56 protein-coding genes (2 of these 56 cut by a window edge) are annotated in these 56,653 nt (G+C 60.3%); 36 read left to right on the top strand and 20 right to left on the bottom strand.

Going from position 1 to position 56,653, the window contains the following annotated elements; genetic code table 11:
- From AB1805_04390 to AB1805_04315, 16 genes are all read left to right on the top strand, one after another.
- On the top strand, positions 1-707 hold the 3' portion of the coding sequence (locus tag AB1805_04390; protein ID MEW5744665.1) for a CoB--CoM heterodisulfide reductase iron-sulfur subunit A family protein. Its footprint begins 1,279 nt before the window's first position; only the last 707 of its 1,986 coding nucleotides appear in the window; its start codon lies off the left edge, out of view; its stop codon occupies positions 705-707.
- A gap of 66 nt (positions 708-773) precedes the next feature.
- The gene (locus AB1805_04385) at positions 774-1,223 is read left to right on the top strand and encodes a hydrogenase iron-sulfur subunit (protein MEW5744664.1); all 450 of its coding nucleotides are present in this window, start codon (positions 774-776) and stop codon (positions 1,221-1,223) included.
- Entirely contained in the window at positions 1,223-2,275 is a 1,053-nt protein-coding gene (locus AB1805_04380) for an oxidoreductase (GenBank protein MEW5744663.1), read from the top strand. The genes AB1805_04385 and AB1805_04380 overlap by 1 nt, the downstream gene beginning before the upstream one ends.
- Complete coding sequence (locus AB1805_04375) at positions 2,272-3,762, top strand: Ni/Fe hydrogenase subunit alpha (protein MEW5744662.1); 1,491 nt, start codon at positions 2,272-2,274, stop codon at positions 3,760-3,762. Before AB1805_04380 ends, AB1805_04375 begins: the two co-directional genes overlap by 4 nt.
- A gap of 14 nt (positions 3,763-3,776) precedes the next feature.
- The gene (locus AB1805_04370; GenBank protein ID MEW5744661.1) at positions 3,777-4,250 is read left to right on the top strand and encodes a hydrogenase maturation protease; all 474 of its coding nucleotides are present in this window, start codon (positions 3,777-3,779) and stop codon (positions 4,248-4,250) included.
- Positions 4,251-4,742: 492 nt separating this feature from the next.
- Positions 4,743-5,888 (top strand): hydrogenase small subunit, encoded by a 1,146-nt coding sequence (locus AB1805_04365; protein MEW5744660.1) that lies wholly within the window; start codon positions 4,743-4,745, stop codon positions 5,886-5,888.
- A 9-nt stretch (positions 5,889-5,897) separates the two neighbouring features.
- Complete coding sequence (gene hybA, locus AB1805_04360) at positions 5,898-6,863, top strand: hydrogenase 2 operon protein HybA (protein MEW5744659.1); 966 nt, start codon at positions 5,898-5,900, stop codon at positions 6,861-6,863.
- 11 nt (positions 6,864-6,874) lie between these two features.
- Entirely contained in the window at positions 6,875-8,011 is a 1,137-nt protein-coding gene (gene hybB, locus AB1805_04355) for a Ni/Fe-hydrogenase cytochrome b subunit (protein MEW5744658.1), read from the top strand.
- 20 nt (positions 8,012-8,031) lie between these two features.
- Positions 8,032-9,732 (top strand): nickel-dependent hydrogenase large subunit, encoded by a 1,701-nt coding sequence (locus AB1805_04350; GenBank protein MEW5744657.1) that lies wholly within the window; start codon positions 8,032-8,034, stop codon positions 9,730-9,732.
- 52 nt (positions 9,733-9,784) lie between these two features.
- Positions 9,785-10,291, top strand: a complete 507-nt coding sequence (locus AB1805_04345; protein MEW5744656.1) for a HyaD/HybD family hydrogenase maturation endopeptidase — start codon at positions 9,785-9,787, stop codon at positions 10,289-10,291.
- Positions 10,292-10,343: 52 nt separating this feature from the next.
- Complete coding sequence (locus tag AB1805_04340) at positions 10,344-11,015, top strand: MgtC/SapB family protein (GenBank protein ID MEW5744655.1); 672 nt, start codon at positions 10,344-10,346, stop codon at positions 11,013-11,015.
- Between the two features lie 160 nt (positions 11,016-11,175).
- Positions 11,176-11,775, top strand: coding sequence for a TetR/AcrR family transcriptional regulator (locus AB1805_04335; protein ID MEW5744654.1), 600 nt, complete (start codon positions 11,176-11,178; stop codon positions 11,773-11,775).
- Positions 11,776-11,791: 16 nt separating this feature from the next.
- Positions 11,792-12,979: an efflux RND transporter periplasmic adaptor subunit gene (locus AB1805_04330; protein MEW5744653.1), complete on the top strand. Its 1,188-nt coding sequence runs from the start codon at positions 11,792-11,794 to the stop codon at positions 12,977-12,979.
- 12 nt (positions 12,980-12,991) lie between these two features.
- Positions 12,992-13,675, top strand: a complete 684-nt coding sequence (locus tag AB1805_04325; protein ID MEW5744652.1) for an ABC transporter ATP-binding protein — start codon at positions 12,992-12,994, stop codon at positions 13,673-13,675.
- Between the two features lie 126 nt (positions 13,676-13,801).
- A complete protein-coding gene (locus tag AB1805_04320) occupies positions 13,802-15,031 on the top strand; it encodes an ABC transporter permease (protein MEW5744651.1) in 1,230 nt (409 codons plus the stop codon).
- A gap of 318 nt (positions 15,032-15,349) precedes the next feature.
- Positions 15,350-16,711 (top strand): TolC family protein, encoded by a 1,362-nt coding sequence (locus tag AB1805_04315; GenBank protein MEW5744650.1) that lies wholly within the window; start codon positions 15,350-15,352, stop codon positions 16,709-16,711.
- 290 nt (positions 16,712-17,001) lie between these two features.
- Here AB1805_04315 and AB1805_04310 read toward each other — a convergent pair whose 3' ends face one another.
- From AB1805_04310 to tcmP, 3 genes are all read right to left on the bottom strand, one after another.
- On the bottom strand, positions 17,002-18,465 hold the full coding sequence (locus AB1805_04310) for a hypothetical protein (protein ID MEW5744649.1): 1,464 nt from the start codon (positions 18,463-18,465) through the stop codon (positions 17,002-17,004).
- Positions 18,466-18,555: 90 nt separating this feature from the next.
- Entirely contained in the window at positions 18,556-19,284 is a 729-nt protein-coding gene (locus AB1805_04305) for a phage Gp37/Gp68 family protein (protein ID MEW5744648.1), read from the bottom strand.
- A 21-nt stretch (positions 19,285-19,305) separates the two neighbouring features.
- A complete protein-coding gene (gene tcmP, locus AB1805_04300) occupies positions 19,306-20,157 on the bottom strand; it encodes a three-Cys-motif partner protein TcmP (protein MEW5744647.1) in 852 nt (283 codons plus the stop codon).
- A gap of 408 nt (positions 20,158-20,565) precedes the next feature.
- Here tcmP and AB1805_04295 point away from each other — a divergent pair, with 408 nt between their 5' ends.
- Positions 20,566-21,117, top strand: a complete 552-nt coding sequence (locus AB1805_04295; protein MEW5744646.1) for an acyloxyacyl hydrolase — start codon at positions 20,566-20,568, stop codon at positions 21,115-21,117.
- Here AB1805_04295 and AB1805_04290 read toward each other — a convergent pair.
- The 3 genes from AB1805_04290 to AB1805_04280 form a co-directional block, all read right to left on the bottom strand.
- Positions 21,107-21,409 (bottom strand): DUF134 domain-containing protein, encoded by a 303-nt coding sequence (locus AB1805_04290; protein ID MEW5744645.1) that lies wholly within the window; start codon positions 21,407-21,409, stop codon positions 21,107-21,109. The genes AB1805_04295 and AB1805_04290 overlap by 11 nt on opposite strands.
- Before the next feature lie 28 nt (positions 21,410-21,437).
- Positions 21,438-21,782 (bottom strand): hypothetical protein, encoded by a 345-nt coding sequence (locus AB1805_04285; GenBank protein MEW5744644.1) that lies wholly within the window; start codon positions 21,780-21,782, stop codon positions 21,438-21,440.
- Positions 21,783-21,938: 156 nt separating this feature from the next.
- Positions 21,939-22,319 carry a NifB/NifX family molybdenum-iron cluster-binding protein gene (locus AB1805_04280; GenBank protein ID MEW5744643.1) on the bottom strand — a complete coding sequence of 127 codons (381 nt, stop codon included), beginning with the start codon at positions 22,317-22,319 and terminating at the stop codon, positions 21,939-21,941.
- A 305-nt stretch (positions 22,320-22,624) separates the two neighbouring features.
- Here AB1805_04280 and AB1805_04275 point away from each other — a divergent pair, with 305 nt between their 5' ends.
- The 4 genes from AB1805_04275 to AB1805_04260 all read left to right on the top strand — a co-directional run bounded on the left by AB1805_04275 (position 22,625) and on the right by AB1805_04260 (position 25,697).
- Positions 22,625-23,392 carry a hypothetical protein gene (locus AB1805_04275; GenBank protein MEW5744642.1) on the top strand — a complete coding sequence of 256 codons (768 nt, stop codon included), beginning with the start codon at positions 22,625-22,627 and terminating at the stop codon, positions 23,390-23,392.
- 10 nt (positions 23,393-23,402) lie between these two features.
- Positions 23,403-24,269, top strand: coding sequence for a TPM domain-containing protein (locus AB1805_04270; protein MEW5744641.1), 867 nt, complete (start codon positions 23,403-23,405; stop codon positions 24,267-24,269).
- Between the two features lie 135 nt (positions 24,270-24,404).
- Positions 24,405-24,980, top strand: coding sequence for a LemA family protein (locus AB1805_04265; protein MEW5744640.1), 576 nt, complete (start codon positions 24,405-24,407; stop codon positions 24,978-24,980).
- A gap of 222 nt (positions 24,981-25,202) precedes the next feature.
- Positions 25,203-25,697 carry a hemerythrin domain-containing protein gene (locus AB1805_04260; GenBank protein ID MEW5744639.1) on the top strand — a complete coding sequence of 165 codons (495 nt, stop codon included), beginning with the start codon at positions 25,203-25,205 and terminating at the stop codon, positions 25,695-25,697.
- A gap of 40 nt (positions 25,698-25,737) precedes the next feature.
- Here AB1805_04260 and AB1805_04255 read toward each other — a convergent pair whose 3' ends face one another.
- The 11 genes from AB1805_04255 to AB1805_04205 all read right to left on the bottom strand — a co-directional run bounded on the left by AB1805_04255 (position 25,738) and on the right by AB1805_04205 (position 36,963).
- Positions 25,738-26,937, bottom strand: coding sequence for an aminotransferase class I/II-fold pyridoxal phosphate-dependent enzyme (locus AB1805_04255; protein ID MEW5744638.1), 1,200 nt, complete (start codon positions 26,935-26,937; stop codon positions 25,738-25,740).
- A gap of 3 nt (positions 26,938-26,940) precedes the next feature.
- A complete protein-coding gene (gene thrC / locus AB1805_04250; protein ID MEW5744637.1) occupies positions 26,941-28,278 on the bottom strand; it encodes a threonine synthase in 1,338 nt (445 codons plus the stop codon).
- Between the two features lie 126 nt (positions 28,279-28,404).
- Positions 28,405-29,628, bottom strand: a complete 1,224-nt coding sequence (locus AB1805_04245; protein MEW5744636.1) for an ABC transporter permease — start codon at positions 29,626-29,628, stop codon at positions 28,405-28,407.
- 89 nt (positions 29,629-29,717) lie between these two features.
- Positions 29,718-30,977 (bottom strand): ABC transporter permease, encoded by a 1,260-nt coding sequence (locus tag AB1805_04240; GenBank protein MEW5744635.1) that lies wholly within the window; start codon positions 30,975-30,977, stop codon positions 29,718-29,720.
- On the bottom strand, positions 30,977-31,657 hold the full coding sequence (locus AB1805_04235; GenBank protein MEW5744634.1) for an ABC transporter ATP-binding protein: 681 nt from the start codon (positions 31,655-31,657) through the stop codon (positions 30,977-30,979). The genes AB1805_04240 and AB1805_04235 overlap by 1 nt, the downstream gene beginning before the upstream one ends.
- Positions 31,658-31,915: 258 nt before the next feature.
- Positions 31,916-32,986, bottom strand: coding sequence for an efflux RND transporter periplasmic adaptor subunit (locus AB1805_04230; protein ID MEW5744633.1), 1,071 nt, complete (start codon positions 32,984-32,986; stop codon positions 31,916-31,918).
- Positions 32,987-34,396 (bottom strand): TolC family protein, encoded by a 1,410-nt coding sequence (locus AB1805_04225; GenBank protein ID MEW5744632.1) that lies wholly within the window; start codon positions 34,394-34,396, stop codon positions 32,987-32,989.
- Entirely contained in the window at positions 34,384-34,860 is a 477-nt protein-coding gene (locus AB1805_04220) for a periplasmic heavy metal sensor (GenBank protein ID MEW5744631.1), read from the bottom strand. Before AB1805_04220 ends, AB1805_04225 begins: the two co-directional genes overlap by 13 nt.
- Positions 34,850-35,299 (bottom strand): zf-HC2 domain-containing protein, encoded by a 450-nt coding sequence (locus AB1805_04215; GenBank protein ID MEW5744630.1) that lies wholly within the window; start codon positions 35,297-35,299, stop codon positions 34,850-34,852. The genes AB1805_04220 and AB1805_04215 overlap by 11 nt, the downstream gene beginning before the upstream one ends.
- A gap of 33 nt (positions 35,300-35,332) precedes the next feature.
- On the bottom strand, positions 35,333-35,902 hold the full coding sequence (locus tag AB1805_04210) for a sigma-70 family RNA polymerase sigma factor (GenBank protein MEW5744629.1): 570 nt from the start codon (positions 35,900-35,902) through the stop codon (positions 35,333-35,335).
- Positions 35,903-35,988: 86 nt separating this feature from the next.
- Positions 35,989-36,963, bottom strand: a complete 975-nt coding sequence (locus AB1805_04205; protein ID MEW5744628.1) for a sulfite exporter TauE/SafE family protein — start codon at positions 36,961-36,963, stop codon at positions 35,989-35,991.
- Positions 36,964-37,023: 60 nt separating this feature from the next.
- Between AB1805_04205 and AB1805_04200 the strand changes: the two genes are divergently transcribed.
- The 10 genes from AB1805_04200 to AB1805_04155 all read left to right on the top strand — a co-directional run bounded on the left by AB1805_04200 (position 37,024) and on the right by AB1805_04155 (position 50,819).
- Positions 37,024-39,456 carry a heavy metal translocating P-type ATPase gene (locus AB1805_04200; protein MEW5744627.1) on the top strand — a complete coding sequence of 811 codons (2,433 nt, stop codon included), beginning with the start codon at positions 37,024-37,026 and terminating at the stop codon, positions 39,454-39,456.
- Positions 39,457-39,500: 44 nt separating this feature from the next.
- The gene (locus AB1805_04195; protein MEW5744626.1) at positions 39,501-40,619 is read left to right on the top strand and encodes an HD domain-containing phosphohydrolase; all 1,119 of its coding nucleotides are present in this window, start codon (positions 39,501-39,503) and stop codon (positions 40,617-40,619) included.
- Positions 40,620-40,680: 61 nt separating this feature from the next.
- Positions 40,681-42,336, top strand: coding sequence for a ribonuclease J (locus tag AB1805_04190; protein ID MEW5744625.1), 1,656 nt, complete (start codon positions 40,681-40,683; stop codon positions 42,334-42,336).
- A gap of 37 nt (positions 42,337-42,373) precedes the next feature.
- Entirely contained in the window at positions 42,374-43,639 is a 1,266-nt protein-coding gene (locus tag AB1805_04185) for an ATP-binding protein (protein MEW5744624.1), read from the top strand.
- Positions 43,639-44,820 carry a response regulator gene (locus AB1805_04180; GenBank protein MEW5744623.1) on the top strand — a complete coding sequence of 394 codons (1,182 nt, stop codon included), beginning with the start codon at positions 43,639-43,641 and terminating at the stop codon, positions 44,818-44,820. The genes AB1805_04185 and AB1805_04180 overlap by 1 nt, the downstream gene beginning before the upstream one ends.
- Positions 44,821-45,087: 267 nt before the next feature.
- Positions 45,088-45,861 carry an undecaprenyl-diphosphate phosphatase gene (locus AB1805_04175; GenBank protein ID MEW5744622.1) on the top strand — a complete coding sequence of 258 codons (774 nt, stop codon included), beginning with the start codon at positions 45,088-45,090 and terminating at the stop codon, positions 45,859-45,861.
- Positions 45,846-48,023 (top strand): DNA translocase FtsK, encoded by a 2,178-nt coding sequence (locus AB1805_04170; GenBank protein ID MEW5744621.1) that lies wholly within the window; start codon positions 45,846-45,848, stop codon positions 48,021-48,023. The genes AB1805_04175 and AB1805_04170 overlap by 16 nt, the downstream gene beginning before the upstream one ends.
- 2 nt (positions 48,024-48,025) lie before the next feature.
- Positions 48,026-48,757 carry an outer membrane lipoprotein carrier protein LolA gene (locus AB1805_04165; protein ID MEW5744620.1) on the top strand — a complete coding sequence of 244 codons (732 nt, stop codon included), beginning with the start codon at positions 48,026-48,028 and terminating at the stop codon, positions 48,755-48,757.
- Between the two features lie 2 nt (positions 48,758-48,759).
- A complete protein-coding gene (pdxA, locus tag AB1805_04160; GenBank protein ID MEW5744619.1) occupies positions 48,760-49,722 on the top strand; it encodes a 4-hydroxythreonine-4-phosphate dehydrogenase PdxA in 963 nt (320 codons plus the stop codon).
- Positions 49,722-50,819, top strand: coding sequence for an NADH:flavin oxidoreductase (locus AB1805_04155; GenBank protein MEW5744618.1), 1,098 nt, complete (start codon positions 49,722-49,724; stop codon positions 50,817-50,819). The genes pdxA and AB1805_04155 overlap by 1 nt, the downstream gene beginning before the upstream one ends.
- A gap of 92 nt (positions 50,820-50,911) precedes the next feature.
- Here the strand turns inward: AB1805_04155 and rimI are convergent, their stop codons facing one another.
- From rimI to AB1805_04140, 3 genes are read right to left on the bottom strand one after another with little or no spacing between them, the layout of a single operon-like run.
- Positions 50,912-51,376: a ribosomal protein S18-alanine N-acetyltransferase gene (rimI, locus tag AB1805_04150; GenBank protein MEW5744617.1), complete on the bottom strand. Its 465-nt coding sequence runs from the start codon at positions 51,374-51,376 to the stop codon at positions 50,912-50,914.
- A gap of 20 nt (positions 51,377-51,396) precedes the next feature.
- On the bottom strand, positions 51,397-52,080 hold the full coding sequence (tsaB, locus tag AB1805_04145) for a tRNA (adenosine(37)-N6)-threonylcarbamoyltransferase complex dimerization subunit type 1 TsaB (protein ID MEW5744616.1): 684 nt from the start codon (positions 52,078-52,080) through the stop codon (positions 51,397-51,399).
- Positions 52,081-52,095: 15 nt separating this feature from the next.
- Positions 52,096-53,331 (bottom strand): MFS transporter, encoded by a 1,236-nt coding sequence (locus AB1805_04140; protein ID MEW5744615.1) that lies wholly within the window; start codon positions 53,329-53,331, stop codon positions 52,096-52,098.
- 192 nt (positions 53,332-53,523) lie between these two features.
- Here AB1805_04140 and sppA point away from each other — a divergent pair, with 192 nt between their 5' ends.
- The 5 genes from sppA to AB1805_04115 all read left to right on the top strand — a co-directional run.
- On the top strand, positions 53,524-54,492 hold the full coding sequence (gene sppA, locus AB1805_04135; GenBank protein MEW5744614.1) for a signal peptide peptidase SppA: 969 nt from the start codon (positions 53,524-53,526) through the stop codon (positions 54,490-54,492).
- Positions 54,493-54,723: 231 nt separating this feature from the next.
- Positions 54,724-55,128 carry a DUF3568 family protein gene (locus AB1805_04130; GenBank protein ID MEW5744613.1) on the top strand — a complete coding sequence of 135 codons (405 nt, stop codon included), beginning with the start codon at positions 54,724-54,726 and terminating at the stop codon, positions 55,126-55,128.
- 31 nt (positions 55,129-55,159) lie between these two features.
- Positions 55,160-55,336 carry a hypothetical protein gene (locus tag AB1805_04125; protein MEW5744612.1) on the top strand — a complete coding sequence of 59 codons (177 nt, stop codon included), beginning with the start codon at positions 55,160-55,162 and terminating at the stop codon, positions 55,334-55,336.
- Positions 55,337-55,350: 14 nt separating this feature from the next.
- A complete protein-coding gene (locus tag AB1805_04120; protein ID MEW5744611.1) occupies positions 55,351-56,334 on the top strand; it encodes a TIGR03885 family FMN-dependent LLM class oxidoreductase in 984 nt (327 codons plus the stop codon).
- A gap of 84 nt (positions 56,335-56,418) precedes the next feature.
- A protein-coding gene (locus tag AB1805_04115) for a glycoside hydrolase family 15 protein (protein MEW5744610.1) crosses the window boundary here: on the top strand, positions 56,419-56,653 show its start. The gene runs 1,661 nt beyond the window's last position; the window shows 235 of its 1,896 coding nt (coding positions 1-235); its start codon is at positions 56,419-56,421; the stop codon falls past the right edge of the window.

Below are 56,653 nucleotides of genomic sequence, written 5' to 3'. Positions count from 1 at the left end.
ACTTCTATATCGATATGCGCGCCGGCGGAAAGACCTTCGAGGAGCTCTATCACAAGCTCCTCGAAGAGGGCGTCCACTTCATCAGGGGAAGGGCGGCGGCGGTCATGGACACCGCCTACACCAAGGCCGAAGAGCGGAAGCTCGTGGTGCAGGCAGAGGATACCCTGCTCGGAGTCCAGCGCCGCATTCCCGTGGATATGGTCATCCTCAGCCCGGCCATCGAGGCACGTGCCGATGCCGGGGAGGTCGCCCATACGTTCGGCATAGGGTGTGATGCTGCCGGCTTCTTCTCGGAGCGCCATCCGAAGCTCGACCCGGTCGCCACTCTGAGAGAGGGCGTCTTCATCGCAGGGGCCTGCCAGGGACCCAAGGATATCGCCGATACGGTCGCCCAGGCCGGGGCCGCGGCCTCGAGGGTCCTGGCGCTCATCAGCAGGGGAGAGGTCGAGCTCGAGCCGCTGCGGGCGCGCATCGATGACGGGCGGTGCAGCGGCTGCGGCATCTGCTGCGAGCTCTGCCCCTACGGCGCCATTGCGGCGCAGGAGGGACAGGGCGCGACTGCGATCAACCCCGCCCTCTGCCAGGGATGCGGCGTCTGCGTCGCTGCCTGCCCGAGCCGGGCGATTACCGGAGCGCACTTTACCGCAGAGCAGGTGATGGCCGAGATCGAGGGGATACTCTATGACAGAAATAAACAATCAAAATGAAAAGAGTACAATGAATGAATTCATCATTTTCAAATTGTCCTTTTTTATGGTTGATCTTAACGAGCTATGAGCGAGCCTTTTGAACCGGTCATCGTCGGCTTCTTCTGCACCTGGTGCACCTACCGTGCGGCGGACCTGGCGGGCACCGCGCGGCTCCGGTATGCGCCGAACCTCCGCATCATACGGGTCATGTGCAGCGGAAGGGTAGAGCCGCAGTTCGTGCTCAAGGCATTCAGGGAGGGCGCCGACGGCGTCCTGATCGCGGGATGCCATCCGGGAGAGTGCCACTACCAGAGCGGCAACCTGCGCACCCTCCGCCGCTTCCATCTGTTGAAGAAGCTCGCCGGTCAGCTCGGCATAGAGGAAGAGCGGCTCCGGCTCGTCTGGCTCTCGGCCTCGGAGGGAGCGGTGCTCGCGGATACGGTCAATGCCATGACCGGGCGGTTGAAGAGGCTCGGCCCGCTCGGGATCGCTGGCCGCAGGAGCGGGACCGCCGCGCTGCAGGGAGAGCGGTGATGGCGGACAAGCCGAAGTTCGCCATGTACTGGGCCGCAGCGTGCGGGGGGTGCGATATCGCCCTGCTCGGCATAAACGAAAAGATCCTCGATTTTGCCGAGGCCTTCGAGCCGGTCTTCTGGCCCTGCGTCATGGACGGCAAAAAGAGCGATATCGAAGGCCTTGCCGACGGCGCTCTCGCGCTCACCTTCTTCAACGGCGCTATCCGTACCGAAGAAGACGAGGCAATGGCCCGTTTGCTCAGGAAGAAATCCGCCGTCTTTGTCGCGTTCGGCTCCTGCGCTGTCGAAGGCTGCATGCCGGGTCTCTCGAATCTCTCTTCCGCGGACGACCACCTGATCACGGTCTATCTCGACAACCCGAGCACCACAGTGACCGATCCCGCGGTCGTCCCGCGCCTGAGCACCCGGGTGGCGGAGGGCGAGCTGCGGCTCCCCGGCCTCTACGATACGGTCAGGAGCGTGCGCCAGACCGTGGATATCGATTATATGATCCCCGGCTGTCCTCCCGAGGCGCACCAGCTCGAAGCAGTTATGGAGCTCTTCATGGGCACGAGCGGGCTTCCGGAGAAGGGCGCCGTGCTCGGAGCGGGAACCAGGGCGCTCTGCGAGGAGTGTCCCCGGATCAGGAGCTGGACCGGGCGTGAACAGCGCAGGCTCCGCTTCCGCCGCCTCTACGAGATAATACCCGACAGCACGCGCTGCCTCATCGACCAGGGCATCGTCTGCATGGGGCCCGCCACCAGGGGAGGATGCACTGCTCTCTGCCCCGGGGCGAACATGCCCTGCATCGGGTGTTACGGCGCCCCGGCCGGCGTGGCTGACCAGGGCGCGGCCATGCTCTCGGCATTGGCATCCATCACCGATGCGGGGTCCGCCGGGCAGCCGGAAGAGGCGATGCAGCGTGAAGTCGAAGCCGCGTTCGAGCCGATTGTGGACCCGGTCGGCACGTTCTACAAATTCAGCCTCGCCCACGCGCTCCTGAACAGGGCCCGGCCGGCCTCTCCTGTCACGGATGAGGCGGCGGACCGGAAAGGCAAGGGACGGGCGTGAAGAAGATCAGCATCGACCCCGTCACCAGGCTCGAGGGACACGGCAGGATCGAGATATTCCTCGACGATGAGGGGGAGGTGGCGAACGCCTACTTCATTGTTCCCGAGCTGAGGGGCTTCGAGCAGTTCTGCATCGGCCGCGCTGCCGAGGACATGCCGAATATCACCAACCGCATCTGCGGTATCTGCCCCGAGGCGCACCATATCGCCTCGACGAAAGCGCTCGACGCGCTCTATCGGGTCGAACCGCCTCCGGCTGCGCGGAAGATCAGGGAGCTCCTCTACAGCGCCTTCTTCGTTGCGGACCACACCACCCATTTCTACGCCCTCGGCGGCCCCGATCTCATCGTGGGGCCCGATGCGCCGCCGGCAGAGAGGAACCTCCTCGGCGTGCTGCGGAAGATCGGGAGCGAAAAGGGAAAGGAGGTCATCGAGTGCCGGCGCAGAAATCACCACGTCATCCAGACGATAGGGGGAAGGGCGATACACCCCTGCAGCGGGCTGCCGGGGGGATGGAGCAAACCGGTCACCGAAGAGGAGCGCAGGGAGATCGAAACAGCGGCAGAGCGGAATGTCGCCTTCGCGCTCTACAGCCTCGACCTCTTCAGCCGGATACTACAGGGCGACACCGCCTTCCGCGAAAGCGTCTTCTCGGACACCTACCTGCACCGCACGTATTATATGGGGACGGTCGACGACGAGGACCGGGTGAACTTCTATGACGGGATGCTCCGCATCGTCGATCCCGACGGCAGGGAGTTCGCGCGCTTCCATCCGCGTGACTACCGCCAGCACATCGCCGAGCATGTCGAATCCTGGACCTACCTGAAATTCCCCTACCTGAAGAAGGTCGGCTGGAAGGGCTTTGCCGACGGCAGCGAGAGCGGCGTCTATTGTGCGACGCCGCTCAGCCGGCTCAATGCAGCGGAGGGCATGGCGACGCCGTACGCGCAGGAGGCGTTCGAGTACTTCTTCGAGACCTTCGGGTCGAGGAAGGTCGACGGCCGCTACCGGCCGGTCCACAACCGCCTCGCCACCCACTGGGCGAGGCTGATCGAGCTGCTCTATGCAGCGGAGCGTATGCTCGAGCTGAGCCGCGATCCGGAGATCACCGACCCGCACATTCGCACCATCCCCAGGGAGAAGCCTTCGGAAGGGGTCGGCTCTGTCGAGGCGCCGAGGGGCACCCTGCTGCACCACTACCGGACCGATGAGCGGGGCGTGCTGACCAGGGTGAACCTCATCGTCGGCACGACCCATAACCATGCGCCGATCGCCTTATCCATCAAGAAGGCCGCTCAAACGCTGATACGGAAAAAGAGCATCATCGAGGAGGGGCTCCTCAACAGGATAGAGATGGCCTTCAGGCTCTACGACCCCTGCTTTGCCTGCGCAACGCACTCCCTTCCCGGCACGATGCCCCTGAGCGTGATAATCCGTGATGCGCAGGGTACCGTGCTCAGGGAGATGGCGCAATACCTGCGATAAGTAAGGATTCGCTTATGAAGAAGACCCTGATCATCGGCCTCGGCAACCCGATTCTCCGTGACGACGGCGTCGGCATTGCGGTGGTGCGGGAGCTCAAAGAGCAGCTTCCTGCCAGCGACGACCTCATTATTATGGAGCTCTCGGTAGGCGGCCTGCGGCTGATGGAGGCGATGGTCGGCTATGACCGCATTATCCTTGTCGATGCGGTCTGCACGCCGGACGGACAAGCCGGTGCTGTCCGCTGTCTTGCGCTGGACGACATCTCCATGCCGCTCCACACTGCCTCGGCTCACGACACCACGCTCAAAAGCGCTCTCGATGCCGGCAGGCGCATGGGGCTCGAGCTGCCGGATGACATCTCAATAGTCGCCATAGAGGCTGCCGATGTGACGCACTTCGGGACGGCGATGACAAGGGCGGTACGCGATGCGGTCCCCCTTGCTGTGCATTCCATAATAGAGATGCTGGGCGGCAAAAATTTACCTTGACATTGCCGCTTATTTGGTACTGAATAAGGGTAGAGAGGCAGAGCAGCAGCGTACGAACCTTGTATCTGAAGGGGGTAATAATGAAGGAGAAAGGATCGAAATGGGTAGCACGGCTGGTAATAGCCGCCCTTGCTGCGCTCCTGGTGTACAGCATCTTCCTCATCTATTGGAAGATGTATTTCGTAGGGAAATAATATATCGTCTCTGCTTTTCCGACCCGGCTTGTATATGATTTTCGCCTGCTGTCATATGCGGGCCTTCTTTTTTGCGGAGACGCTCATACTGCAACGCGCCTTCAGGTCGTCACGGTAACCCCGACTCGTGATTCCCGACATTCTTTGCTTTCCAGATAATGAAAGGGGCTTGTTCAATTATTTTATTGACATTATAATGTTAATAACATCAAAATACATGGCGACCATAACAGTGCTGCTTTGCTCGATAGTCCCTTTTATATTTATAGATCAGTGACAAATATGAATGGAGGTAACTATGAAAGAGCACGAATCCGATGATGTCAGGAAAAAGCTCGGAGGCATATCGCGAAGAGATTTCCTGAAATATTGTACTGTTATGGCGGCTGGCATGGGGCTTCCGCTGGGCATGGGCGCAAAGATCGCTGAAGCGATAACCAGCCCGAAGCGCCCCCCGGTCATCTGGCTCTCGTTCCAGGAATGCACCGGCTGTGTCGAGTCGCTGCTCAGGTCGACCCATCCCACCCTGGAGCATCTCCTCCTCGATCTCATCTCCCTCGACTATTCGGAAACGCTCAGTGTTGCAGCAGGCCATCAGGTAGAGGCTGCCAAGCAGAAATCCATCCAGGAGAACAGGGGAAAGTTCATTCTCGTCGTCGACGGCTCCATCCCGACGAAAGACGGGGGCATCTACTGCAAGATCGCGGGCAAGACCGCCCTCGATATCCTCAAGGAGACCGCTCCCCATGCTGCGGCGATCGTCGCCATGGGCTCCTGCGCCTCGTGGGGCGGCATTCCCACGGCAGGCCCGAACCCTACCGGCGCAAAGAGCGTTCCCGAGATCATCAAGGATAAGCCGGTCGTGACGATCCCCGGCTGCCCTCCGAATCCCTACAACCTCCTCTCGACCGTGCTCCACTTCCTGGCCCTCAAGAAGCTCCCCGAGCTGGATGACCACGGGAGGCCGAAGTTCGCCTACAGCCGCCTGATCCACGAGAACTGCGAGCGGCGCCCTCACTTCGATGCAGGGCGGTTCGCCGTTCAGTACGGCGATGATAACCATAGAAAAGGCTACTGTCTCTACAAATTGGGCTGCAAAGGGCCCGAGACCTTCAACAACTGCTCTACCCTCCAGTTCGGCGACACCGGCGGCGGCACCTGGCCGGTCGGCGCCGGGCATCCCTGCTTCGGCTGCAGCGAAAAAGGGGTCGGCTTCAACACCCCGCTCCATACCGTCGCCAAGCTCCATCGCGTCACGCCGCCGGCGACCTATCCGCGCATCCACGAAGAGAAGGGAGGCGGCATCACCATCGCCGGCGCCGCCGTTGTCGCGGGGGTGGCCGGCGCTGCCATCGGCGCGGGCGCGACACTCGCCAAGAGGCTCGGCGATCATGACGGCGATGCAGCTGGGCAGGCGAAGAAATCCACCAAGAAAGAGGAGTAGGCCATGGAGATGAAGAGAAGAGATTTCCTGAAAGGAGTTGCCTGCGGCGGGCTGCTGTTGGCTGCGGATGTCCCTTCCGCCCTTGCGCAGCCTTTTGCGCGGCAGCAGAAAGCCATGCCCCCGGAAGCGGTCGGTATTCTCTATGATGCAACGCTCTGCATCGGCTGCAAGGCCTGTGTTGCGGCATGCAAGGAGCACAACAGCATGCCCCCCGATTTTTCGACGACCGACCAGCTCTGGGACAACGCCATCGACCTTTCGGGCAAAACCCTCAACATCATAAAGCTGTATACCCACGGCGCCGGCGCTGCGAAGGACAGGGAGGACGGCTTCTCGTTCGTCAAGCGCCAGTGCATGCACTGCATCGACCCGTCCTGCGTCTCTGCCTGTCCGGTCTCCGCGTTGACGAAAGACCCCAAAAGCGGGATCGTCAGCTACAACAAGGGCGCCTGCCTGGGGTGTCGTTACTGCCAGGTCGCGTGCCCTTACAATATCCCGAAGTTCGAGTGGGACGCCCCCTTTCCGCAGATCAGGAAATGCCAGCTCTGCTCTCATCGCATCAAAGAGGGCGGCTACGCGGCCTGCTGCGAATTCTGCCCCACCGGCGCGTCGCTCTTCGGCACGACAAAGGACCTGCTGGAAGAGGCCAGGTACCGACTGACCCTGAAACCCGGTGAGGAATACGGGTTCCCTGTTGGACGCATCGGCTCGAGGGAAACGTCGCACCGCACGGTAGAGGCGGTATACCAGCCGCGTATCTATGGAGAGAAGGAAGGCGGCGGCACCCAGGTGCTCATGCTCGCCGGTGTGCCCTTTGACAAGCTCGGCATGCCGAAGCTCTCCGAAACATCCGACGCCGCCCGGTCCGAAGGGCTCCAGCATATGATCTACCGGGGCATGATCGCTCCTATCGCCTTGTTGGGCGGTCTTCTTTATGCAGTACACAGGAGCACCAAAAATAACGATGATCGGTAAAGGAGAGAGACATGGGAGAGTTTAGACCGCTCGGCGGAAAAATCGTCACCAGGCCTTTTCTCGTGCTTGCGGCCGTTGCGCTCTTTGCAGGCGTCCTGCTCGTCAAGCGTTTCGTCTACGGCATCGGCGCGGTGTCCAACATGAGCGACGGGTACCCCTGGGGCATCTGGATCACCTATGATGTGGTCGTGGGCACTGCCTTTGCCTGCGGCGGGTATGCGCTGGCGATGCTGGTATATGTGCTCAATAAAAAGACCTATTATCCCCTCATCCGCTCCGCGATCCTCGCGAGCATGTTCGGCTACACGCTTGCCGGCGTATCGATATTCTTCGACGTGGGCCGCTACTGGCAGGCGTACAATCTGATCCTTCCCTGGTATTCCCAGCTGAGCTCCGTCATGTTCGAGGTGGCCTTGTGCGTTACGACGTACATCATGGTGCTCTGGATAGAGTTCGCCCCCTCCTTTCTGGAGAGATGGAACAAGGAGAGGATGCTCAAAGTGCTCAGGAAGGTGCTCTTCCTGTTCATCGCGGTGGGCGTGCTCCTGCCCACCATGCACCAGTCGTCGCTGGGGCTGCTGGTCTATATCGCCGGGCAGAAGGTCTCCCCGCTCTGGCAGACAGGATTCCTGCCGCTGCTCTTCCTGATCACTTCGATTACCATGGGGTATGCGATCGTCGTCTTCGAATCGATCCTCTCTTCCGTCGGATTCAGAAGGCCCCTGGAGACCGGCCTCCTTGCCAAGCTCAGCGCGATTATCCCCAAGCTCCTTGCGCTCTACCTCGTGATACGGTTCGGCGACCTCATCGGAAGAGGCGAGCTCGGCCTTGTCTTCAGGGGAGATATGAAGAGCATCATGTTCATTGTCGAAAACCTGCTCTACCTGATACCCACGGTTATTCTCTTCAGCCCGGCAAACAGGGAGAGGCCGCGCATGCTCTTTATCGGCGCCGTCCTCATGCTGCTGGCGGGTGCGGTATACCGCTTCAACACATTCCTGGTGGGATTCGATCCCGGTCCCGGATGGCACTACTTCCCGTCCTTTTCGGAAACAATGATAACAGTCGGTTTGATCGCGGTGGAGATCATGGGCTACCTGCTCTTTGTCAAGACCCTTCCCGTGCTGCCGAGCCTGAAGCATGCATAACTATCGAGGAGGAATATTCCATGTCAAAACGAATCACGATTGATCCGGTTACAAGAATCGAAGGACATTTGAGAATAGACTGCGAGATCGACGGCGGCCAGGTAAAGAACGCCTGGTCGTCGGGCCAGATGTGGCGCGGCATCGAGCTGATCCTCAAGGGGCGCGACCCGCGCGAGGCGTGGCTCTTCACACAGCGGATCTGCGGCGTCTGCACCACCGTGCATGCCATCGCTTCGGTGCGGGCCGTCGAGAACGCCTTGAAGATGGAGATCCCCCTGAATGCGCAATACATACGAAACCTCATCATCGCCGCCCATGCCATTCATGACCACATCGTCCACTTCTACCACCTTTCCGCACTCGACTGGGTGGATATCGTCTCGGCCCTGAAGGCAGACCCCAGGAAGACCGCGCAGACCGCCCAGAGCGTCTCGACCTGGCACCAGAACAGCGCGCAGCACTTCAAGGAAGTGCAGGAGAGGCTGAAGACCTTCGTCGGCACCGGGCAGCTCGGCATCTTTACGAACGGCTACTGGGGCCACCCGGCGATGAAGCTCTCGCCCGAGGTGAACCTCCTCGCCGCGGCCCACTACCTGCAGGCGCTCGAGTACCAGCGCAAGGCGAACATGATCGTCTCGATCCTCGGCGGCAAGACCCCGCATATCCAGAACCTCGCGGTCGGAGGCGTTGCGAATCCCATCAACCCCGACAGCCCCTCGACGCTGAACATGGAGCGGCTCTACTACATCAAGACCCTCATCGACGAGCTCGGCGACTTCGTCAACGAAGTCTATTTCGTCGATGTCTGCGCTGTCGGCGCCTTCTATGCCGACTGGACCAGGTACGGCGCAGGGGTGACCAACTATCTCTCTGTCCCCGACTTCCCGATGGATACCAGGGGCACCCTCTTCGAGCACCCCGGCGGCTCTATCGAGGCCGGCAATATCGGCAGCTTCAAGCCGATCAGGAGCTTCCAGGACGAGCTCTTCAGGGCCGGCGTCAAAGAGAGCGTCAAGCACTCCTGGTACGAAGGCGCCTGGAGCCGCCATCCGTGGGAGGAGGAGACCGTTCCGCAGTACACCGATTTCCAGGACAACGGGAAATACTCCTGGGTGAAGTCGCCGACCTTCAACGGCAAGCCCGCCCAGGTCGGCCCCCTCGCGAATGTCCTCTGCATGTACGCGGCCGGCCATGCGCCGACGAAGAAGTATGCCGATAAAGCCCTCGCCACGGTGAGCAGCCTTGCAGGCGCGAAGGTCCCCCTCGCTGCGCTCCACTCTACCATCGGCCGCCACGCCGCCCGGGCAGTGCGCTGCGCAGTCATGTACGAGACCCTCCAGAAGCAGTGGCAGGCGCTCATGGACAATGTTGCGAAAGGCGATACGGCCACCTTCAACCGCCCCGAGTTCCCGAGGGGCGAGGTCAAGGGCTTCGGGTTCCACGAGGCGCCGCGCGGCGTGCTCTCGCACTGGGTCGTTATCGACAAGGGCAAGATCAAGAACTACCAGGCTGTCGTGCCCTCGACCTGGAACGCGGGGCCGCGGAACGGCAACGACCAGCTCGGCCCCTACGAGGCGTCGCTCATCGGCAATCCCGTCGCAGACCCCGAAAAGCCGCTCGAGGTGCTGAGGACCGTCCATTCCTTCGATCCCTGCCTCGCCTGCGCGATCCATGTGGTCGATACGGACAAGAAGGAGATCGTGAAGGTAAGGGCGTTTTAGGCTCAGAATCCGGGAGCCGGAATTCCGGCTCCCGGATTCTATATTTATAATCATGAACATTCTCGTCATGGGCATAGGCAATCTTCTCTTGAGCGATGAGGGCGCGGGCGTCCGCGTCGTCGAGGAGTTCCAGGACCGCTATCGCGTGCCCGAAGGCGTCGAAGTGATCGACGGCGGCACCATGGGCATCGAGCTGCTCCATTACATCCAGAACAGGGACGCCGTCATCATTGTCGATGTGGTGAGGACAGGAAATCCGCCCGGCACGATCATTCGCCTGGAAGGGGCTGACGTTCCCGCTCTCTTCAACAGCAAGATATCTCCGCACCAGCTCGGGCTCTCCGATCTCCTCGCCGCCGCCCAGTTGACCGATTCGATGCCCCGGCGCATCGTGCTCCTCGGTATCGAGCCCAAGAGCATGGATACGGGGCTCGAGCTGTCCGATGAGGTGAGGGCGGGCGTCCCCCGGCTGGCCGCTCTGATCGTGGAGGAGCTCGCCTCGCTCGGGCTTGCTGCAACGCCGGAGGCATCCGCCAGCCCGAGGAAGACCATCCCTTAGCGTGCACTCCTCAACTATCATTACGTATCGTCGATAACTTATAATAAATTCTATGATTTCAGAGACCGAAATAGTCTTCCGCCTTCTGCTCGGCACCGTCATCGGCGGTATCATCGGGTTCGAGCGCCAGATACACGGCCGGCCTGCCGGGTTCAGGACGCAGCTGCTCGTCTGTGTCGCCTGCGTGCTCCTCATGATCGTCTCCGAGTACAATATCACGCTGGACGGTTTCGACCCCGCCTATGTCCGGGCCGATCCCGGCAGGATCGCGGCAGGCGCGATCACCGGCGTCGGCTTTCTCGGGGCGGGCGTCATCCTGAAGACGGGCTTCACGGTACAGGGGCTGACGACCGCTGCCTGCATCTGGATCGTCTCGGCGATCGGGCTCGCCATCGGCAGGGGTCTCTACCTGGCGAGCATTGTCGCCTTCATCATAACCCTTATCACCCTCATGGTGCTGAGAATCGTCGAACGGAAGATGCCGAAGCAGACCTTCCGCTTCGTCACCGTCAGCGCCGAGGCGGATGTCGATGAGGATTCCCTCACCTCGGTCATCGAGCGCTCCGGGGCGATAGTCCAGAATGTCGATTACGAGCACTGCAGGGAGGGTGGGGAGACGACCTTCCGTTTCACCGTCGCCTTCTACCGGAAGACCTCGCTCAAAAGACTTCTCGACGCGCTCTCGGCGCTCACCTTCGTCAGGAGTGTCTGCATCAAGAGCTGACCGGCGGTCCTGTTCCCTTTTTCGCAGCCCCCTTGTGAGCTCCCTTCACCCCTTCCATTGACATCGCCCCTCGCTCTGCGGTAATCTACCATGTTAGTAAGCACTTACACCTATGTCTTCTGCGGTTCCGTGCCGTATTGAGAGAGGGAGCAGCGGCAGTATGCAGCATACGGATGAAGCGGTCCCGACGAGGGACAAGATACTCGAAACAGCACTGAAGCTGTTTTCCCGTGAAGGGTATCTGGGCGCGACGACACGGGAGATCGCCCGGGAAGCGGGCATCGCCGAGGTGACGCTCTTCCGCCACTTCTCCTCGAAGGAAGAGCTCTTCGAAGAGGTCATCACTGCCTATTCATTCCTGCCGGCCCTCAAGGGGATACTCCCCGAAGTGCGGGACATGGCGTACGACAAGGCGCTGACGGTGATCGCGCGCCGTTTCCTCGAGACCCTCGACCAGCGGAAAGACCTCATCAGGATCATGCATGCCGAGATGCAGCGATATCCCGAGAAGATCCAGACGGTGTACCACACCTTCGTCGACGAGGTCTTCAAGGCCCTCGCCTCCTATTTCAGCGAGATGCAGAAGAAGGGGGCCCTGCGCAAATTCGATCCCGAGACCGCCGCGCGCGCCTACCTGGGCATGCTGTTCTCCTTTTTCAATGTGAACGAAATCCTGATGCGCAAGAAATACCGCAGCATCGATGTGCATGCCACGATCAGGGGTTTCGTCGATATCTTCATGAGAGGCACCGTGAAATGAAAGGGAAGTTTACGACATGATGAAAAAGAGTATCATGGCAGGGGTTGTTGTTGCAGTCCTCGCATCCGTCGCGTTTGCGCTGCTGGGGGGCAGGGAAAACGGCGTGAAGTTCAGGACCGAGGAGGTCACCAGGGGAGTGCTCTCGGCCTCGGTCACTGCAACGGGCACGGTGAACGCGGTGACGACGGTCCTCGTCGGCACCCAGGTCTCGGGCACCGTCAAGAGCCTTTATGTCGATTTCAACTCCCCGGTCAGGCAGGGGCAGATGATCGCGCAGATCGACCCCGCTACCTTCGAGGCCCAGGTGGCGCAGGCCCGGGCGAATCTCCTCTCGGCGAGGGCAAACCTGGATAAGGCCGAGGCTGCGCGTGCGGACGCGAAGAGGACCGCGGAGCGCAACAAGGAGCTCTTCGCCAGGAACTTCATCGCCCGCAGCGAGGTGGATACGGCGGAGACGAACTACGAGACCGCGCGGGCGCAGGTGAGCGCGGCAAAGGCGCAGGTGGCCCAGGCAGAGGCGGCCCTGAGAATGGCCGAGATCAATCTCCGGTACACGCGGATCCTCTCCCCTGTCGACGGGACCGTCGTCTCGAGGAGCGTCGATGTAGGGCAGACCGTGGCAGCGAGCTTCCAGACGCCCACGCTTTTCACCATAGCGAAAGACCTCACGAAGATGCAGATCAACAGCAATGTCGCCGAGGCCGATATCGGTCGGGTTGCCGTGGGGCAGCCGGTCGAGTTTACGGTGGACGCCTATCCCGACCTCGTCTTCAAGGGCAGCGTATCCGAGGTGAGAAATGCCCCTATCACCGTCCAGAATGTGGTGACCTACGATGTGGTGGTCAAGGTGGACAATGCCGAGCTCAAGCTCAAGCCCGGCATGACGGCGAACCTTTCCATTGTCGTCTCGAGCAAGAGCGATGTGCTCAGGGTCCCGAACGCGGCGCTCCGCTTCCGGCTGCCTGACGACCGCAAAAGGTCCTCCGGCCAGAAGCCGCAGCAGCCGCAGCACAAGGAGAAGGGCAGGGGAGTGTGGGTGCTCGACAGCGGTACGCCGAAGCGGGTTGCGGTAACCACGGGCATAAGCGACGGCATGTACACCGAAGTCCAGCCGGGAGCGCTGCGGGAAGGGCAGGGCGTGATCGTCGAATCCCTCGAGAAGCAGAAGGGCGGCCGCGCTCCGTCAGGCCCCCGGATGTTTTAAGGAGAGGAGGACATGGCGCTCATCGATGTGAAAGGGCTCGCGAAGGTGTACCGGATGGGCGATGTGGCGGTCACTGCGCTCGACAATGTCTCGCTCAGCGTCGAGCAGGGGGAGTTCATCGCGATCATGGGACCGTCGGGGTCCGGCAAATCGACCTTTATGAATATCCTCGGGTGTCTCGACACCCCGACGAGCGGGCGGTATCTGCTCGACGGCGAAGATGTGGCGCAGCTCAGCCGCGATGAGCGCGCGTCGATACGGAACAGGAAGATCGGCTTCGTCTTCCAGGGGTTCAACCTCCTCAGGAGGACCTCGGCGCTCGAGAACGTCGAGCTGCCGATGCTCTACAGCGGGGTGCCGCCCAAGGAGCGCAGGGAGCGGGCGCGGGAGGCGCTCCGGACCGTAGGGCTTGCAGGGAGGGAGCACCACTTCACCAGCCAGCTCTCGGGAGGGCAGCAGCAGCGCGTCGCGATCGCGCGCTCCATGGTGAACGCAGCGCCGCTTATCTTTGCCGACGAGCCGACCGGGAACCTCGATACCCGGACGAGCGTCGAGATCATGGAGCTCTTCGTGAAGCTGAACAGCGAGTCGAAAATAACGATAGCGCTGGTGACCCACGAGCCCGATATCGCCGCGTACGGCAGGCGCATCGTCCGGTTCGTCGACGGCAGGATCGTGAGCGATGAGGCGATGTGAATGAGCCATCAGCTATCAGCAGTCAGCCATCGGCAGACTGCCGGCAGCTTCGCGGGAGCACGGTTCTGCGCGTTGTGCCTTTTGTCTTTGCTGAAAGCTGACAGCTGATGGCTGAGAGCTAAGGATATGATCGATCTTTCCTCTACCATAAGTATTTCGTTCAGGTCGCTCATGGTGAACAAGATGCGTTCGTCGCTGACGATGCTCGGGATCGTCATCGGCGTGGGCGCGGTCATCGCGATGCTCGCCGTGGGCTCGGGAGCGCGCCAGCGGATAGCCGAGCAGATCTCGAGCATGGGGAGCAACCTCATCATCATACTGCCCGGCGCCACGACCTCGGGCGGGGTCCGGATGGGAGCGGGAACGCAGTCCACGCTCTCGATGGCCGATGCAGAGGCGATACAGCGCGAGAGCCCCGCTGTCCAGTATGTCGCCCCGGTATTGAACGGCGTCAGCCAGGTCATCGCCGGAAGCCAGAACTGGTCGACGGGGGTGACCGGCACGACCCCGGATATGCTGCAGGTCAAGGATTGGCCTCTGGCTGCGGGGAGGGCCTTTACCGGCGACGATGTGCGGAGCGCGGCCAAGGTCGCCCTGCTCGGGCAGACGGTGGTCGACAATCTTTTCGGAGACGCCGATCCCGTGGGGCAGGTCGTGAGGATAAAGAACGTCCCTTTTACCGTGGTCGGCATGCTCGACCGCAAAGGCCAGTCCCCGAACGGGCAGGACCAGGACGATGTGATCTATGTGCCGGTGACGACGGCGCAGAAAAAGCTCTTCGGGACCGCCTTTCCCGGCATGGTGAGGACGATCATGGTGAAGGCGAAGAGCGCCGACGACCTCGACGACGCCGAACACCAGATCACCGAGCTGCTCAGACAGCGCCATCGCCTCGGCCCGAGGCAGGATAACGATTTTACGGTGAGGAACCTCACCCAGATGATGCAGACGCAGGAGCAGTCGACCAGGGTGATGACCATACTGCTCGGCGCCATCGCCTCGGTCTCGCTCCTCGTGGGCGGGATAGGGATCATGAACATCATGCTCGTTTCGGTCACGGAGCGGACGCGGGAGATAGGTATACGCATGGCGATAGGGGCCCGGACCTGGGATATCAGGCTGCAGTTTCTCATAGAGGCGCTCACGCTGTCGCTGATCGGGGGCATTTTCGGCATCGTCATCGGGATATCGGGCTCCGAGATCCTTTCGGCCCTCGCCGGATGGCCGACGACGGTCTCGCTGCTCTCGGTGGTCCTGGCCTTCAGCTTTTCGGGGGTCGTCGGCATGTTCTTCGGGTTCTACCCGGCATACAAGGCGTCGCTCCTCGACCCGATAGAGGCGCTGCGGTATGAGTAAGCTCTCGATCGGCTCGTCTGCATCTGCGCACGCCATAAAGATGCTATGCTCTGTTCGACTCATTCTCAGAAAGCATCCTGCCCTCAACCCGAAATGCCTTCGCCATTTCGGGGCCCTTCTGTTCTATGGGGTCCCCAGAAAGACAAGGTCTTTTTGGGGCAGGTGTGGGGGCTCGCCCATTTATCAGATAAGGGGGGGCATCCATGCCCTCCTGCAAGCTCACCATACCGCTCACAGAGCATAGCATCTCTATGGCGTGGAGTGAGGTATGAATAGGATGGATTGCGCTTCGTGAACGTGATAGAAAGGAAGTTGCTTATGCGTGGCATACGGTGTAGTTTTGTTATTGTGCTGTCGGTTGTGCTGCTGTTGGCCGGGGTCGTGAGCGTCCCTGCCGGAGCGCAGGATCCCGCTCCTGCGGTGAACGGGACGAATGCGGCAGGAGGTGCGACAGCCGGCGGGGTGTTGCGTGAGGGAGAGCTCCTCACTCTCGAACAGTGCGTGGCGATCGCGCTCCGGAGTCATCCGGCCATCGCCGCCGCAGGCAGTTCGGTCGAGGCGGTGCGGAGCAGGATAGGGCAGGCTGCTGCCTCCTACTACCCGCAGATCGACCTCTCCGCAGGGTACGACACCTCCGACTTCACCTCCCGTTCCGGATCGCGGACCATCGTCGGCCGGAATTCTGAATTCAGCGGAACCGCAGCCCTGCGGCAGAATCTCTACGACTTCGGCAGGACCTCGACCCAGGTCAGGATACAGCGCTTCACCTTCGACGCATCGCGGATGGATCTGAAGGACGTTACCGACCAGATCGTCCTCAATGTCCGGGAATCCTATTACGGCGTGCTGCGGGCGGACCGGAACAGGGAGGTGGCGCGGGAGGTGGTGAAGCAGTTCGGGCAGCACCTGGAGCAGGCGAAGGGCTTCTTCGAGGTGGGGCTGAAACCCAAGTTCGATGTGACCAAGGCGGAGGTCGACCTGAGCACTGCGCGGCTCGACCAGATACGGGCGGAGAACAGCTATCGCATCGCCTGGGTGACGCTCAGGAATGCGATGGGCATCCCCACCGCCCCGGAGTTCAGGGTGGAGGACAGCCTCTCTTTCGCCAAATACGATATATCGCTCGACAGCGCCGTTGCGCGCGCTTATGCCAACAGGCCGGACCTCCAGTCGACGCTCTTCCAGGGGCGCGCGGCGGAACAGTCGGTCGAGCTCGCCCGCAAGGGCTACTACCCGACGGTGAGCGGCAGCGCGTCGTATTCGGCATCAGGGGAGCGGACACCCCTGGACGACGGATGGAGCGTGGGCGCCGTCGTCTCCTTCCCGCTGTTTAATGGATTTCTCACCAGGAGCCAGGTGGACGAGGCACGGGCGACGCTCGATGTGGTCAGGGCGAACGAGCAGTCCCTGCGGCAGCTCATCCTGCTCGAGATACAGCAGGCCTATCTCAACCTGAATGAGGCGGAAGAGCGCATCGGCGCCGCCGAGCTGACGGTGCGGCAGGCGCGGGAGAACCTCGACATCGCCACAGGAAGATATGATGCCGGCGTGGGAGACCCGATAGAGGTGACGGACGCGCTCATCGCCTTCCGCAACGCCGAGACCGCATACAACGGGGCGCTGTACGACTACAAAGTCGCGCAGGCGAATATAGAGCGCGCAATGGGAGGCGGGAAGTGAGCTATGAATCGGCTCTGTAGCAGCGCCTCTCCTGGAATAAGAAAGTAGACGAAGTTGTTATAGAGAGAGCATAGGGATTTCGAGCCGTTCGGGCCTGCATCGTGCCTGATACCGGCTGAACAGGGCAAGGAAGTGCATCGATGGATGAGGTGCAGGCACGGCGGAAGATTCTCCTGTCGCTCGGCTTCGTTATATGTCTCTCCGTGCTCAACGGCACGATGTTCCAGGTGGCGGTACCCGACATTGTCGCTGAGTACCACCTTTTTCCCTCGACGGTGAGCTGGGTAACCTCAAGTCCGCGATTCTTTCATGGCAAGAAAACTACGAAACATGGGATGAACATGAAATCGAGAAATAGTATGGAGATTGAGATTTGATATTTGATGGGGGCCGAGATAAGAGCTGCCACTCCTTCTCAATCCTTTTACTCCTCCCACGGCTTGGGCCCTGAGAAATCCGATCCTCCATAATACCTCAATTAGAAATTCAGGCGACTGATTGTGACACCAAGATGACGCCTCATCAACGTTGTACTCTTCCATTGTTATTCCTAGGCACAGTAGCTCCAGACCGTCGCGATCTAAATTGTAGGAGAGTCCACGAAAGATCTCAAACACCTTTAACAGGCCAGGATACTGGAACCTATATTCCGCAGCAATATCTTTAGCACGATCTTCTGAATATTTTACTTCGGTCTTACTGATAATATCATAGTCGATAGGCCACGAGTTAACCTCTCTTGCCTTGAGCGATGTTTCAGTACAGAATTGGATTATTTCACGAGGTCTATAGAGAGTGCGATCAACCATATAATTAAAAGACTTAGTTTGTCTGTAATCTAAAGTTTCAGCATAAACTGAGTTCCAACACTCCTCGATAGATTTCTCTTTAAGCTCTGGCAAAGAGTACCTAATCCGGTTAGTAACCATTTGCATTAGCATAGGCTCATCCCATTGAATCTCTTCTATGATATCTCTATACTTCTGGGCATCCTCATATAAAGCCGGGATATTATCATAAAGCTCCTTTCTTAATGAAACCAATACGCGTAAAGATGGAGCATGCTCATTGATTTTAATAGCAGCCTGAAACAAACCTGCCACAAATGCTTTAGCATCTTCTGATGCGTCCCAGCCTCTGTCTAACTCATCTACGAGCAGGACAACATTTTGGCGCTTGCAAAGAGTAATAATATCCGGTATGAGCGATTGTATTTCTTCTAATTTATAAAGCTTCTGTAACTCACGAGTTTTCGCACCGACCTCATAAGGTCCGACTTTAACCCCTTCAAAACGTTTTAAATACGATAAAAGAATATCAAGTGGATTGTCTTGATGTCCTTTAAAATTATCTCTCAAAAAATTATATACTTTGGCGGCCGCTCCACTCTTTAGCCCACCACGTCCTGAAACTCTTCTCATAACTGAGATATAAATTAGATATTTCCAAGCAGCAGCATACGCTCCCTGCTTAGCCCAAAATCCCTGATGTTCTTTTGCCATTATTCCTGAGAACATCTCATATGAATAATCCTCTGGTGAAAGCTCAATAACCAAAGTGCCCGCATTTTTTTCCTTCTCTGCTAAGATTTTAAAAATGGCGCTCTTCCCTGAGCCTCTATTTCCCAATAAAATGAACTTCTCCCTATTAAAAATACGACGATAAGCATCAGACTCAACGAAATACTCAATAAGTCCTTTCTCAATATCACGTTCAGCAGCGGGTGCGCCAAAAGATAACTTGGAAATATTCATATCCCCCTCGCTCATCGAAATGTAGCTATTTACCCATCGGATTATAGCATCTCTCTCTTTTAGATACTGGTTTCTCTTGAACTACCTCTCCTAAACCGCCCCTGTAGGTACCATTGCTGGCATCTCGTCCCATACGCAGCCATCCAGCATCCTGCCGCTTTTAGATTTCCTGAACCCTCCCCACTGTTTGAAGAAGAAAGGGACATTAGTTTTGATGCATTGCTCTCTAATATCACGCACCCATTCGGCTTTCATGGCTCTGCTCTTCGGGCCTGACTCACCACCGACGATGACCCAGTCGATTCCTTCAAGTGAGAGATCCGGCAGATCGGATAGTAGCGGTTCTATTGAGATGAATCTGACTGAGGCAGGAACTTTTCTGAGTTCATCTATCCTAGATAGATAGTTGTTTGATTCAACGGTTACGCCGACCCACACGTTCGGAGACCAGGAGACTTTGTTTGATATCTCCGAAAGCCGCTCGGCTCTCTTCGTCACAATTTGAAATACATGCCAGCGTGCCTCGCTCATAGTCGTGAACACATTGTTTATAAATGACAAAGGAACATCTTTATGGAAGAGGTCGCTCATTGAGTTTACGAAGATGATCTTGGGTTTTTTCCAGCGGAGGGGCAAATCTACCAGATCATGATGAAGCGCCAGTTTGAAACCGTTTCGATAGCGTGTACTGCCCATTGCCTTGAGACGCAACGCCATGCGCTCAGCGTAACAGTTCCTGCAGCCTTCGCTTATCTTTGAGCACCCGGTAACAGGATTCCATGTCACCTGAGTCCATTCTATCTTCGATGCCTGAGCCATTGCGCATCTCCTTGCCGGATATTATAGAAGGTCGAGTTGATCGTCGCTATATCTCCTGGCTTCTTTCCAGAACTTTTGTCCCAATCTATTGCGGCTGAAGAAGGCCAAATGATAGAGCGGAAGGTTTTTATCTACCGACCGCACAAGCTCCATATCGGCAATCCCATCGTAAATGTATCCTAATGCCTTCATCTGTCTTCCAAAGAGATCAGCAAAGTACGAACCGAACGTATCCCAGCGGCCTCTTTGAGCACGCCACTCGTCCCGCCAATTCGGGGAGCCGGTAAAATACTCGATAGCCGTACTCGACTCTTGCATGTAATAGGCATCAATGTTTCTGTTCGCATCCATTCCCGAGGGTATGAGAACGAGAAAATCCATATACTTTTCCGACAGCTGTTGAATGGTCTGGAAATTGAGATTTCTGATACTGTACGGGTCGACGAAGCAAAAGCTGAGGACTCTGAAATCTTTTCGATGAGCAGGTAGCTGTGAAATAACCTTCTCGATGTTGCTGTTGACATCGTCCTCAACGAAACGGATATCGATCCCGGCGTAATCCCGTACAACTCTTTTTTTCAGGGCTTCTATTTTCATGCTGTCGCTCTCACAAAATATGTATCTATCAAACCGATCTGCAATGTTTAAGGACAGCAGCGGAGAGGCGGGTACAATTGTCATTGTTTTTTCCAGTCTGGCGCGTCCCGGACCGGCATAGAGGTCTATATACACCCGGGCATCCCACTTTGATTTCATTGATGATGAGAACATCTTTGCATAGTTCCACACGAGCCTGTACTTAAATTCCGCCCACAGTCCGACCTCAGGCGTTATCAGGTCGTCGTCTTCTAAACGCGGCAGCTTCTCAAGCATTGCACCCCCCGCAACCCTTTTGTGAATCACTTATAGTATATACATAATCAGACAGGTATACAAGTGTATACATGAATCTGAGTGGCACATGAACCGATGTGAAGGAAAAAGAGAGCGGTTAGTCAAGTGAGCTTTACAGTGGTAGACTTATTGCTTCTTGGCTACCGTGGTGGAGTCACTTTCTTTCCCTGCGGCTGCGCATGGGGCCTCAGGAGCGTCATTACTCCAGAATACTCCCGGGCCTCGGCGACGGGACACCGGCCGGAACGCAGTAAAAGGTGCACGCGAAAGCCTGAAAAACTTCTTTTCGTTGCCGTTAAAAAGCGCTACACTTAAAAAAGAGAGTTCCTCGGAGCCGTTCCGCTGTTTATTTCCCTGCTTAGTACAGGATTATAACAGGAGGAGATCATGAAGACGGTCGTCCGCGCGTCGGGGATGGTGCTTGCGCTCTGTACGATCCTGGTCCTCTCCGCCGGCGCTGTGTGCGATGCAGCGGCGGGGGGGCGTCTTTTTGAGCTGGGTCTCGGCGGGGGGATCAACCTCAACGGCGTCAACTCCACGCAGTTTCTCATCTCCCCTGCAGTCTTCATACCCCTGGCGGGCTCGCGGGTGTTCCGTCTCGGCGTCGAGGGGGATATCGAGTTTATCGAGCACGAGGGGCGGGTGACGGTGATTACGGGAATCGCTCCCCTTATTCGAGCGATAGCGCCTTCAGGAACAGTGCGGCCCTTCATCGAGATAGGCGGGGGGGTGAATTATGCGAGCCGGAAGAGGATCGACGGGAAGGAGCTCGACGGGCCCTTCCTGTTCAGCGCCATGGCCGGCGCCGGCATAGAGATGACGGCGGGCAAGCGGCTCCTGCGGGCATCCTACCGTCTCCGCCACCTCTCCAACGGGAGCCTGTACGACAAGAACGAGGGGCTGAATACGCAATACCTGTTCCTCTCGATCAGCTTTTAGTATTCGTCTCTTCCTCGAAGACGAGGGCTTTGCATTCGGTGATCGCTTTGACCACTTTCTTGCGGGCGCTCGAGAGGAGCCGCTGGACCGTGCCCCGGGAAACGCCCATCCTCGCTCCCGCCTCCTGCTGGGTCATGTCCTTCAGGTCGCAGAGCCGCATCGCCTCGAGCTCGTCGCGATAGATCGTGACCTGCTTCAGCTCGTTCATGGGCATGCCTACAGGTTTGCAGATCGGTCCCTGGTGCTCCTTGAACGGGCACCGGCACTTTCTCGGCTTCTTTGGACGGGGCATTACGCGTACTCTTTCCCGGCTGCGGCGCTCAGCTCCCGAGCTTCTCGAAGAAGGCGGAGATCTCCTTGGTAAAACAGAGGCCGGAGGGAAGCTTGCAGTTCCCCGCTTTCTTCTGGCGCACCGGCTCGTCGGGCCGGTCGAGCATCGCTATCTTATCGATGATATCCCTGAAGATGTCGGAGAGCTCCTCGGGGAGTCTTTTGCGCTCCGCAGCATGGGCCGTCTGGAATTCGGCGAAACGGCTGGTGACCGCCTCGGCTGTTCTCGCAAAGGCGGCGCACTGGGCGCAGAGAGGATCGTTCTGCTGGTTTCCTAAAATACCGACGGCATAATGAAACGCCCTCACCCTTGTTATGAACAGATCGTCTCGCATGAATACCCTCCTTACACGGTCGCGATTATTCTCCGTAGCGCTATTGTAATACTTTTCTGCGAAAATTGGATATCTCTGTCCAGCGCCCCTGTCAGGGCATGCGCAACAGTGAGGAGTCTCTCGTCGCGTCTTCTGTGCAACGGCGGTCGAGCTGAGCTAGTGTGCGCATCCTCCGCCGTGCGTGTGGCCGCCGCAGCACTGCTGCGGCATGTATTCACGCAGCTGCTGCGCCTGAAGTCTCGCGACGTTCTCTTTCACGCTCGCCGCATCGGCGCGATAGACCCTGATGCCCGACTGGTTCAGCCTGTTCAGGGCGCCGCCGCCGATGCCGCCGACGACGACCGCGTCAACCTTCCGGCTGTCGAGCGCTTTGAGGGGGTTGCAGGCGCCGTGGGCGTGGTGCTGGTCTTTATTGACGATGGTCGATACCGCTCCGGTCTCCAGGTCGACGACGACGAACAGGGGGGCCGAGCCGAAGTGGTTGAAGACCGTGCTTTCGAGCCCCTCGTCCTTCTGTACGGGAAAACAAACGTTCATACCATGCCTCCTTCGCTGATTTTGTGCATATGCACATTATCACCAGTGGAGCAGATAATGTCAAGTTATAATTTTAGAGCGCCTGGCACAATGAGCGGGGGAGGGAGGAAAAAAAGTGGCCGGAGAGGAGGGCCTCCGGCCGGATGTTGTTGTTCCTGGCAGCCTATGGGGCTATTGTAGAAAAACAGCCCCGGTGCCGCCGTGACGGAGGTCACAATAACGGGAGATCGCGCAAATGCCTGCGGCATAAGGCAACCCCTCCCTTCGTCAGCCGGGGCGCTTCCTCCGGTATGGTATAATTTCACATGAGTCCGTCTGATAGTCCCTCGTTACCCTTATATGATGTCGATCCGGCGGTCGCTGCGCGGATAGCCCCGTTCTTCGAAGAGCTGCTCGCCCGGTACGGCGGCGCCCTCCATTCTCTCCACATCACGGGCAGCGCGCTTACGCCCGATTACCAGGAAAAGGTGTCCGACATCAACTCCCTCGTCGTTCTCAAGGAGATGGACTTCGGCTTCCTCAGGTTCCTCGCTTCCATCGGCGATAAATACAGGAAGAAGAATGTCGCGGCGCCGCTCATCATGACCGCCGCGTATATCCGGGGCTCTCTCGACGTCTTTCCCATCGAGTTCTCCGATCTGCGGCTCATCCACCGGACCGTCTACGGTGAGGATATCCTCGAGGGACTGACGATCGACAAGGCGCACCTGAGGCTCCAGTGCGAGCGCGAAGTGAAGACGAAGCTGATCGGGCTGAGGCAAGGGTATGTCGCCACGCTCGACAAGAAGCCGCTTCTCGTCGAAAAGCTCTCCCAGTCCATTACCGGGTACATTCCCCTCTTCAGGGCGATCATCTCTCTCATGGGGCAGGAGCCGCCGGTGCCGAAGCACGCGGTGCTCGACCGGCTCTGCGAGACGGTCGCGGTCGAGACGGACATATTCAAGAAGATGCTCCTGCTCAAGCAGAGGAAGATAACCCTCTCGAAGGGCGAGATCGAGACCGCTTTCGAAGAGTACTACAAGGCCACGGAGCGTATAGGCGCCGTCATCGATGAGCTCCAGGCACATAAATAAAACAGGAAGCATGGAGGGGGAAGCAGGAAGTAAAGAGACGTTGTGTACTGTTTCTATCGTATCGTTCATTCTTGCCCTCTTGCTTCTCGCTTCTTGTTTCTCACCTGCCTCTGCCGCCACTCCCGAACCTCCTGCCGCGCCGTCCGACTACGTCGTCGATCTCGCCGGCATTATCAACGACAGCGCCGAAGCGAAGCTGAACGGCTATCTCCGCGAGCTGGAGCAGAAGACGACCGCCCAGGTCGTCATCCTCACCATCGAGAGCCTCGACGGCGAAGATATCGAGGGATTCTCTCTGCGCATGGCCGAGCAGTGGAAGCTCGGACAGAAGGGCAAGGACAACGGCGTCCTGATCGCGGTGGCCCTCAAGGACCGGCGCTACCGCTTCGAGGTCGGCTACGGGCTCGAAGCCGTCCTCCCCGACAGCATGGTCGGCTCCATCGGCAGAACCTATCTCGTTCCCCACTTCAGAAAGGGCGATTACGGCGGCGGCGTCACGAACGCCACCCTCGCTGTTATCAAGACCATCGCCGACCGCGAGGGGGTCGAGATTACCGGCTTCCCGAAGATCGAGCGGGAGTATGGCAGGAAAGCTTACAAGATCAGCCCTGCGCAGGGCTTCTTTCTTCTCGTGTTTCTTCTGATTGCCGCCGTCTTTCTCATCAAGCATCCCGGCCTCTGCCTGCTGCTCTTCGCCGCCTCGGGAGGAAGGACCGGCTCTTATGGAGGCCGCCGCGGCGGTGGCCATTATGGTGGCCATTATGGTGGATGGTACGGCGGGGGCGGGTTCGGCGGCGGCGGAAGCGGGGGCTTCGGCGGCGGTTTCGGCGGAGGCGGCGGAGGCTTCGGCGGCGGGGGGGCATCGGGGAGCTGGTAATGCAAATCCGAAATCCGAAGCACTGAATCCGAAACAATATAAAACGACAAAAATCAGAAGTGAGGATTGTATCTCCGAATTTGTTTAGAGGTTCGATAGTAGTGTTTAGGATTTGTTTCTAAAGGAGGAGGTTCCATGAGTCAGGGAGTGAAGGCGTTGTTGGTGGTTCTCGGTGTCCTTGTCGTCATCGGTGTCCTGTTCGGCGGGTGGATCGTCGGGCAGTACAACAAGGTGGTCGCCATGGATGAGCAGGTGAAGGCGCAGTGGGCGCAGGTGGACAACCAGCTCAAGCGGCGGTACGATCTCATCCCGAATCTCGTCGAGACGGTGAAAGGGTATGCAAAGCACGAGCGGGAGATCTTCGAAAATATCGCCCAGGCGAGGACGCAGTATTTCCAGGCGCCGACGCCTGCCGGAAAGATAGCGGCCTCGCAGCAGCTCGAAGGCCTCCTCTCGCGTCTTCTCGTGCTGCGGGAAGCCTACCCGCAGCTGAAGGCGAACGAGTCCTTTCTGAAGCTGCAGGACAGTCTCGAGGGCACGGAGAACAGGATCGCCGTGGAGCGGAAGCGGTACAACGAGGCGGTCCAGAGTCTGAATTCCTACCGCAGGAGCTTTGCCGGCAGGTTCATCGCCGCGCTGGCCGGCGTAGAGGAGGCGAAGTACTTCGAGACACCCGCGGCGCAGAGGGAGACGCCCCAAGTGAGGTTCTAGGCTCTGTACAGAACCAAGCACTAATCAGAGCGGCGGGGGGCGACAGCACCCTGCCGCATGGGTGCTGCGCTCCCGCCTGAGAGGCGCGCTTGACAGGTGGCGCTCCTGCCTATATCCTTTGAGTAGAGGTTATTCCCCCATCCCGCAGCACGTATCGTAACGCTTTCCTGAAAAAACACCGAAAATTCCAGAGAGAAGACATTTCGTGAGAGGAGGAAAGGCATGGACATGCTTGCCATTCTCAAAGAGGACCATGATTACATACTGGACCTGCTCCGGAAGATCGGCCTTTCTGTGGACGCCGAGACGAGAGAGCAGGCAGAGCAGGAGGCCGGTCTCTTCCTGCAGTTGAGGCAGAGCCTCGAAACCCATATGGCGGGAGAGGAGCAGTTCTTCTATTCGGCCCTCGAGGAAGACGACGCCGTCCGTCCGCGGGTGATCTACGCCATGGAAGACCACCGCCGCATCAAGCTGTTTCTCGGTCAGATGGCGGCCTGTACCGTTCATCGGGAATGGAATGCCCGGTTCTCCCTCCTGAGGGAGGCGACGGAGGCGCATTTTGCCGGTGAAGAGATAGGTCTGTTCGGAGACGCGGAGCACATCTTCAGCATCGTGCAACGGGAAGAGCTGAGCAGGAAGATCGTTGCCGCAGAGGAAGAAGTGTTCATGGAGTACGAATGGAAGCAGCAGCGCGGCAGAAGCGGTCTGCCGAAATGAGCTCCTCCTCGCGGAGACCGGGCGGCCGCTGGAGCGCGGTCTATATCCTGTCCAGCGCCTGCTTCAGGTCAGCGATCAGGTCGTCCACGTCCTCGAGGCCGAGCGCGAGCCGGACGAGGTTGTCCACCATGCCGATGGCCTGGCGGTAGTCCTCGGGATAATCGAAGAACGACATGGTCGACATCTGCGTCACCAGGCTCTCGCTGCCGCCGAGGCTGGGGGTGATCAGGAAGAGCTCCAGCGCATCGATGAATCTCCGCGTCTCCCTGTCCCCGCCTTTGAGCAGGAACGTGATCACGCTGCCGAAGCCGTTCATCTGCTCCATCGCGACCGTGTGGTCCGGGTGCGACTCCAGCGCCGGATACCACACCTTCTCGATCTTCGGGTGAGCCTCCAGCATGCGGGCGACGGCCAGACCGGCGCGGTTGTGGTGCTCCATACGCATGGCGAAGGTCTTCAGGCCGCGCTCGAGCAGGAAGCAGGTGAGCGGGCCGGGCGTGGCGCCGATCATCCGCTGCATCTTGTAGAGATCGGTGAGCAGATCGTGTTTGCCGAGGGTGACGCCTGCCAGCAGGTCGTTGTGCCCGCCGAGGTACTTGGTCGCGGAGTGGATGACGATATCCACGCCCCTGTCCAGCGGCTTTATGTTATACGGCGTCGCCAGCGTGGCGTCGATGACGGTCATCACGTTGTGCTTTTTCGCGACCGTGACGATAGCCGGGAGGTCGAGGATGCGCAGATAGGGATTCGTCGGGGACTCGGTGAAGATGATGTTGGTAGTGGGTTTGATCGCCCGGGCGACCGCTTCGGCATTCGGGTCGACGATGGAGACCGGGATGCCGAACTTCGAGAGCATATTCGTCGCAAAGTCGCGGGTCTGGCGGTAGCAGTCGTTGGTGAATATGATATGGCCTTCGGGCTTCATATAGGTCATGAGGGTCAGGATCACCGCGCTCATGCCGGTCGAAAACAGCACCGCCCGCTCCGCGCCCTCGATAGCCGCCAGCTTGCGCTCGCACTCCTGCTGGGTCGGGTTGCCGTAGCGTCCGTATTCGTGCTCGCGCACCACGCGGCCCTCACCCTTCGCCTTCATGAAATCGTAGACATCACCGGCGGTATCGAAATAGAAGTTCGAAGTGTGGACAATCGGCGTCGAGACCGCATAGTACGGTTTGGGCGTGCGCTTCTCTCCGTGTATGGCAAGGGTGGCAGGCTTCCACTTCCTGGTGTTCTCGGGCATTCTCTATTTATCTCCCTTGAGTAAAGTGTGATTCAGGGCGTCCATGACTGCATCCGCGCTCGGCGGGAGATCGATGGGCTTGTTTGCGTACTGGCAGGGAAAGTCGAGCGTCCCTTCGTGATAACGGACCTTGAAATCGGTGAACTTCAGTCCGTGGGCGGTGGAGATGACCACGACGCGCTCGGACTTGTCGATCTTTCCGGCCTTGATCAGTTTGATCAGCGCTGCCAGGGCGACGCCGGTGTGCGGGCAGTTGAACATGCCTGACTTGTCGCCGAGCGCCGCAGCGTCGGCCAGCTCCTGCTCGGTGGCGTCCATGACGATGCCGTTGAACTGCTTCACGGTGCGGATCGCTTTCTCGGCGCTGACCGGATTGCCGATCTGAATGGCGCTCGCGAGCGTGTTCTGCGCCTGAATGGGCTCGAAGGTCTCGAAGTTCTTGAGATACGAGCGGTAGAGGGGGTTGGCGTGCTCTGCCTGGGCCACCACGATGCGCGGCAGCTTATCGATGAGGTTGAGCTCTTTCATCATGAGCAGGCCGCTGCCCAGTGCGGAGACATTCCCGAGGTTGCCGCCGGGGATGATGATCACGTCGGGCACCTGCCAGTCGAACTGCTGGACGATCTCGATGCCGACGGTCTTCTGTCCCTCGACGCGGAGGGAGTTCATGGAGTTGGCCAGGTAGATGTCTTCGCGCTTCGTGATCTCCTGTACCACGCGCATGCAGCCGTCGAAATCGGTGTTGAGCGACAACACCAGCGAGCCGTTGGCGATGGGCTGAATGAGCTGTGCCGTCGATATCTTGCCTTTCGGCAGCAGGACGACGGACTGGATGCCTGCCGCCGCACAATAGACCGCCAGGGCGGCGGACGTGTCGCCGGTCGACGCGCAGGCGACCGCCTTGATGGGGGCGCCCTCGCTGATCATCTGGTTGACCTGCGAGACGAGCACCGTCATGCCGAGGTCTTTGAACGAGCCGCTGTGGGAGTTGCCGCAGAGCTTGACCCAGAGATTGTCGATGCCGATCACCTTGCCGAAGCGCTCGGCCCAGAAGAGGTTGGTGCCGCCCTCGTACAGCGAAACGACATTATCGTTGTGAACGTTCGGCAGGACCCACTCTTTTTTGCCCCACACGCCGGAGCCGTAAGGCCACTCGGTCGATTTGTACCGGTCCTCGAAGAGCTTCTTCCACTCGGCGGGCTTGCGGCACATGAGGGCGTCGTGGTCGTGCTGCACTTCCAGCAGCGAGCCGCACGCCGTGCACCGGTAGATGATGGAGTTCAGCGGATAGCGCGCCCGGCACTGCTGATTGATACATTGAAACCAGGCCTTAAATTCCATACTCACCCTTCTCGTTCCGTGAACGGCAGGCCTGAAGGCGGGGCCTGACCTGTCCCGTACTGTTCACGATGTAAAAGGAAGAATATCACAAGCGTCCCTGGATGTTCAACATGAGCGCGCCCTTTTTTATTCGGACCGCAGGGCTTCGATCGGATCGAGGCGGGCCGCTTTTGCCGCGGGATAGACGCCGAAGGCGACGCCGATGAGGGCGGAGAAGAGAAAGGCGACGATGACCGCGGGGACCGAAAGGCTGAGGGGCCATCGGGTGAAATGAGCGGCGCCGAGGGAGATGAGGGCGCCGAGGACGATCCCGGCTATGCCGCCGCTCACGCTGAGGGTGAGGGACTCGATGATGAACTGGAGCAGGAGGTCGCGCCGCAGCGCCCCCACCGCCCTGCGCACGCCTATCTCCCTGGTCCGCTCCTTGATCGAGATGAGCATGATCGCGAGGATGCCGACGCCGCCGACGAGCAGGGAGATCGCGGCAACGGCGCTCAGGAGATTGGTGAAGGTCCGGGCGGTCTCTTTCTCCGTATTCAGGATCTCGGTCTGGCTCTGTATGGTGAAGTCGTCGGCCTTATTGCGCAACCGGTGCTTCTCGCGCAGGACCTCCGCTGCTTCGGCAGCGGCCTTCTCGATGCGGCCCGAATCCTTCGCCTGAATATAGATATTGTTTATGTAGGTGAGATTGAAGAGCCGCCGCAACGCGGTCGTGATCGGGATATAGACGACGTCGTCCTGGTCGGTCCCGACCAGGTCGGTCCCCTTTTCTCCGAGCACGCCGATCACCTCGAACGAGACCTTCCCGATGCGGATGCTCTCGCCGACGGGGTCCCTGTTCTCGAAGAGGTTCTTCGCAACCGTGGTCCCGATGACCGCAACCCGCTGCATGGTCCTGTTCTCGTCATCGCTGAAGAACCTCCCCTTCTCGAGGGAGAGCGTCCGTATCGGGAGGATCGCTTCGGTGGTGCCGGTGACCGTCGTCGAGGTGCTGACGGTATCGTATTTGACCAGGAGCTTCTTGCTCTGGGCCGGGGCGACGGCCTTTACGGACGGCGCTTCCTCCTCGATCGCCTTGAGGTCCCGCAGCGTGAGCGTGGTGGTAGTGCCGGTCTGGCGCGGCCTGCCCGCAATGATCCTCACCTGCCCTGCGGTGACCATGACGAGGTCGGTGCCCATCGCCTGGATCTTCGAGAGCACCTGCTGCTGCGCTCCTTCGCCGATGGCTACCATGACGATGACCGAGCAGACGCCGATGACGATGCCGAGCGTGGCAAGGGCGGTCCGCAGCTTGTGGCTGAAGAGCGTCTTGAGCGCTATGCGGGTGCCTTTGAGCAGTTTCATGAGCATGGCAGAGCAATCAGCTGTCAGCCATCAGCTCTCAGCAAAAGAAAGAATTTTTTTATTGGCTGAAAGCTGACTGCTGATTGCTTAAGTTCTTATCCTCTGATCGCTTCCACGGGGTCCATTGCCGCCGCTTTCTTCGCGGGCTGGATGCCTGCCAGCACGCCGATCAGCACCGAGAAGAGAAAGGCGAGCGCAAAAGGCTCCCATGATATCACCGCGGGCATGGTCATCATCTTCTTCTTGCCCATCGATCCCCCCATCGACCCCATTGAAGAGGCCACCGGAATCATCGAGATCACTTTCGATACGACGAACCCGAGCAGCGTGCCGAGTATGCCCCCGCTGACGGTTACCATCAGCGCTTCACCCAGGAACTGGTTCATGATGTCCTTTGCCCTGGCGCCGAAGGCGCGGCGTATGCCGATCTCCTTCTTCCGCTCGTTGACCGAGATGAACATTATATTGGCGATCACGATGCCGCCCACGCCGAGCGAGATCACCGAGAGGAGGATGAGAAACGTGCGGAGGGTCTTCGAAACCCCCTTCGCCATCGCCGCCATCTTCATGGTGTTGGTCACCCTGAAGTCGTCTTCCTGGGGCGGCGCGATATGGTGCCGCTCCCTGAGGAGGGCGGTCACATTCATCGTCACTTCCCGGAGCTTCGCTTCGTCCTCGACATACATCCTGATCATGCCGACATGGTCGATGTTGAACAGCTTTCTCATCGCCGTCGTCCGGGGGACGAAGACCCGGCGGTCCATGTCCATGCCCATCGGGCTCGTCCCGCGGTGGGCCATGATGCCGATGACCTTGAAATTGGTAGTGTTGATGCGGATCGTCTCGCCGATGGGGTTCTGGTCGCCGAAGAGCTCTCGCGCGACGGTCCGGCCTATGACCGCGTTCTTGCTCATCGAGGCGTTGTCCTCATCGCTGATGTACTCGCCCTTGTCGACGTACCACTGCCATGCGTCCATCCATTCCGGGGTCACGCCGAGGACCGGGGAGGCGGTGTTCTGGTTGCCGTAGATGATGTCCTGGGAGACGCTGACCGTGAACGGCGCGATGTGCTTTATGCCTTTCACCGACTCCTTTATGGCTGCCGCATCCTCCAGGGTGAGGGAAGTGGTGTCTTCGTCGGGCGGGCCGAACATCTTGCCGCCGCCTGCGGAGACGAGCACCGCGTTCGTCCCGAAGCTCTGTATGCCCTTCATGATCTTCGCCTGGGCGCCTTTGCTGATCGAGACGATCACCGTGAGCGTCGCGATCCCGATAACGATGCCCAGCATCATGAGGAAGGTCCTCATCCGGTACTTCGCCAATCCTTTGAGTGCGAGGGAGACCGTCTTCGCCATTACGCGGCCCTCCTTTCATCGCTGACCACATGCCCGTCCTTCAGCCTGATGATCCGCTTCGCCTGCCCCGCCACATCGGGTTCGTGGGTGACGAGGACGACCGTCCTGCCTTCCTGGTTCAGCTTCCTGAAGATACCCATCACCTCTTCGCTCGATGCGGTGTCGAGGTTTCCCGTAGGCTCGTCGGCGAGGATGATCGAGGGGTCGTTCACCAGGGCCCGCGCAATGGCGACGCGCTGCTGCTGGCCGCCCGAGAGCTCCGAGGGCACGTGGTTGATCCGCTCCCCGAGGCCTACCGCTTCGAGCGCAGCCCGCGCCTTCGTTTGTATATCCGCTGCTTCGGGCGAATAGATGAGCGGCAGCTCGACATTCTCGAGGGCCGTCGTCTTGGGGAGCAGGTTGAACGACTGGAAGACGAAGCCGATCTTCTTGTTCCGCGTGCGGGACAGGTCATCGTCGTCCATTTTGTCGACCGCCACCCCGTCGAGGATATACGCGCCGCCGGTAGGCCGGTCGAGGCAGCCGATGATGTTCATCAACGTCGACTTGCCCATACCCGACGGCGCCATGATCGCCACGAACTCCCCTTTCCCGATCTCGAGATCGATGCCCTTGAGGACACTGACCTCGAGGCTCCCGTTCTTCCGGTACGTCTTGGTGATGCCTTTCAGCTCAATCATGTATTTCCTCCTCTATTGCAAACTAGTTTTTCCGGAATCCAGCTCGACAGGGGTTGAATGGAGCGAATTGATATTTTTCGTCGCTGCTCTTGGCGAAGTGGAGCGGCCATAGCAGCAGGTGTCCGAGGTCGGTACGACCGAGTTGTGCTGCTATAGCGGAACGAGCTCTAGAGCAGCAGAAAAATATCACCTGAGCGGAATACAGCCCCTGTCGAGCTGGATTCGACACCCCGGCAAGTCCGGACAACGCTCCTCTCTCTACTCCGCCTTTGCCACCTCCCCCGTCACCACCGTCTCTCCCTCGCGGAGCCCCTCGATGACCTCGGTGTAGCTCCCGTCTTTCCATCCCGTCTTGACGGTCCGCAGCGCGGGCTTTCCGCTTTCGAGCACCTGGACCACCTTCCTGCCCCCCTCTCTCTTGATCGCTTTATTCGGCACGGCGAGCACACCCTCGCGCTTGTTCAGGTAGATGGTGGCGTTCACCGTCATGTCGGGCTTCAGCTTTCCCTCGGGGTTCTCGATCGAGATGATGGTGATGTAATAGACCACGTTGTCCTGGATAGTCGCCTTCGGATACACGGCGGTCACCGTGCCCTTGAAATCCCTGTCAGGGAATGAATCGACGGTAAAGGTCGCCTCGAACCCCGGCTTTATCTTGCTGATGTCGGTCTCGTCCACATACGCGTACACCTCGAGCCGGTTCAGATCGACGATGGTGACGAAGGTCGGCACGTTCAGCGCCGATGACGAGACCGTCTCCCCCTGCTGGGTGGCGACCGAGGCGATCACCCCCGAGATGGGCGCGACGATGGTGGCGTAGGACATCTGCGTTTCGTTGTACCGTATGGACTCCCTGAGCTGGCTCGCCTGGGCCTGCGCTGCCTTGTAATCCCGTTCCGCCACATCGACCTTGTCCCGGGAGACGAAGTCCTTCGCGTAGAGATTCTGCATACGCTGGAGGTTCTTCTGCGCCAGGTCGAGGTTCGCCTCGACGATCTTCAGGTTCATCCTCGTCTCGTTGACCTTTGCCCTCAGGTCTTCCTGCTCGAGCCGCGCGATCACCTGGCCCTTTTTCACCGCGTCGCCGATGTTGGCATAGAGGGTTTCGACCTTGCCCGATATCCGCGAGCCGACCTTCACCTCGGCACCGATCTTCGCCCGGATCACGCCGGTCGCCTGCACGATCGAGGAGATCGTGCGCTTCCTGATCGTTTCCGTCTGGAAGGTTGCTTCCCTGCTGCCCCGGCCGCTGAAAAACTTGTAGGCGCCCACGGAGCTCGCGAGCCCCAGGATCAGCAGGACGCTTACGATAACCAGCCTCTTTTTCATTTATCTACTCTCCTCCCTTACCGGTATGCCCGTTACCGATCTGGCCGTTACCGATCTGGCCACTGGTCCCTTCCCTATCGCCCTGTCGAGCCGCGCCTGCGCGTTGACGATGTCGTACAGCGCAACGACATGGTTCGTCCTTGCCTGGGTCAGCGCAGTCTGCGCATCGTTCACCTCGAGGATATTCCCGACCCCTTCTCTGTATCTCCCTTCCGAAACGCGCATGTCCTCCCGGGCCTGCTCGAGCGTCCTTTCGGTCACCGATGACCGTTCCAGCGCCTCTTTGAGCGCGAGCCAGGCCTGCTCCACATCGAGCTCGACAGCCCGTTTCGTCTGCGTCTCAGCCGCCCTGGTCCCGGCAAGACTCGCCCGGGCCTGGTTGACCCGCGACCGTGCGGTGAGCTGCTCGAAGAGGGGGATGCTCGCCGTTACGCCCACGCTCCACTTTTTGTCATCCGGAAGGAAGCTGCTCTCCTGCCATCCGTAAGAGGCATCGAGGCTGAGGTTCGGATAAAAACCGCTCCGCGCCTGCTGTACGCCGGCCTCTGCTGCATCGATCCGAGCCCTGCTCCCCTTGAGCTCGGGCCTCTGGTCGTATGCTGCCGCCATCGCGGCGCCCAAGGGAGGCAGCGCCGCCGGCTCGGTCACCTTTCCTGGCACCGGCACGACCGCGAAGCCGGTCGTGACCGGCAGCCCCATCGCTGCGGCGAGATTCGCCTTTGCGAGCAGATGGCTGTTTTCCGCCCTGATGATATCGAGCTGGGCATTGGAGCGCTGCACCTCCGCCTTTATGACATCCGAGCGGGGGGCGAGGCCCTCTTTGTAGAGCTCACGGGCCTGCTGCAAATGCGTATCGGCGCTCGTGAACGCCGCCTGTGCAACTTCGATCAGATCGTGCCGCTTCAGTACCTCGTGATAGGAGGTCGTGACGTTCACGACGATGTCGAGGTTCGTCCTCTGGAGGTCGTACTCCTGGGTCCGGATACTGTGGCGTATGCTCCTGACCAGGCTCGAGGTGCCCCCGGCGTCGAAGAGGAGCTGCCGCAGGAAAAAGCGGGTATCGTAGCTGTCCGGGAGAATCGCCATCCGGTCGTCCTGCGGCGTCGTATACGTATATGCCGTGGTGAGCTTGAGCGAGGGATAATACGTTCCCCACGCCTCGCCGATCCGCTCCTCGACCGCCCTGAGGTTCTGGAACGAGATCTCCGCAGCGGGATTGCTCTTCAGCCCGATCGCGATGCATTCATCGAGGGTAAGCGTCCTCCCTTCTATAGTGGCGATAGTCGCGATAGCGGCGGTTTCGCCGCCGGCAGGGCCGGCCGGCAATGCCAGAGACAGGAGAACGCAGCAGAGCGCGACGAGTCCTCCCCGTTTCCGGCTGGTTGCCGGTTCTGTTCTCACGGTGTGCATCCCGGCTGCCCTCCTTCTGTCATGGCCTTCTCGATCAGGTCGAGGAACTTTTCCTGCTGCTCTCTCCCGAGCATGCCTTTCATTTCGAGCATATGCTTGACTATTGTATGCTGCATTCTCTCCTGCATCCCGCCGATCTCCGCGACCGCGGCGGCAACGGTATCGGGCGAGGGATTGCCGGTGCGCATGAGAGCGAGCAGCGCCTTCTTCTTGAGGCCGATCTCCTGCCGCTGCCGGTCTATCTCCGCCCTGAAAGGGATCGCCCGCTCCCGCAGGGCCTGCTTCTGTTCCGGCCGCAGCGAGAGCTCCTCGAAGAGGAAGCGGTCCCTCTTCATGACCGTGCCGAAGGGCGAGACCCAGGAGGAGCTCTTCTGGTAATACAGGAAGCCGACGGTGGACAGAACGGTGAGGTTCAGGACGAGCGAGGCGGCCAGGGCGAATTTGAGCATCCGGTTACTTCTCATGGTCCGCCTCGGTCATGGCGAGATAGACACCGCCCACGGAATCCGGGGGCGCGGCCTCGAACAGCTCGAGCGAGAATAATGACGAGCCGCTTCCCGTGTTCGGCCCCGCAAGCGTGTAGGCAAGCATGCTCCCCGAAACCATGCCGATGAAGATCATGGCGAGCACGACCACTGTCTCGGCGAGCCTGGCGAAGAGGGGGATCCCGGCGAAGCGCGGCGCCCTCTGCGCACCGGCATGCGCCATTACCCTGGGCGAGAAGCCATACGGCGCCGTGAACCGCTTCGCCCCGCCGAAGAGCCGGCGGAGCGAGGCGAGCTCCCCGAGCTCCCTGCTGCACGCAGGGCAGGCGCTTATATGCGCCTTCAGGCGCTCTCTTTCTCCAGGGTTGAGCTCGCCGTCGTTATAGGCCGAAAGCAGTTCTCTCTGCGGACAGTTCATGTCGTTGCCTCCTGAGTGTTAAACGTTTGTCGCTCACGTTTGTTCCGTAAATTTTTTCATCAGGGCCCTGATTTCTTCCCTGGCCCTTGAAATCCTTGACTTTACCGTGCCTGTCGAGACCTCCAGCACCGCCGCTATCTCTTCATAGGAGAGCCCTTCGACCTCTTTGAGTATGAGGACCGTGCGCAGCTTCGGCGACAGCCGCTTCAGGCTCTTCTGCAGGGCCCTGCCCACTTCTTTCGATTCGTAGAGGCGCTCCGGGGAGGGCGAATCCGCGGCAGGGTCGATCGTGAGCTCTTCCCCCTCACCGGAGCGCTTGAAGAGCGACTCGAAGAAGGGCTTCCTGCGGTAGTCGATGCAGGTGTTGACCGCGATGCGGTAGAGCCAGGTATAGAGGGACGCCTCCGGTTTGAAATCGTCGAGGTTCCGGTACGCCTTGACGAAGGTGTCCTGCGCCGCGTCCTCCGCATCATGGCGGTCGCCGAGCAGGTGGCGGCAGAGCGTATATATCCTGTCCTGGTAGGCGCGGACGATCTCCTCGAAGGCAGCGGGGTCGCCCTGCATGAATCTGGCGATGAGATGGAAGTCGTCCGGTCTTTTCACGAGGGGGATATGATAACCGATCGCGGGACGTTTTGATCAGGCGAGCTTGGGTGCAGAACCTAAAGGAGCAGCGCCGGAGGCCATGGTTAGCCGAAGAGGTGCAGGATGAACGGAAAGATGTAGCCCAGCGCGAGAAAGACGATAACGATGCCGAGCATCAGCTTTATCGCCCTCTGCGGAACGAATTTCTGGGCCCTCGCACCGAGGTACATGCCGATGAATCCCCCGATGCCGAAGAGTATGCCCAGGGGCCAGTCGGGCATTGTCGGGACCCCGCCGGACGAAGGGATGAGGCTGAAGAAGAGCGCCCCGGCAGCAGAGGTGATGAAGGTCCCCATGAGCGCCGCCCCCGCGATGGTATAGACCGGCAGGTGGAACACGGCGACGCAGAAGGGAGCGATGATCGAGCCGCCGCCGATGCCGTAGGCGCCGCCGACGATGCCGACGGCGAGGGCGAGGACGAACATGCTTACGGTGCTGAAAGCGAAGCGCTCTCCCCGGAATTCGTATTCGATCCTTTTCGGGGATACCGCTGTCGTCCTGACGACGGCATCGGAAGGCAGGCCGGCGGTCTTGGCGCTGACCTTCGCCCCGGCGGTCCCGGCCGCCGGGGGCCTTTTGCCCGGCATGCCGACGAACTCTTTGAGCAGTTTGACGCCGATATACAGCAGCACCAGTCCCACGAAAAACTTGAACGACTGCGGATCGGGCAGATAGTACACCCTGAGATAGTAGCCGAGAAATACTCCCGGCAGCGTTCCCGCGACGATGACCCAGGTGAGCGGCCATGCCATCCGCCCCTCTTTGATGTACCGGCAGACGCCGCTGGGGATGGCGACGACATTGAAGACGTGATTGGTGCCGCTTACCGAGGGCGCGGTGTAGTTGAGGACGCTCATCTGGAACGGCAGCAGAAGAAAGGCTCCCGAGACCCCGCCCATGGAGGTGAAGAAGGAGATGACCAGCGCGACGAGAGGGGGGACGAGGATGTTGGCAGCGACCCCCGAAACGGGAAAGACAACGGTGAAGGCAGCCGTCAAGCTCTCGGGAAGCGGTGGCATGGAAAGAATTATACTATATACGTTTTGCATTTTGAATTTGATATTTTCTAAAATAGTTGAATGGTTTCTAAAATCGACATCCCGGTTACGGGGATGACCTGCGCTGCCTGTGCGGCCGCCATAGAGAGAACGCTTCCTAAAATCCAGGGAATAAAGAGCGCTGCGGTAAACTTTCCCGCCGAACGGGCGACCGCCGAGTTCGCGGACCCGGACAACCCTGTCCCCCTCCGGACCATCGTCGAGGCGATCAAAGAGGAGGGCTACGGGGTCGCGACCGTCAGGATGGATTTCGCCGTACGGGGAATGACCTGCGCTGCCTGCGTCGGCGCGGTGGAGCGTGCGCTGAAAGGACTCTACGGCGTCCTCGACGTGACGGTCAACCTGGCGTCCGAGAGGGCCTCCGTAGAGTATGTCCCGACCGTCGTCGGTTTCGAGGACTTCAAAAGGGTTATTGCCGACGCGGGATACAGCGCGGAGCAGTCCGCCGGGGAGTTTGTCGACCGCGAGAAGGCGCGGCGGGAGCGGGAGTACGCGCAGCTCAAAAAGCAGTTCATTATCAGCGCAGTCATCTCGACCGCCATCATGATCGGGAGCATGTTCCACACCGTGCCGGTCCTCTCGAACTGGTACCTCCTCTTCGCGCTCGCTACGCCTGTTCAATTCTGGACGGGCATGAGGTTCCATACCGCCGCATTTTCAGCGCTGAAGCACGGCGCCACGAACATGAATACCCTCATCAGCGTCGGGACGAACGCGGCCTATGGTTACAGCGTCGCCGCGACCTTTTCCCCCGGGCTCTTCGTCGCCGGGGGGGTAATGCCCCATATCTATTTCGACACCTCGGCAACGATCATTACGCTCATCCTCATGGGGAGGCTCCTCGAGGCCCGGGCAAAGGGGAAGACCTCCGAGGCGATACGGAAGCTCATGGGCCTGCAGGCGAAGACCGCCACCGTGCTCCGCGACGGCGTCGAGCGGGAGATTCCTATCGAGGAGGTGACGGTCGGCGACATCGTCTTTGTGCGGCCGGGGGGGAGGATCCCGGTCGACGGTACGGTGGTCGAGGGCGCCTCGACGGTCGATGAATCGATGCTCACCGGCGAGAGCCTCCCGGTCGAAAAGGGCGCCGGAGATACCGTCTACAGCGGAACGGTCAACAAGGCCGGCAGCTTCAGGCTGAGGGCGCTCAAGGTCGGCAGGGAGACGGCGCTCGCCCAGATCATCCGCCTCGTCGAAGAGGCGCAGGGGAGCAAGGCGCCCATACAGCGGCTCGCCGATACAATCGCCTCCATTTTTGTCCCCATCGTCATCGGCATTGCAGCGGTCACGTTCGTCCTCTGGTATGTGCTCGGCCCGCAGCCGTCGTTTACGCTCGCGCTGATGAACTTTATCGCGGTCCTGATCATCGCCTGCCCCTGCTCGCTCGGGCTCGCCACGCCGACGGCGATCATGGTCGGAACGGGGAAGGGGGCGGAGAACGGTATCCTGATCAGGGATGCGGGGGCGCTGGAGCTTTCCCACCGGATTCAAGCGGTCATTCTCGACAAGACGGGAACGATTACTAAAGGAGAGCCCGAAGTAGTCGATATTATACCTGTTGGAGAAAGGACGGCCGCCGAGCTGCTCCGGATCGCCGCATCGGCGGAGAAGCTCTCCGAGCATCCCCTCGGTCAGGCGATCGTCAGGAAGGCGCATGACCGGGGCGTTGCTGTCTCTGACCCCGTTCGGTTTGTCGCGGTGCCGGGCGGCGGCGTCAAGGCCCAGGTCCCGGTCTCGGGCGAGCTGCGGGAGGTATTCATCGGGAACGAGGAGCTGCTCCGCAAGGAGGGCATCGATACGGCGGCGTTCGGATCGCTCGCCGAGACGATCTCCGCGGAGGCAAAGACCCCGGTCTTCATGGCGATAGACAGCGAGGCGGCGGCCGTGTTCCCCATCGCCGATACGATCAAGGAGGGGTCCCTCGAGGCGATACGGCAGCTCCGGGAGATGGGGATAGAGGTCATCATGCTCACCGGGGACCACAAGAATACGGCGCGGGCGATCGCGCGGGAGGTGGGGATCGAAACCTTTTTTGCCGAGGTCCGGCCCGAGCAGAAGGTGGAGGTCGTCAGGAAGGTGAAGGCGGAGCGCAAGGTCACGGCCATGGTCGGCGACGGCATCAACGACGCGCCCGCCCTGGCCGAGGCGGACGTGGGCATCGCCATCGGCACCGGCACCGATATCGCGATCGAGGCGTCGGACATCACCCTTATCAAGGGATACCTGAAGAGCGTGGTCGATGCGGTGAGGCTGAGCAAGCTGACCATCAGGACGATCAAGCAGAACCTTTTTTGGGCGTTCTTTTATAATATCGTCGGCATCCCGGTGGCGGCGGGCGTTCTGTACCTCTTCGGAGGACCCCTGCTCAACCCGATGATCGCGTCGGCGGCAATGGCGTTCAGCTCGGTCTCGGTGGTGAGCAACTCGCTCCGCTTGAGGGGGAAGCGCCTGTAGCGCTTCCGGCCGGATACGGCAGAGGAATTCGTTTCGGAGGAGTAATGCAACGGACGGTCTATGTAGCGGATGATGTGGCGATCAACATCGAGCTCGTCGAGTCGGTCTTCAGGAACGATCCGGACCTCGTCATAAAGAAAGTCGAAAACGGAAAAGAGCTCCTCGACCTGATGGAGCACGACGGCTGTCCCGACCTCCTCGTCCTCGACCTGATGATGCCGGTCATGGACGGGTTCGACGTGCTCGGACGGCTGAAAGAAATACGCGAGAAGCGCTACTTCCCCGTTATCGTCCTTTCCGCCCTGACCGACAAGCAGAGCATTGTCCGGGCCCTCTCCCTGGGCGCGGACGACTATGTGACCAAGCCCTTCTTCGTCGAGGAGCTCAAGGCGCGGGTGAGCAATATGCTGAAGCTCAAGGAGCGCGACGAGTTCCTCAATACCTCCCTCGACGTGATGGAGACCAACCTCCTCGAGAAGCTCCAGATGCTGGAGCATACCCAGGTCGAGGTGATTATCAGGCTGGGCAAGGCGGCGGAGTTCAGGGACGACGAGACGGGCAGGCATATCGAACGCATCGCCGACTATGTGAATCTCATTACCAAGGTGCTGGGGTTGAACACCGAGCAGCGCATGATGATGCGCTATGCGTCGCCCATGCATGATGTGGGCAAGATAGGTATCCCGGACGGCGTGCTGATGAAACCGGGGAGGCTGACGGACGACGAGTTCAAGGTCATCAAGCTCCATACGGTCATCGGCAGCAAGATACTGGGCGGTACGAGCCTGCCGCTCCTCGAGCTCGCAAAAGAGATCGCCCTTTCGCACCACGAGCGGTGGGACGGCGCCGGTTACCCGCTCGGACTGAAAGGGAAGGATATCCCCCTGTCGGGGGCGATCGTTGCGATCGCCGACGTATTCGACGCCCTCACCTCGGACCGCGTCTACAAGGCTGCCTGGCCGATCGAGAAGGCGGTCGATTACATAAAAGACCAGCGGGAGAAGCAGTTCTCTCCTGCGGTGGTGGACGCCTTCTTTGCCGTGGGCGATCAGATTATCGACATACGGAGGACGAAGACTGAATCGTCGGTCGTCAAGCCGATGATCATGCAGATCATCGACGGCGATGTCAGCTTCGAAGAGTTGATAGAGCGGTGGCGATAACGAAAACATCGGAAATTCGGAGCTCCCCTATTTTGCTTTCTTCTCTTTTGTTGTTTGCGTTATGAACGGGTCCCTCCTCGTCATTCCCCTCGGCGGGGTCGAAGAGATCGGCCTCAATATGACGGTCTTCCAGTATGGCGACGATATGATCGTCGTCGACGCAGGCCTGATGTTCCCCGAAGAGGACATGCTCGGGGTCGATTTCGTCATCCCGGACTTCTCGTATGTCCTCGACAACCGGGAGAAGGTGCGGGGCATTGTCCTTACCCACGGTCATGAGGACCACACCGGCGCACTGCCGTTCCTGCTCCGAGAGCTGCAGGTCCCGGTCTACGGCACCCCGCTCACCCTCGCCCTGGTGAGGGAGAAGCTGAGAGAGTACCATCTCGACGAGGTCGTCCTGACGCCGGTGCGGCCGAGGGATACCGTCACGCTCGGCTCTTTTTCGGTCGAGTTCATACGCGTCACCCACAGCATCGTCGACGGGGTCGGTCTGGGCATAACGACTCCTGTCGGTGCCGTGATCCACACCGGCGATTTCAAGCTCGATCCCACGCCGGTCGACGGCGAGCTGATGGATTTCCACAAGTTCACCGAGTACGGCGAAAAAGGGACCCTGCTGATGCTCTCCGACAGCACCAATGCCGAGAAGGGCGGCTTCACCTTCTCCGAAAAGGAGGTGCGGCGGGCCTTCGAGGATATCTTTGCGAAGGCGCGGGGGAGGATCATCATCGCCACCTTCGCCTCGAATATTCACCGCATCCAGCAGGCCATCGATGTGGCGGTGCAGCACGGGAAGCGGGTCATCATGTGCGGCAGGAGCATCGTCTCGAACTCCCAGATCGCCCTCGATCTCGGGTATCTCACGATGCCGAAGAACACCTGGGTGCGGCTCGAGAACCTGAAAGACCTCGCGGACGAAGAGGTGGTGATCATCACGACCGGGAGCCAGGGAGAGCCGATGAGCGTCCTCTCCCGCATCGCCACGGACGAGCACAAGCACATCAAGGTGAAAGAGGGGGATACGGTCATCCTCTCGGCAAAGATGATCCCCGGGAACGAGCGCTCCATCGGGAAGATCATCAACCACCTCATGGCCCGGGGGGCCGAGGTGATCTACGAGAAGGTGTCCGAGATCCATGTCTCGGGGCACGCCTCGAAGGAGGAGCTGAAGCTCATGATGAACCTCGTCCGGCCCCGCTACTTCGTCCCGATCCACGGCGAGTTCCGGCACCGGAAGTATCATGCGAAGCTCGCCGAGAAGTCGGGCATTCCCCACGACCATATCTTCCTCCTCGAGAACGGGACGGTGCTCGAGATAACGGAGGAGGGCGCCCGCCGGAACGGGAAGGTGAATGCGGGCCGGATCTTCATCGACGGCAAGGGCGTCGGCGGGGTCGAGGATATCGTCCTGAGAGACCGCAGGATGCTCGCCCACGACGGCATCGTCATCATCCTCGTCGGTATCGAGAAGTCCACCAAGCGGATCGTCTCCGGGCCCGAGATCATCTCCCGCGGCTTCATCTTCGAGGACGCCTCGCCCGAGATCATCACCGAAGTCAGAGGGTTGATGGACGCCACCCTCTCGGAGCTCCAGGAGGACGTGATCGCCGATACGGCCCTCGTTCAGGCGAAGCTCCGCTCGACCCTCAAGAAATACCTGCGGAACACGATGGACCGCCGCCCGATGATCATGCCGATCATCATGGAAGTTTAGCTTTTCCCGGCATCTGCCGATATATATACCGTACCTTATGCCCGAACGGCTGCTCTATACGATAGGATCGATACTGGTCTGGGACGAAGGCCCTTTCGACCGCACGCTTCAACAGGTGGTCGGCGTGCTGGCGGGCCACTTCAATGCTGCCCAGTGCTCCCTCATGCTCATCAACCCCGACGAGCTGACGCTCGAGGTGCGGGCGTCCACCGATCCCGCGATCATCGGGGAGAAGCGGCGGCTGTCGGAGGTGACCGTCTCGACGAGGGCGCTCATCGATGACGCCCCGTTCCTTGCCGACCGGAAGAAGCTCTCCTTCTTCAGGCCGCTCGACGCGAGCAGGTACGATTCCGAGTATTCCCTCAGCATTCCCCTCAAGTACGAGGACAGAAAGCTCGGCGTAATCAACTTCACCGACATGCAGGGGGGCCGGGATGACGGCACGGGAGAAGGGATAATGAGCGGAGAGCAGCAGCAGACGGCGATGGAGGTGGCGCGCCATCTCTCGGTGTATCTCTATGCCGCGCAGGCGAAGAGCCTCCTCGAGCGGAAGGTCAAGAAGTACGAGCAGGCGGTGCAGCAGCTGAAGCGCCTCGATGAGCTGAAAACCAGTCTCACCAGCTTCATCGTCCACGACCTGAAGGGGCCCATCACCACGATCATGGCGAACCTGGACATGCTCACCTACGAGCCGCTCCAGCCCGGCCAGGCGGAGTGCGTGAACATCGCGCTCCAGGATATTCATAAGATGCAGCGGATGGTGCTGAATATTCTCGACATCACGAAGCTCGAGGAGGGGAAGATCAGGATCCTCCGGGAGGAGACGGACCTCGCGGAGCTCGCCCGGCGGGAGATCGAGTCCCTCAGGACCGTCTCCGCGCTGCGGAACATCACCCTCGGCCTGGAGTGCGGCCCGCTGCTCTGCTACGCGGACGAGGACCTGATCGGCAGGACCCTGTCGAACCTCCTGCTCAACGCCCTGGAGCACGCGCCCGACGGTACGAAGATCGAGGTCGGGATCGCCCGGGACGCCGGGGGCGATACGCTGGTGAGCGTCACCGACCGGGGCAGCGGCGTTCCCGACGAGTTTAAGGAGCGGATATTCGACAAGTTTTTCCAGGTGGAAGAGGGCGTCAAGCACGGCAAGGCGACGACCGGCCTCGGGCTCACCTTCTGCAAGCTCGTGGTCAGCGCCCACGGCGGCCGGCTCTGGGTTGAGGATGCGCCCGGCGGCGGCGCACGGTTCCTCTTCTCTCTGCCCGAACCGTTAACGCATGAACGTTTCAAGGAGGAAGCTGTCTGATGGGTATTCCCGTAGAACACCTTAAAATAAACTGTCTCTTCGTCGATGACGAGCCCACCATGCGCGCCACGGTTGCGAACATGCTCTCGAGACTCGGCTTCAAGAACGTCGTCACCGCCGATAACGGCAAGAGCGCGCTGGAGATCGTAAAGACATCGAAGGTCGATCTCATCATCGCCGATATCAACATGCCCGAAATGACCGGCATCGAGCTGTTCAAGACGGTCCGCGAGGACAACCGTTACGACGGCATCAGCTTCATCTTCGTCACCGCAGAGGCCCGAAAGGATACGGTCGCCCGCGCTGCGGAGGGCGGCGCGAGCGAGTACCTCATCAAGCCCTTCGTCATGGGAGCGCTGGAAGACAAGATCGCGAAGGTGCTGCGGAAGCGTTTCAACCCCTCGACGCTGGAGCTCCATATGCAGGGCTTCAGGCAGCACCTCGAGAGCAGGGACTTCGTGAGTGCCGAACGCGAGATCGCCGCGGCCCTCGAAATGGCGCCCGACAACGCGGCGCTCCTCTACCAGTACGGGCACCTGGCGCTCGCCAAAGGGGATTCCCAGCAGGCGATTGCCTATTTCAAGGAGGCGATAGCGAAGAAGCCGCTCTTCGTGAAGGCCTACAACGCGATCGGCGAGATCTACGAGAGCCTCGGCGACATCGGGTCCGCCATACAGTATTACGAGCAGGCCCATGCCATCAGCCCTTCGAATGCGGACCGTCTCATCGCCCTGAGCAAGCTCTACTACAAGACCGGCGATGCCGGCAAGGCGGAGACGATGCTGCAGGAGGCGCACGGTGACGTGCGGGACGATGTCTCGACCTCGGGACACCTGCTCGGCGAGCTGTACCTCTCGAAGAACGAGAGCGAGAAGGCGCTGGAGGTGCTCCTCAAGGCGCACCAGATGAATCCCGCCGATACCTCGATCATGCAGAGCCTCGCCGAGGCGTACCGCAAGTCGGGCAATCCCCAGGAGGCCCTCGCCGTCTACGCCAGGGTCCTGAAGATCAGCAGGAACAACGCCGGGGCCTATTACCAGATGGGGAAGACCTACCTCGAGATGAGCGAGAAGCGGAAGGCGATCGAGAGCATCAAGAAGGCCTGGGAGCTCAACCCCTTCTCCCAGGAAATCACGGCCGATCTCAAGGCGCTCGCCGAAAACGACAAGCTGGACATTTGACGCGAAATCCGAAATACTAAGAGGGTCTAACGGAATGAGCAGGGGGAGTCGGACGAGGCACAGTATGTTCGCTCATTCTCGGACAGCATCCAGCCGTCCTCCGAGGCACCAGCTCGGAATCGAGTCGTACCGACCCGCTCCGGAATCCTTCCTCCGCTTCGGGCTGCTGATACCGCTCACATACTATGCCTCGCCCGACTCCATGCTGCGTTATTGCGTTAGACCCTCTTAGTATTTCGGATTTACACTCTCATTAAAGGGGGGCTTTTGGATACTGAAGTAGTTAAAGCCGTCATTATGGGCGTCGTGCAGGGGATCACCGAGTTCTTCCCCATCAGCAGCACCGCCCACCTGATCCTCTTCCCCTGGTTCTTCGGATGGGGAGGAGATATCGATACGCTCACCTTCGATGTCGCCCTCCACGGCGGCACCCTGGTGGCCCTGCTCGTCTGCTTTTACCGCGACTGGATCGAGCTGTTCGCGAGAGACCGGCATACGCTGCTCTTCATCATGCTCGCCACCATCCCCGCCGCGGTCGTCGGTATTCTTCTCAACGATGTCGTCGAGCAGACCTTCCGGAGCCCCCTGATCATCGTCTTCTCGCTGGTCGGTTTCGGCGTGCTCATGCTCGTCGCTGAAAAGCGCGGCAGGCGGCTCAAGGAGCGGGTCTCCCTCTTCGACGCCCTCGTCATCGGGTGTGCGCAGGCGGTTGCGCTCGTTCCCGGGGTCTCGCGGTCGGGCATCACCATCGCCGCCGGCCTCTTCAGGAATATCAAGCGGGAGTCGGCAGCGCGCTTCTCTTTCCTCCTCTCGACACCGATCATCGCGGGCGCCACCCTCCTGGAAGGGCGGAAGCTGGTGGAGCATCCCGACGGGTATCCTCTCGACGTCTTCGCCGCCGGGTTTGCCGCGGCGTTCGTATCAGGATACTTCGCCATAAAATTTCTCCTCAGCTTTCTGAGGAGACACCCGTTGAACGCCTTTGTCTACTACAGATTCCTGCTTGCTGCTATAATAGTAGGGGTATGGCTGGGCCAGTGACGATGAACGGCAAGAGCGGGGCCGATGTTTCTTCTCCCGGAAGCGAACGGCAGTCTCCGGGCCGCCGGAGGCTGGACGAGATAAAGGGAGTAGGAGCGCTGCTCGGGAGCGTTTATCTCCTGGTCGCGCTCGTCAGCCATGACCGGTGGGACCGCTCTCTCCTCACCTATACGACGGAGCCGACGCATAATTACGGCGGCATCGTCGGCGCGTACACGGCGGACGCTCTCCTCTCGCTCGCCGGATGGTGCGCCTATCTCCTGCCGGTCCTTGCGGCTGCGTACGGCGTCAGGAGGATTCTCGGGAAGGAGAGGAACGTCTTTCCTCTTGTCGGCGCCGCGCTGCTTCTGCTGTCGCTCCCCATGCTCCTGCAGCTCTCCGCAAAGGCCGTCCCCCTCAAGGGCGAGCTGCCGGGAGGTGTCATCGGGCTGCTCCTTGCGAACCTCTCGGAGCGGCTCATCTCGACGGTCGGCGCCTACCTCCTGGCCATTGCCCTCGCGTTGGTCGCGCTCATCCTGATGAGCCCGATCTCTCCCTTCGCCTCCCTGACCGCTGCAGCGGCCCGGAAACGGGAGAGGCAGGGAGCTCCCGAAGCACGGGAGCCCGGAGACGATCTGCCCGAGCTGCTGATCGATGTCAAAGAGCCTGCAGCCGATGAGCTGCAGATCGTGCGCGCTCCGGCGCCGCAGAGGAGACCGGCCGGGGACAAGACCGTACGCGAGGGGCAGCGCGAGGCCGGCGGCAGGGCAGGCGGCAGGGCAGGCGGCAGCGGAGGATACGCCCTCCCCTCCCTCGATTTTTTGAAAGAGGGAGAGGGCGCCGAGGGGCCGGCAAAGGAAGAGCTCAATGCCGCCGCCGCAGGGCTGGAGCGCAAGCTCGCCGATTTCGGCGTAAGCGGCAAGATAAAGGGCGCTCACCCTGGCCCGGTGGTCACCATGTATGAGTTCGAGCCCGCTGCCGGGGTGAAGATCAACAGGATCGTTTCGCTTTCCGACGACCTCGCGCTCGCCCTCCGCGCGCAGAGCATCCGCGTCTACCCGATCGCGGGAAAGGCGACCATCGGCATCGAGGTGCCTAACCGGCTCCGCGCCGTGGTGCCGCTCAGAGAGATCGTCGGTTCCGATACCTTCCGGAGGAGTAGCTCGCTGCTCACCCTCGCATTGGGCAAGGACATCTTCGGCAACCCCGTCTCGACCGATCTCGCCAAGATGCCCCATCTCCTCGTCGCCGGGGCGACCGGCTCGGGGAAGAGCGTCTCGGTCAATGCCATGATCATCAGTCTCCTCTACAAGGCGACGCCGGAAGAGGTGAAGATGCTGATGATCGACCCGAAGCTGCTCGAGCTTTCGGTCTATGCCGACATCCCGCACCTGATCTCGCCGGTGATCACCAGCCCGAAAGAGGCGTCCGAGGCGTTGAAGAAGATGGTCTTCGAGATGGAGCGCCGTTATCGCCTCCTGGCGGAGAAGGGGGCGCGCAATATCGATACCTACAACCGCCAGGCGGGGCCTTCGGAGCGGCTGCCCTATATCGTGGTCTTTATCGATGAGCTCGCGGATCTCATGTTCACCGCGCCGAGCGATGTGGAGAATGCGATAGCGCGGCTCGCCCAGATGGCGCGGGCGTCCGGCATCCATCTCATCCTCGCCACCCAGCGGCCGTCGGTCGATGTCATCACCGGCCTGATCAAGGCGAACTTCCCGGCGCGGATTTCGTTCCAGGTCACCTCGAAGATCGATTCGCGCACCATCCTCGACGGGCAGGGGGCGGAGCAGCTCCTGGGCATGGGGGATATGCTCTTCATGGTGCCGGGGGTCAAGGTCATCCGCATACACGGCGCCTATGTGAGCGAGACCGAGGTGCGGGAAGTCACCGAATTCGTGAAGTCCCAGGGCAGGCCCGATTACACCTCGTTCGAGAGCATCGTCGTTGCCGATGATCAGGAGCGTGGAGCAGGGGAAGACGGAGAGCGGGACGATATGTACCACAAGGTGATAGAGTTCGCCGAGGCTGCCGGGGAGGTCTCGATCTCCTCCATTCAGCGGCGGTTCAAGATCGGCTACAACAGGGCGGCGAACATAATGGATCTGCTCGCCGAGGACGGTCTCGTCGGGCCGCCGAGGGGCGCAGGAAAACCGAGGGATTTTCTGGGGAGGAGATGAGCGTGAATAGAGCAATCAGCAATCAGCTATCAGCAGTCAGCACTCAGCAATCAGCATCCAAAATAAAGAATAAAGAGGCGAGGCGAAGGAAAGCACGCGCGGTCTGCAGTGCGCTTGTTTTCCCTTTTATCATCGGTGCTCTCCTCATAGCGGTTACCCCGTCTTTTTCCTCTGCCGCTGCTGCCGATGAGGAGGTGGCCCGGATACAGAAGGCATACGAGGGGATCAAGGATATACAGGGCGCCTTTGTCCAGAGGAGCTTCATCAAGGACCTCAAGAGGACCGATACCTACAACGGCCAGTTTTTCATAAAGCCCCCGAAGGTGAAGTGGGAGTTCAAGGGCGACAGACCGCAGGTGGTCTACATCACCGGGGACGATATCATTATCTATCAAAAAAAGGAGAAACAGGCCTTCAGGTCGCAGTTCGACCGGGCGACCTACGGGCAGGCGCCCATCGCCCTGCTGAGCGGCTTCGGCGATATCCGGAAGGAGTTCGACATCTCGATGCGGAGCGGCCGGCTTCACCTGAAGCCGAAGCGCCCCATGGGAAACATCGCGGCAGTGGAGCTCGAGACCGCCCCGAGCGGGTTCCCGATAGCGGCGCTGTTCGTCACCGATACGCTGGGCAACAGGATCGAGATCCAGCTGAAGAACGTGAGGACCAATACGGGCGTCGGCGATAAGGTCTTCGAGTTCTCTCCTCCCGAAGGGGTGAACGTCATCCGGCAGTAGGTATGAATACGCCGAGAAGAGTAGCGATTACCATAGGCGACCCTGCGGGGATCGGCCCCGAGATCGTCCTGAAGTCTCTCCTCTCCCGGGAGGTTGCCGGGCAGTGCACACCCGTCGTCATCGGCGACCGCGCGGTGCTCGCTGAAGCCGCATCTGCACTGAACCTTTCGATCGATCCGTCCGCCTTCGAGCTGGTGGAGTGCGGCGCTGTAACCGGCGGTTTCGAAAAAGGCAGGCCCACCGCTCTCGGGGGCAGCGCTGCCGTCGCCTATGTAAAGAAAGCGGTAGAGCTGGTCATGGAGAGGCGCGCCGACGCCATGGTTACCGCCCCGATCTCGAAGGAGGCGCTGAAGCTCGCGGGCTATCCATGGCCGGGGCATACGGAGCTTCTTGCAGAGCTGACAGGGACAAGGGACTTTGCCATGATGCTCGCGGGCGGGCCTCTGCGTGTCATCCTCGTCACCATCCATGCAGCGATCAGGCAGGTTCCCGATCTGGTTACCAAAGAGCGCGTGCTCAAGACTATCGGCCTTGCCGAGCGCGCCTGCAGCATGCTCGGTATCGAGCAGCCGCGCATCGCCGTTGCCGCGCTGAACCCCCACGCAGGGGAGGCGGGCATCTTCGGCAGCGAAGATATTATGGAGATACTCCCCGCTGTCAAGGAGGCGCAGCTCCGCGGCATCTCCGCTTCCGGTCCGTACCCGGCCGACGCCCTCTTTCATAAGGCCTACAAAGGCGAGTTCGATATCGTCGTCTGCATGTACCATGATCAGGGGCTGGTCCCCCTTAAAATGATCGCCTTCGATACCGGGGTCAATGTGACCGTCGGGCTTCCCCTGGTGCGGACCTCTCCGGACCACGGCACCGCCTACGATATCGCCTGGAAAGGCGTAGCCGGGCCTTCGAGCATGATCGAGGCGATCACCATGGCGGTCCGTATGAAGAACGCCGCAAGGAGGAGCTGATGCTCTTCGAACCTTTTTCTCTCGCCCGGATGCAGCTCGGGAACCGGATGGTCCGTTCCGCAACGTACGAGAAGCGTGCGGATGTGGACGGCTTTGTCACCGACGAACTGATCGCGTTCTATGAGGAGCTCGCCCTGGGAGGCGTCGGGCTGATCATCACCGGCAATGCCCTCGTCCATGTCTCGGGCCGTTCGGTGCCGCAGATGCTCTGCATCCATAACGACTTTTATATCGATAAGCTCAGGCGGCTCGTCGATACCGTGCACCGCCGCGACGGAAAGATCGTTCTCCAGCTGGTGCACGGCGGCAGGCAGTGCCTCCCGTCGTTCCTCGGCGGCATGCAGCCGATAGCGCCGTCGGGAGTCTACGACCCCTCCACCAGGGTGATGCCGCGGGAGATGACGAACGAGGAGATATGGGAGATCGTCGAGGCCTTTGGCGAGGCTGCGGGCAGGGCGCAGTATGCGGGGTTCGACGGCGTCCAGGTGCACGCGGCGCACGGCTATCTCGTGAACGAGTTCCTTTCTCCCCACACCAACCGGAGAACGGATTATTGGGGAGGCGACGAGGAGCGGCGGTTCCATTTCCTCGAAGAGGTCGTCAAGGCGATGCGCAAGGAAACGGGGGCAGCCTATCCCCTGATGATAAAAATGAATGCCGACGATTTCGTCGAGGGAGGGCTCGGCCCCGCAGAGAGCCTCAGGACCGCATTGCGGCTCGAAGACCTCGGCGTTGCCGCCATCGAGGTGAGCGGCGGCATGTACGAGTCGGGGGGCAGGACCGTGCAGACAGGCATCCTCGCCCCCGGACAGGAGGCATACTTCAGGACCCTGGCGCGCCGCTTCAAGGAACGGGTGGCTGTGCCGGTCATGCTCGTCGGCGGTCTCCGTTCGAGGAGCGTGATGGAAGAGGTCCTCGGCAGCGGGGATGCCGATCTCGTCTCGCTCTCGCGCCCCCTCATCCGCGAGCCCGACCTGCCGGAGAGATTCAGGGCAGGCAAGGAAAAGGCGGACTGCATCTCCTGCAACGGCTGCATGCGTTTTCTGAAACTCGACAAGGTAACGTGCACGCAGCTGACGGCAAGTCCGAAATCCTGAGCACCAACCCCTGAACAAGGGGAATGGCGGTTATCGAGAGGGCATCTCTCGTTTGGCGCCTGGGTTTTCGAGCTTGTGATGTGCTGTCCGCGTTATGCCGGCGTGTCCTCCTGCTTCAGCTCCCGCATCATGACGAGCGCGTTTTCCGAGGGGTTGATATAGTAGTTTTTCCGTATGCCCACGACCCTGAAGCCGAATTTTTCGTAGAGTCTCTTGGCCGCCTGGTTCGACATCCTCACCTCGAGATAAAGGAAGCGGCACTCCGACGCCGAGATGTCCTGCAGAATATCCTCGAGGAGCAGCGTCGCCACTCCCTGCTGCCGATGGCCGGGGTGGACCGCCAGGTCCATCAGGTGGCATTCATCGGCGATCTGGCGCACGCAGATATAGCCGATGATTGCGCCGTCGAGCACCGCGACCCTGGTCAGGGAGAACCTGCTGTAGAGCTCGGTCTTGAATGACGTTTCTGTCCAGGGCGTTGTGAAGGCTTCGAGCTCGATGCGCATGATCTCGGGTATATCGTCGGGTGACATCTCGCGGATACGGATCGGTCTCATCGCGGCCTCGCTGCCGGCAGTTACGAGGGTGATTTGAGCTCTGCTTCGGATTTCCTGAGATAGAGCGGCGTGAGGCGAACGGGGTCTTCGAAGGCGCCGCTCCGGGCGCGCTGCATCCCGAGCGCTGCCACGGTCGCGGGCGACGGCGCCATGTCGCGCGGCCGGGCGAAGAGCGCCCGCTCTCCCATGATCTCTTCTATGGTCTTCCGGTACAGCGCAGCCCCCTCGCCGAGGAAGACCACCGGCTCGTGGAGGCGGGCGAGCAGGGTCTCGAGCTTCACGGCCTGCTCGGGCAGTATGCGGACGAGCCCGTCTCCCTCCCAGGCGAACACCCCTGCATAGACCTCCCGCCGCCGGGCGTCGAGGAGCGGACAGATCATATGCGGGGTGAAGGTGATAGCCGAGGCGAACGCCTCGAGCGTCGGGACCGCGACCACCTTCTTGGCGGTGGCGTAGGCGAGCCCTTTGAGCGTGCTGAGACCGACCCTGAGCCCGGTGAACGACCCGGGGCCTGTGGAAAGGGCGAAGACATCGATAGCGTCGATGGTGAGGCGGGAGCTTGTGAGCGCATGGTCGATCTCGGTCAGGAGGCGCTCGGAGTGGGTCACCTTCACGTTGGCTCTCGACTCGGCGATGAGCAGGTCATCTTCCATGATCGCCACGCCGCCCACCGCTGTCGCCGTCTCTATCGCCAGTAATCGCATCGCCTCTCCTTGGAGCTACCCCGATTCCCCGGGCAGCACCGCGCCGGGGGCCGCGGCCCTTCTGAAGACCGCTGCGAATAGTATACTACCGCCGATGCAGATTGCGGCAAACATCTTCAGCGAGGCGATGGTCCCCAGGAGGTCGGCCGTGACACCGATGACCGAGTTGCCCACGGGCGCGAGGCCGAGAAAGACGAGGATGTAGAGGCTCATGACCCTGCCCCTGAGCGCATCGGGCACCATGTTCTGTATGTAGCTGTTGCTCGTCGCCAGGTAGCTGACCACCCCCCAGCCGGCGAGGAAGATGAAAAAGAGCGAGAGGTGGAAGCTCCGCGAAAAGGAGATGCCGAGAATCGCCACCGAAAAGACGAGCCCCGAGAGGGGGATGTAGATATCCTTGCGCTCCACCTCCCCCTTGAAGGCGATGATGAGCGCTGCGCAGAGCGAGCCCGCTCCTGCGGCGGCGACGAGAAGGCTGAGGCCCTTTGCTCCGACATGGAGGATCTCGGCGGCGAGCACCGGCAGGAGCGTAATGTACGGAATGCCGAAGAGGCTGAAGAGCCCGATGAGCGCCATGATGTAGAGTATGGCGCGCTCCTTCATGACGAAGCGCCCGCCCGCGGCGATATCGGAAAAGAACCCGGCGGAGCGCGCCGTGACGACACCGCGCGCCTGTATCTTCGAGAGCGCGACGATGACCGCGACGAAGCTGAGGGCGTTGAGATAGAAACAGGCGGGGAGCCCGAAACGGGCGATCAGGAACCCGGCTATCACCGGCCCGATGACCCGGGCGCCGTTGAAGGCGGCGGAGTTGAGGGCTATGGCATTGGTGATGTCCCCCTTGTTGACTACTTCGGCGAGGAATGCCTGCCGCGCAGGAACGTCGAAGGCATTGACCGTGCCGAGGAAGAAGGCGATGATGCCCACCTGCCATATCGTGATCGTATCGGTGTCGGTGAGAATGCCGAGGGCCAGGGCGGGAAGGACGGAGAGCACCTGGGTGACAATGAGGATATTGCGTTTCGGATACCGGTCAGCGACCATTCCCCCGAAGAGCGTGAGGATGAGTATCGGCAGCGAAGACAGGGAGGCTATGATGCCGAGGGAGAGCGGCGACTTCGTCAGGGAGTAGACGAGCCAGCTCTGCGCGACCGAGTGCATCCAGGTCCCCGAGAGGGAGATGATCTGGCCGAACCAGAAGAGCCTGAAGTCCCTGGCATAAAGTGCCGAGAAGCGCTGGTGGTTGTGCATTGCTACTCATATGATAACCGAAGACGGGCGAAAGGTGCAGAAACGTTAGGGAGGAGCGCGCAGGGGCAGCGCCTCCCCTGCAAGGGCTGCACCGGAGGCGCAGGCCGTTTTGTGGTGGACAAGGGGCCTGTTTTCTGGTAATAGGTTAATAGGCAAGCGCCTGCGCCCATATCTGTCTGCAAGGAGCCTGGAATGAAAAGAACGATACTGCCGCTGGTCCTTATCCTCTCTATCCTTTCTGGATGCGCTTTTGTCAACGTCACCCTCACCCCTGCTGCAAAGCAGCTCGAGGAGGAGCTGATCGAGGGAGAGGGGAGACCCAAGCTGCTGCTGCTCGACCTGGACGGCATGATATCGTTCAAGGAGAAGTCCGAGGGCCTGCTGAGGACGAAGCCCTCGGCCGTCGCCTTCTTCAGAGAGGCGCTCCGCAAGGCGGAGGGCGATGCGGCGGTCGCAGGGGTGATCGTGAGGATCAATTCACCCGGCGGCAGCGTTGCCGCAAGCGATACGATCTATCACGATCTCGTGCGCTTCAAGGAGAAGCGGAAGGTGCCCGTATACGCATACATAATGGAGGTCGGCGCTTCGGGAGGGTATTATGTGGCAGCTGCCGCCGACCGTATCATCGCCAGTCCGGCGTCGGTCACCGGCAGCATAGGAGTGCTCGCGATGAAGCTCAACGCCGACGGCCTCTTTTCGAAGATCGGGGTTGTCAGCGAGACGTATACGTCGGGTCCGAAGAAGGACTTCTGGTCTCCCTTCCGCCCCAGCTCCCCCGAGGAGCAGAAGATGCTTCAGGGCATCATCGACGGGCTCTTCGCGCGGTTTATCGCAGTGGTCCACGCGAGCAGGCAGAAGCAGCTCTCCGAGCAGGAGATCCGCGCCCTTGCCGACGGCCGCATCATGACCGCGGGCCAGGCCCGGGCAGCAGGCCTGATCGATGAGACGGCATACCTGGACGAAACGATCGAAGCGATGAAGAAGGCGCTGAAGATCGAGCAGGCGAGGGTCGTCATGTACACCAGGCCGGGAGACTTCGCCTCGACCATCTACTCGGGAATGCCCGTGCCCGGCCCGCAGGTGATCAACCTCGTCTCGATCAACGCGGAAGAATTGTTGTCTTCCGCCGGGGTCCGGTTCCTGTATCTCTGGAACCCTTAGAGCGGCTCAGGATAAGTGTATTCCTCCCTGTCTGCCGACGGCGCTGTTGTTTGACACGCCTCCCTTCGCATGCTACCGTTTAGATAGATACAGCGCCCTGCGTGGCAGAGCAGGCTCATCAACTCTCTTTCCGAACAATACCGCTGCCGCAGCAGCGAGCATCGATCCGGGATGCTCTCGTTTCCGGTAACCGCCACACAAAGCTATTCCGCACAGAGGAGGTGTCGGCATATGAGGACGACGAAAAGAGCGGCAACCATTCTCTTCCTGATCGCCCTGCAGGTGCAGGGATGCGCCATGATGGGCACAAGGGGATATGAGCCACCCTATGGAGAGTCTGCGGCGACCTATTCCGGGGGGGCGCTCCAGGCGACGTACCCCAATACGGTGTTCAGAACCCACGATGCGGCACGGGAGGCGTTGCGGGACTTCAATGCGACCGTCACCGCGGCACGCAAAGATGCGACCGGCGGCATCCTTGATGCGAGGATGCCTGACGGCACCCTGGTCGCCATCGATATGCAGGCGAAGAAGCCGGACATCACGGCGGTCGCGATTAAAGTCGGCACGTACGGCAGCGAGGAGGTTTCACGGTCGATAAGCCGCAGGATCGAGGCCAATCTGCAGAGACGGTAACCCGCCTACTCCCCGAAAGGAGGTCCGGACCATGGCAATCGAAGCGAAGACGAGCCTGGAGCTGAGCGAGGAGGAGAGGAATACGCTGAAGAAGGCGCTGAGCTCGTATCTTTCGGAGCTCAGACTCGTGATAGCCGATACGGAGTCGGGACGAGAGCCGCTGAAGAGCGAGAAAGCGGTCCTGCAAGGAATCCTTGAGCGGCTTTAAGGACCTCTAAAGAGATGAGCGGGGTGAAGATAGGCTTCCACGCCTCTCATGAGCAGTTCAAACCAGGCAGGCTGCTCGAGCTGGCCAGGATGGCTGAGGCTGCCGGGTTTGCTGCGGCGATGTGCTCCGACCATTTCTATCCCTGGAATCCCCGGCAGGGCGAGAGCGGCTTCGCCTGGTCGTGGCTGGGGGCGGCGTTGCAGGCGACGTCGCTCCCTTTCGGCGTGGTCTGCGCACCGGGCCAGCGGTATCATCCTGCGATCATCGCGCAGGCCGCGGCGACGCTCGCCGAGATGTTCCCCGACCGCTTCTGGGTCGCGATAGGCAGCGGCCAGCTGCTCAACGAGGCGATCACCGGGGACCGCTGGCCGCCGAAAGCGGAACGGAACGAGCGGCTGCTCGAGTGCGCAGGGATCATGCGCGCCCTCTGGGCGGGCGAGACCGTGACGCACTACGGCCTCGTTGCGGTCGAGGAGGCGAAACTCTATACCCGGCCCCCGAACCCGCCGCTCCTTATCGGCGCGGCCATCACTCCTGAAACAGCGGCGTGGGTCGGCGGGTGGGCGGACGGCTTGATCACCGTATCGAAGCCCGGGGACGAGCTCAACAAGGTCATCGAAGCGTTCCGCAACGGCGGCGGCGAGGGGAAGCCGATGTTCCTCCAGATGCAGATATCCTATGCTGCCACCGAGGAGGAGGCGCTGCACGGGGCATGGGACCAGTGGAGGAGCACGATTCTCGACAGCGCGGCGCATACCGAGCTCCGCTCTCCCGAGATAATGGATGCCGCCGCGCAGTTCGTCACCCCCGAAGACATGCACGGGCATGTGCAGATCTCTTCTGACATAAGCAGGCATAGGGAGTGGCTGCAGGAGTATCTCGATCTCGGCTTCGATCACCTTTACGTCCACAATGTTAATAGAGATCAGGAGCGCTTTATCGAGGAGTTCGGCACGCACGTGCTCCCGGCCCTTTCCGGATCGGGTGCAACGGCGTAAGGATATTCCCTCCCGCAGCAATATTCTTTCATCCCGTGCCGCCGTAATGGCGTCGAAGGGTGCTTTGCGATCAGGAGACCTCGCATGACCGGCGATCATCGTTACCAACCGATCTCCGCCTATGCCGCTATCGGGAACCTGCGTTCCGTGGCGCTGATTGGTCTCGACGGCTCTATAGACTGGTGCTGTTTTCCCCACATGGACCGGCCGAGCGTCTTTGCCGCACTGCTGGATGCAGCACGGGGCGGGCATTTCCGGGTAGCGGCTTCGGGGCAGTGCAGGGGGGAGCCGCGCTATATCAGGGACAGCAATGTGCTCG

The organism is Nitrospirota bacterium, assembly GCA_040752355.1.
Classification (GTDB): Bacteria; Nitrospirota; Thermodesulfovibrionia; order Thermodesulfovibrionales; family Dissulfurispiraceae; genus JBFMCP01.
This window is presented reverse-complemented; position numbering and strand designations above follow the sequence as displayed.

Excerpts from the sequence above, each read along its gene's own strand:
- AB1805_04385 (MEW5744664.1), top strand. The coding sequence starts at position 774 with ATGAGCGAGCCTTTTGAACCGGTCATCGTCGGCTTCTTCTGCACCTGG.
- AB1805_04380 (MEW5744663.1), top strand. The coding sequence starts at position 1,223 with ATGGCGGACAAGCCGAAGTTCGCCATGTACTGGGCCGCAGCGTGCGGG.
- AB1805_04370 (MEW5744661.1), top strand. The coding sequence starts at position 3,777 with ATGAAGAAGACCCTGATCATCGGCCTCGGCAACCCGATTCTCCGTGAC.
- AB1805_04365 (MEW5744660.1), top strand. The coding sequence starts at position 4,743 with ATGAAAGAGCACGAATCCGATGATGTCAGGAAAAAGCTCGGAGGCATA.
- hybA (MEW5744659.1), top strand. The coding sequence starts at position 5,898 with ATGAAGAGAAGAGATTTCCTGAAAGGAGTTGCCTGCGGCGGGCTGCTG.
- hybB (MEW5744658.1), top strand. The coding sequence starts at position 6,875 with ATGGGAGAGTTTAGACCGCTCGGCGGAAAAATCGTCACCAGGCCTTTT.
- AB1805_04350 (MEW5744657.1), top strand. The coding sequence starts at position 8,032 with ATGTCAAAACGAATCACGATTGATCCGGTTACAAGAATCGAAGGACAT.
- AB1805_04345 (MEW5744656.1), top strand. The coding sequence starts at position 9,785 with ATGAACATTCTCGTCATGGGCATAGGCAATCTTCTCTTGAGCGATGAG.
- AB1805_04340 (MEW5744655.1), top strand. The coding sequence starts at position 10,344 with ATGATTTCAGAGACCGAAATAGTCTTCCGCCTTCTGCTCGGCACCGTC.
- AB1805_04335 (MEW5744654.1), top strand. The coding sequence starts at position 11,176 with ATGCAGCATACGGATGAAGCGGTCCCGACGAGGGACAAGATACTCGAA.
- AB1805_04330 (MEW5744653.1), top strand. The coding sequence starts at position 11,792 with ATGATGAAAAAGAGTATCATGGCAGGGGTTGTTGTTGCAGTCCTCGCA.
- AB1805_04325 (MEW5744652.1), top strand. The coding sequence starts at position 12,992 with ATGGCGCTCATCGATGTGAAAGGGCTCGCGAAGGTGTACCGGATGGGC.
- AB1805_04320 (MEW5744651.1), top strand. The coding sequence starts at position 13,802 with ATGATCGATCTTTCCTCTACCATAAGTATTTCGTTCAGGTCGCTCATG.
- AB1805_04315 (MEW5744650.1), top strand. The coding sequence starts at position 15,350 with ATGCGTGGCATACGGTGTAGTTTTGTTATTGTGCTGTCGGTTGTGCTG.
- AB1805_04310 (MEW5744649.1), bottom strand. The coding sequence starts at position 18,465 with ATGAATATTTCCAAGTTATCTTTTGGCGCACCCGCTGCTGAACGTGAT.
- AB1805_04305 (MEW5744648.1), bottom strand. The coding sequence starts at position 19,284 with ATGGCTCAGGCATCGAAGATAGAATGGACTCAGGTGACATGGAATCCT.
- tcmP (MEW5744647.1), bottom strand. The coding sequence starts at position 20,157 with ATGCTTGAGAAGCTGCCGCGTTTAGAAGACGACGACCTGATAACGCCT.
- AB1805_04295 (MEW5744646.1), top strand. The coding sequence starts at position 20,566 with ATGAAGACGGTCGTCCGCGCGTCGGGGATGGTGCTTGCGCTCTGTACG.
- AB1805_04290 (MEW5744645.1), bottom strand. The coding sequence starts at position 21,409 with ATGCCCCGTCCAAAGAAGCCGAGAAAGTGCCGGTGCCCGTTCAAGGAG.
- AB1805_04285 (MEW5744644.1), bottom strand. The coding sequence starts at position 21,782 with ATGCGAGACGATCTGTTCATAACAAGGGTGAGGGCGTTTCATTATGCC.
- AB1805_04280 (MEW5744643.1), bottom strand. The coding sequence starts at position 22,319 with ATGAACGTTTGTTTTCCCGTACAGAAGGACGAGGGGCTCGAAAGCACG.
- AB1805_04275 (MEW5744642.1), top strand. The coding sequence starts at position 22,625 with ATGAGTCCGTCTGATAGTCCCTCGTTACCCTTATATGATGTCGATCCG.
- AB1805_04270 (MEW5744641.1), top strand. The coding sequence starts at position 23,403 with ATGGAGGGGGAAGCAGGAAGTAAAGAGACGTTGTGTACTGTTTCTATC.
- AB1805_04265 (MEW5744640.1), top strand. The coding sequence starts at position 24,405 with ATGAGTCAGGGAGTGAAGGCGTTGTTGGTGGTTCTCGGTGTCCTTGTC.
- AB1805_04260 (MEW5744639.1), top strand. The coding sequence starts at position 25,203 with ATGGACATGCTTGCCATTCTCAAAGAGGACCATGATTACATACTGGAC.
- AB1805_04255 (MEW5744638.1), bottom strand. The coding sequence starts at position 26,937 with ATGCCCGAGAACACCAGGAAGTGGAAGCCTGCCACCCTTGCCATACAC.
- thrC (MEW5744637.1), bottom strand. The coding sequence starts at position 28,278 with ATGGAATTTAAGGCCTGGTTTCAATGTATCAATCAGCAGTGCCGGGCG.
- AB1805_04245 (MEW5744636.1), bottom strand. The coding sequence starts at position 29,628 with ATGCTCATGAAACTGCTCAAAGGCACCCGCATAGCGCTCAAGACGCTC.
- AB1805_04240 (MEW5744635.1), bottom strand. The coding sequence starts at position 30,977 with ATGGCGAAGACGGTCTCCCTCGCACTCAAAGGATTGGCGAAGTACCGG.
- AB1805_04235 (MEW5744634.1), bottom strand. The coding sequence starts at position 31,657 with ATGATTGAGCTGAAAGGCATCACCAAGACGTACCGGAAGAACGGGAGC.
- AB1805_04230 (MEW5744633.1), bottom strand. The coding sequence starts at position 32,986 with ATGAAAAAGAGGCTGGTTATCGTAAGCGTCCTGCTGATCCTGGGGCTC.
- AB1805_04225 (MEW5744632.1), bottom strand. The coding sequence starts at position 34,396 with ATGCACACCGTGAGAACAGAACCGGCAACCAGCCGGAAACGGGGAGGA.
- AB1805_04220 (MEW5744631.1), bottom strand. The coding sequence starts at position 34,860 with ATGAGAAGTAACCGGATGCTCAAATTCGCCCTGGCCGCCTCGCTCGTC.
- AB1805_04215 (MEW5744630.1), bottom strand. The coding sequence starts at position 35,299 with ATGAACTGTCCGCAGAGAGAACTGCTTTCGGCCTATAACGACGGCGAG.
- AB1805_04205 (MEW5744628.1), bottom strand. The coding sequence starts at position 36,963 with ATGCCACCGCTTCCCGAGAGCTTGACGGCTGCCTTCACCGTTGTCTTT.
- AB1805_04200 (MEW5744627.1), top strand. The coding sequence starts at position 37,024 with ATGGTTTCTAAAATCGACATCCCGGTTACGGGGATGACCTGCGCTGCC.
- AB1805_04195 (MEW5744626.1), top strand. The coding sequence starts at position 39,501 with ATGCAACGGACGGTCTATGTAGCGGATGATGTGGCGATCAACATCGAG.
- AB1805_04190 (MEW5744625.1), top strand. The coding sequence starts at position 40,681 with ATGAACGGGTCCCTCCTCGTCATTCCCCTCGGCGGGGTCGAAGAGATC.
- AB1805_04185 (MEW5744624.1), top strand. The coding sequence starts at position 42,374 with ATGCCCGAACGGCTGCTCTATACGATAGGATCGATACTGGTCTGGGAC.
- AB1805_04180 (MEW5744623.1), top strand. The coding sequence starts at position 43,639 with ATGGGTATTCCCGTAGAACACCTTAAAATAAACTGTCTCTTCGTCGAT.
- AB1805_04170 (MEW5744621.1), top strand. The coding sequence starts at position 45,846 with ATGGCTGGGCCAGTGACGATGAACGGCAAGAGCGGGGCCGATGTTTCT.
- pdxA (MEW5744619.1), top strand. The coding sequence starts at position 48,760 with ATGAATACGCCGAGAAGAGTAGCGATTACCATAGGCGACCCTGCGGGG.
- AB1805_04155 (MEW5744618.1), top strand. The coding sequence starts at position 49,722 with ATGCTCTTCGAACCTTTTTCTCTCGCCCGGATGCAGCTCGGGAACCGG.
- rimI (MEW5744617.1), bottom strand. The coding sequence starts at position 51,376 with ATGAGACCGATCCGTATCCGCGAGATGTCACCCGACGATATACCCGAG.
- tsaB (MEW5744616.1), bottom strand. The coding sequence starts at position 52,080 with ATGCGATTACTGGCGATAGAGACGGCGACAGCGGTGGGCGGCGTGGCG.
- AB1805_04140 (MEW5744615.1), bottom strand. The coding sequence starts at position 53,331 with ATGCACAACCACCAGCGCTTCTCGGCACTTTATGCCAGGGACTTCAGG.
- sppA (MEW5744614.1), top strand. The coding sequence starts at position 53,524 with ATGAAAAGAACGATACTGCCGCTGGTCCTTATCCTCTCTATCCTTTCT.
- AB1805_04130 (MEW5744613.1), top strand. The coding sequence starts at position 54,724 with ATGAGGACGACGAAAAGAGCGGCAACCATTCTCTTCCTGATCGCCCTG.
- AB1805_04125 (MEW5744612.1), top strand. The coding sequence starts at position 55,160 with ATGGCAATCGAAGCGAAGACGAGCCTGGAGCTGAGCGAGGAGGAGAGG.
- AB1805_04120 (MEW5744611.1), top strand. The coding sequence starts at position 55,351 with ATGAGCGGGGTGAAGATAGGCTTCCACGCCTCTCATGAGCAGTTCAAA.